We start from the raw sequence: 57671 nt of genomic DNA, 5'->3' as shown, positions 1-57671 counted from the left end.
TGCCAGGCATCCACGGCGTCCACCGTGAGCGTGGCGTTGAGCCGACCGCGCGCCGCGAGGGCGCCGGCGGTGGCCCGCTGCTCGATGTCCAGCAACTCGCCCAGCGTGTGACCCGCCAGATAGCCCAGCTCGGGGATGTCGGCGTGCCGCGCGGGAATGGGGCCCTCCTGCGTGCGACCACGCACGGCCACGAAGGTCACGGTCTTGTCGCGCGGCCCCTCCATGAACAACTGCACCTGCGAGTGCTGATCGGTCGCGCCAAGTGCCGGCAGCGGCGTGGGACCCACCGAACGGCCATCGGGTCCGATCTTGCCCAGCGATTCCGCCCAGAGCTGCACAAACCACAGCGCGAGATCACGCAGCGGATCGGCGTAGGGCATGAGCACCTGCACATGCCGTCCATGTCTGGTATCGGCCAGCCACTGCAGCACGGCAAAGGCGCCCGGCAGGTTGCTGCCGAGTGACGGGTTGGCTGCCTCTGATGTGACATGCCCCGCGCCAGCCAGCAGTGCCCGCACATCAATGCCCAGCAGGGCGGCGGGCAGCACACCCACCGGCGAGAGCACACTGAAGCGTCCGCCCACGTTGGCCGGAATGTCCACCGTGCGCACACCCTCGGCATTGGCAATGGCGCGCAGCGCACCCTTGGCCGGATCGGTCACGAACACCACGTGCTCGCGGGCCTTGGCTTCACCCAAGGCTAGGGCCAACGCCTCACGCACGATGAGGTACTGCGCCATGGTTTCCACGGTGCCACCCGACTTGCTCACCACCAGCACCAGTGTGTTGGCCAATGACAGGCGCGCAAGCACGGCGGCAATGCTGGCCGGATCCACGTTGTCGAGCACATGCAGACGAGGCTTGCCGCCACGCTGCTCGGCGGTGAGTGCGTTCCACTGCGGCGCGCAGAGCGCGGTGCGCAGCGCAATCGGCCCCAGAGCCGAGCCGCCGATGCCCAGCAGCAGCACATCGGTGAAGCGTCCGTCTGCCCACGTGGCTACGGCCTCCGACTGCGCCAGCAAAGCCGTGTTGTTCGGCAGCGTGAGAAAGCCCAGGTCGTCCGTGCGCGCATGCACCGCTGCGTGTGCCGCAGCAAACGGCGCCGCGGCGTTCTCCCATTCAGACAACGTGATGCCCTGCCCCGCGGGCAGGGCCGCGGCCATCATGTTGGTGAAGTCGAGATTGAGACTCATGACGCGGGCTCCCGTGATGACACAGCGTGTGACGGCGAATGATCCAGATCCACGACGAGGCCGTCGTACGCGGGCATGATGCCCGCCGGCAGCTCAGCCTCGAGCGCGGCGTGTGCGTTGTCGTGCGTGAGATGCGTGAAGTACGTGCGCTCGGCACCCACCTGCTGCGCCGTGGCAATGGCCTCGGCAATGGAGAGATGCGTGGGATGCGGACGCCGCAGCAGGGCATTGAGCACCAGCACACGCACCCCGCGCAGCGCAGCCATGCTGGCGGGCGGGATTTCCTTGGCGTCGGTGATGTACGCCATGTCGCCCACGCGAAAACCCAGTACCGACGCCCGGCCATGCGGCACAGCCAGCGGCAGTACCTCCACATTCCCCACGGCAAAGGTCTCGCCGGCACGAACTTCTATTGGCAGGCCTTCGGGCCGCGTGGTGCCGGGCAGCGGACGGAACGCCGCGTCAAACACGTACGGAAAGCGACTGCGCAGCGTGTCCAGCGTGGGCGCCTCGCCGTACAGCGGCAGCGGCCCGCTGCGCCGCACCGTCAGCGCCCGCAAATCGTCGATGCCGTGAATGTGATCGGCATGCTCGTGCGTAAAGAGCACCGCGTCCACATGTCCGATACCCGCCGCCACCAGCTGCAGGCGCAGTTCCGGTGGCGTATCAATCAGCAGCCGCGTGCCGTCGTTGGTTTCGATGACGGCGCCGCAGCGCGTGCGGCGGTCCCGCGGATCGCCGCTGGTGCACACGGCGCAGCGACAGCCGATCTGCGGGACGCCAAAGCTGGTCCCCGTGCCGAGAAAGGTGAGGCGCACCCGCCTCAGACCGTCTCGACCTTGAGCAGGTTGGTGGTGCCCGGTACGTCGAACGGCACCCCCGCGGTCACCAGCACCCGGTCACCCTTGGTGACAAGGTTGAGGTCGAGCGCTTCGCGCAGCGCCATGGCCACCATGTGATCGTAGCCGCGCGCCGTGGGCACCAATCGCGGTACCACGCCCCACACCAGCGACAACTGCCGGCACACACGCGGCTCGTCGGTGAGCGCCAGAATGGGCACCGAGGGACGATGCGAGGCCACGATACGTGCCGTAAACCCGCTCTTGGTGAAGACCACCACCAGCGGCGCATCCATCATGCGCACGGCAGCCACCGTGGCGGCCGCAATGGCCTCCTCGGTGTTCACGCCGCTCACATCACGGCGCTCGGAGCGCTTGAGCGTACCGGGGCGCGGACGCGTTTCGATTTCCTTGATGATGCGGCGCATGGCCTCCACGGCCAGCCGCGGATAGTGCCCAGCCGCCGTCTCAGCCGAAAGCATGACCGCGTCGGTGCCGTCGAGAATGGCATTGGCCACGTCGCTGGCCTCCGCGCGCGTGGGGCGCGGATTGTCGATCATCGACTCCAGCATCTGCGTGGCCGTGATCACCGGCCGGCCCATGCGGTTGGCGGTGGCAATGATGTGCTTCTGCGCGTACGGCACTTCCTCGAACGGCAGCTCCACGCCCAGGTCACCACGCGCCACCATCACCGCGTCGGTGGCGCGCATGATGTCCTCAATGTTCTCGAGCGCCACGTCCTTCTCGATCTTGGCCACGACCAGCATGGTGCGCGGAATGAGCGCCCGCATTTCGTCGATGTCCTGCGCGCGGCGCACAAAGCTCAGCGCCACCATGTCCAGCTCGTGCTCCACGGCAAAGGCGAGATCGGCCTTGTCCTTGTCGGTAAGCGACGGCGCCGACACGGCAATGCCGGGCAGGTTCATGCCCTTGTTGCTGGTGAGCGTACCACCATGCACCACCGAGGCCCACACCCGCGGGGCCTCCACACGTGTCACCACGAGCTCGAACAATCCGTCGTTGATGAGCACGCGGTTGCCCACGTTGACGTCGTGACAGAGATCGGCGTAGGTGATGGGAATCTCGTCGCCGCTGGCCACGGCCTCGGGCACCAGCACCACCGTGGCACCAACCTCGAGCTCGCGCGGCGCGCCGAGCGCGCCGATGCGGATGCGCGGGCCCTGCAGGTCGGCCAGGATGGCCACCGGCCGACCCAGCTGCGTGGCCACATCGCGCACCGTGGCAATGGTGCGCGCGTGCTGCTCGTGTGTGCCGTGCGAAAAATTGATGCGTGCGACATCGAGGCCGGCCTCGACCAGCGCACGCACACCCTCGGGCGTGTTGCTGGCTGGGCCAAGCGTGCCCACGATCTTCGTGCGCGGCACATGCGTGCGCACGAAGGTGCTGCTGCTATTGTCCTGCGCGCCTGCAGGTGACGTGGCGCGCTCGGGTCCGGTACGGGGGATGGTCATTCGGGGTGGTGGATGCGATAAGGGATGGCGGAACGCGAGGCGTTCGCCGTCACGACGCGGCCAGCGCCGCGCGTTTGCGCGCGAGACCCGCCAGCAGCGTCACAAAAGACTGTTCAAACGACGCGAGCCCCTCGGCCAGCAGCGTATCGGTGACCTGCTGCAGGGCCACGCCATTGGCTTCCAGCGCAGCCAGCGTGCGCTCGGCCTCGGCCACTCCTTCGGTGACCGACTGACGCACTTCGCCATGATCGCGGAAGGCTTCGAGCGTGGCCGGCGGCAGCGTGTTGACCGTGTCGGGGCCGATGAGCTCTTCCACGTAGATCACGTCGCGATACGCCGGATTCTTGGTGCTCGTGCTGGCCCAGAGCGGACGCTGCACGCGCGCGCCACGCGCAGCCAGCGCGTCCCAGCGTGAACCGGAGAACGACGCGGAGAAGAGGCGATACGCGAGCTTGGCGTTGGCAATGGCGGCCTTGCCCTGCAGCGCCAGCAGCGTGCCGGCACGCGACGCATCGGCTGCGGCCATCTGCCCCAACTGCTTGTCGATGGCCGAGTCCACACGGCTTACGAAGAACGAGGCCACGGAGGCAATGCGATCGATGGGCAGACCGGCAGCTGCGCGCTGCTCGAGACCCGCGAGGTAGGCCTCAATGACGCGAGCATGTGCCTCGACGGCAAAGAGCAGCGTGACATTCACGTTGATGCCATCGGCAATCAGCTGACGGATGGCCTCCGCGCCTTCGACCGTGCCCGGCACCTTGATCATGAGGTTGGGCCGATCGACAATGGCCCACAGGCGCCGCGCCTCGGCCACGGTACCCGCCGCATCGCGCGCAAGGTCGGGCGAGACTTCGAGGGACACGTAGCCGTCGACGGCCGCCGTCCGCTCATAGACACCACGGAAGGCATCGCAGGCATTGCGCACATCGGTGGCCGCCAGCGTGAAGAAGGCCTCGCGATCCGAGGCTGCCGTATCCACCGTAGCCAGCTGCTCGTCGTACGCCGCACCCTCAGCCAGCGCCTTCTCGAAAATCGTCGGGTTGGACGTCATGCCGGTGAGGGCGTCCTCGGCGATGCGACGCGTAAGGTCCCCATTGGCGAGCATGACACGATCGATGTAGTCGAGCCAGAGGGATTGGCCGGCGTTGTGGAGCGCGTGCAGTCGAGTCGACATGAGTTCGGAGAAAAGCGGCGGAAGAACAGCGAAAAGGCAGCGTTGGGTGAGGCTACAACCTTTCACGATAACGATTTGTCCGGACGGGGTGCGAGAGGGTGGCGGGCTGTTTCAGAAAACGTTCACGACTTTTTTGTCACGACCTGGCCTTGCGCGAAACCTGGAAGGGGGGTCGGATAGTAGGATGAGGACTATGTCACGTCGCCTTTCAGCGCTCTTCGGTGTCCCACTCGTGCTTTTGGGGTGTCGAACCGTACCGCCGTCCCAGACTCACGCGTCCGAACCGGCCCCTGCGGCGTCCGCTGCCCTGCCCCCGCTGCCTGCTGCCTGCGGCGTGAGCGCGGCCGATGCCGCCTCGCGCGCCGTTGAACCAGCCGGCAATGCGGTGGCCATCTTCGACACCGCCTGGGGCATCATTCGGCGGACGCACTGGGACACCACCTACAACGGGGTCAACTGGGTCGCGCTGGGCGACACCCTGCGCCCGCGGGCCGCGGCCGCGCGCACCCGCGGCGAACTGCGGCTGGTGCTCAGTGACATGTTGAGCCGGCTGCGTCAGAGTCATTTCTCCATCATCCCGCAGGAGTCGGCTGACGCCACCGGCGCGGGTTCCGGTTCCGGCGCCCCCGGACGCAGCGGCGGTGATCAGCCGGGCTGGCTGGGCTTTGAAACGCGCCTTCTGGACGGCGCCATGGTGGTGACGCAGGTGGACACCGGCGGGCCGGCATGGCACGCGGGTGTGCGCACCGGATGGGTGCTGCAGGCCGTGAGGGGTTGTCCCACGGCCGCGCGTGTGGCGCGCCTGCCGGCCTCGCTCGAGCCGCGTCGCCGCGCGCTCATGGCCTCGCAGATGCTGAACCGCAGTCTCAGCGGCAGCGCCGGCGACACCGCGCAGCTCAGCTTTGCCGATGCGCGCGACGTCACGCGCGACCTCACGCTCGTGCAGCAGGCCTTTCCCGGCAGCATAGCCAAGTTCGGCAATCTGCCGCCCATGCCCGCGCAGCTCGAATGGAGTCGGGTCAAGCAGGACGGCCGGACCGTGGGCGTCATTCGCTTCAACGTGTGGATGCCCGTGCTCTCACCGGCCTTCGACGCCGCCATGGACTCGCTGCGCAGCAGTGATGCCATCGTGATTGACGTGCGCGGCAACCTGGGTGGCGTGGGCGGCATGTCCATGGGCATCGCCGGACATTTCCTCGACACGAGCGTGGCCATTGGCGTCATGACGCAGCGCACGTCGAACCTGCGTTTCGTGGCCAACCCGCGTCGCGTGAACGGACAAAACCAGACGGTGAAGCCATTTGCCGGTCCGCTGGCCATCGTGGTGGACCCGCTGTCGGCCAGCACCACCGAGATCTTTGCCGGTGGGCTGCAGCTCCTCAAGCGAGCCACGGTGTTCGGCACGCAGTCGGCCGGACAGGCGCTCCCCTCGGTGCCTGAGCGGCTGCCCAATGGCGACATCCTGTATCACGCCATCGCGGACTTCGTGGGCCCCACCGGCAAGCCGGTGGAAGGCGAAGGGGTGATCCCCGACCGCGTGGTGCCGCTTACTCGCCCCGAACTCATCAAGGGACGGGATGCCGCCCTCGATGCGGCGCTGCGCTGGGCCGCAGGTCAGGCCGCGCGCCCGATTGTGCCTTGATGGTCAGTACCGTGTAGTACCGCAGGTCGCTTCACCGCAGGTCGCTTCACCGCAGGTCGCAATCCCGCACCTCAGTGGTCCCGCAGGTTTCGATTCCTCCCAAGACGGAGTTTCCCGACGATGCAGTCCATGCGTTCTTTCCGCTCGACCCGCACGGTGGCCCGTGGCACCGCGCTGATGTTTGCCACGCTTGTCCTCGGCAGCACGCGCCTTTCGGCGCAGGCTTTGCCGTCTCCGGCAGATGTCATCAGCAAGCATGTCGCGGCCATTGGCGGCAAGGCCGCGATCGAGAAGGTCACGTCCATCCGCCAGATCGCCCAGATGGAGATGCCGTCCATGGGGATCACGGCCGAGGCCGACTTCGCGATTGGTGCGCCCAACCGCATGGCCACGAAGATCACCATCCCGCAGATGGGTGAGATGATCACCGGCACCGACGGCACCATCGCCTGGTCATCCAATCCCATGCAGGGCTCGCGCCTCATGGAAGGCAAGGAGCTCGAGCAGATGCGCGAGCAGGCCGATCTCACCGGCAGTCTGATGTTTCCGGCTGATCGCTTCTCCTCGATGACCAACGAAGGGGTGGTGGACTTCGCCGGCGAGAAGGCCTACAAGATCAAGATGGTGCGCAAGGGTTCGGGCAACGAAAGCTGGCAGTACTTCTCGCTCGCCTCGGGTCTCAACATCGGCAGCGAAAGCACGACCACCTCGGAGATGGGTACGCTGCAGACCACCACGATCGTGAAGGACTACAAGGACTTCGGCGGCATCAAGTTCCCCACGCGCAGCGAAGCCAACATGGGCCCGCAGGCCATGGTCATCACCATCAAGGACGTGCAGCTCAACAACGTGCCGGCCAATGCCTTTGCCGTGCCGGCGGCCGTGCAGCCCCTGATCAAGAAGTAAGTGGTGCAGTAGGCTGTGACGACACGGGCTCGGCCCGTTTGTTGACAAGGGCGGGCGGACACCGAGATTGTGCGGGGTGTCCGCCCGCCTTGCTTCCTCCCTGCGGTACTGCACGCATTCCGCACCGCGGCATGCGGCCCGCGCCGGCGTCACCCTGTTCGAGCTGCTGGTCGTGCTGGCCATTCTGGCCATTGTCACTGCGGCCGTGGTGCGTCAGCAATTGCCCCCGGCGCCCGCCGATCGCCGCGAGCAGGCGGCCGACCTCGATGCGCTCGTGGACAGCGCCCGTCAGCTTGCCACAAAACAGGCGGTGACCGTCGCCTTGCGCGTGTACGACGACGGCCTCTGGAGCATTGTGGTCCCTGGCCAGACGGAACCGCTGGCCGCCGGCACGCTGGATGTGCGCGGTATTGGCGCCCTGCAACTCACGGTCGACCCGCTCGGTGCCTGTCGCCCCGTTGGCAAATGGTCCGTGAAGCGCGAGGGCACGGCCACCGTGTGGGACGCCACCCGCTGCCGCTGGCGCATGCCGCGTGCCGGCGAGTCCACCGCGGGCACCAGAGCGCCGACCACATGAGCGTAGCTGAGGGCGCGGCGTGAGTCTGCTCGAAGCGGTTGTGGCGACCGTCATACTCGCGCTGGTAGGCATTGCCTGCCTCGAGGGTACCCAGCGTGCGCTCGTGTTGCAGCAGCGTGCGGAGCAGCGCACGATGGCCCTGCAACAGGCAGAATCAGCGCTCACGGCCATTGCACTGCGTGTCGAGGTGTCGGACGTGCCGCAGTCGGTTCAGACGGAACCGCGCATGCACTCGGCGCAGCACACTTCGCGCCTGCCGTATCGTCCCGCCTGGGCAGCGTCCACACCCCTGCCCATTGAACGCGTCACGGTGCGTGTGGAAACGGCCGGTGGCCGCGTGATGCAGCTCACACGGTTGGTACCACGCGCTCCCGCGTTTTCATCTGCCACATCACGGGGACAACCGTGATGCCCGCGCGTTCACTATCCCGTGGCGGTTTCACGCTGCTTGAGGTACTGCTGGCCCTCACGCTCACGGCCGTGGCGGCCACCGTGGCGGGCGCCGCCTTGCACGCCGCGCGTCAGGCCTCAACGCGTGTTGCCGATTTTCAGAGTCGCACGGAGCCCACACGGCAGATGCAGGACGCGCTGCAGGACTTGCTGCGTCACGCGCCGCCCGCCCAACAGGTGGACGAGGCGCTGTTTGCCTTGCGCCGTGGCCCGGCGGCGGACACCCTCGTATTTCTCTCCCGTGGCGTGCAGCAGCCCTTCGGAACCGGCGCGCTCTGGCGTGTGCAGATGTTCACCGACCGCGCAGGCCTCACGCTCCGCGCGGAGCCGGTCTACGGGTCGGTGGCGCAAGCGGAGCGCATCTCTGCTGTTGAGTGGCATGTACCCGACGCGAGCGAGTTGTCGATTGCGCTCGCGTCGTTCGAAAGCAGCAGTCTGGTCTGGCGCCGCGACTGGCCACTCGAGCGGGCGCGTCCTGCCGGCGTGCGTTTCTCATGGCGCGCGGCCAACGGTGAGCCCGTGGAGCAGTTGATTTCGCTGCTGCCGTTGGCGGAGGCGGCGCCGTGACCAAACCACGTCGTGGTGCGGCACTGGTGACCACGCTGATCCTGGTGGTATTGCTTTCGGCCGCGACAGCGGTTGCCGCGCGCGGTGCGCGTCACGCTTCACGTCTCGCGCGCAACGCCGAGGCGTCGGTGGTGGCGCGGCATATGACCGAAAGCGCCGTGTTGGCGGCGCGGCTTCGCATCGAGGCCTTGTTGCAGGCGGCGCCCGATTCCGCCTCGCGCCTCGAACTGCTGGATGGCATCGAATCGGCAATGCACAACCCCATGGAGCCGCCACAACCCTTCGTTGCCGATACACTGGACGATGGCGCCTTTGCGGCCGCCGTGGTGAACCTGGGTTCGCGTGTCAATGTGAACACCGACAATCCAGCGGCATTGATCGCGCTGTTTCGCCAGGCCACCGACGCAGCCAACGCCGAACGCCTCGCGCAGCGCATCGCCACGCGGGTTCACACGCTGCCGCTGGATGTCGCCGCGCGAGCCGGCGCGCTGCGCCGTCAACGCCAAGACTCACTGGCCGCGGCCTTGCTTGGGCGCGGAGAATCAGCACGTGGCATCAACCCCTTCGAGTCACTCGACGAGCTCGAGGCGGAGTTTGGCGCTGAGGCGCCATGGCTCGCGCAACTGGCCGACCGGCTCACTGTGGATGGCGACGGACGTGTGCTCATTGTGGCCCGTGGCTGGCAGCTGAACCAGGACCTCACGCGCGAAGTGCAAGCCGTGTATGCCATCGAAGGCAGTGAGCTGCGCCTGCTGCGCTGGCGGGAGCGCGACCGATGACGGTCCTGCTGCTGCAGCTGACGCCGCAGGCACTGCATATCGCACGCGCCAACACCACGAACGGTTCGGCGGTGCAAACACTCGCGCTTGATGCAAAAAGCCCAAGTGCAGCGCGCGATGTGGTCTCCGCGGCCTTGCAGACAGCGCGGCGCACCTTGGCCGACCGGCAGGGCGCAAACGCGCCGGTGGCCGTGCTGCTCATTGACGAGGCCCTGCTCGAGATGGCCGAGGTGGCGCTGCCGCCGGTGTCCGAACGGGAGCGCCGCGCGCTCTTTCGTCGTGACGCCGATCGCCACGTGCCCATTGAAGGGCCGGTTGCCGTAACCATCGGAAGCGGCGTGCGCCCGTTGGTGTATGCCTGCGCCGCTCCGTGGCTGGCCGAGTGGCAGCAGGTTGTTGCATCCGTACTGCCGGTGCGGGCTGTGCTGGCCATGCCGGTAGCACTGGCGCAGGTGACGGCGACAGCGACAGCGACAGCGACGAACCCTGACATGTCGCGTGTGCAGCCGGCATCGGCCCTGCTGTCCAGTCTTGCTGCGTCCACCTATCACTGGCACACGGTCCCCGCGTCCCTGCAGCTTGCCGACGAGCAATCCGAAGCCCGTCTGCACGCCAGTGCGCGGCGGCGGCGTGTGCAGGAGCTGGCCGTGGCTGCGGCAGTACTGGCGATCCTGCTCTGGATCGGCAATACCTGGCGCGATCGCACCCTGCGCTCGCTGGAGCAGCAGGCCGAGACCTTGGCACGCGCCGCAGAACCGGCGGAGTCGGCGCGATCACGTCTCGCGCGGGCCGAGGCCGAACTGGTCTGGCTTAACGCTGATGCGGCGCAGGCCTCGCAGAGTGCCTCGGCGGTGCTCGCGCATGTGGGCGAACGCCTGCCGCGTGATGCCTTTGTGCAACGCGCCGAGTGGGATGGTGTTAGCTGGCGCATTGACGGCAGTGCGCGGGATGCCGCCGCGCTCGTTCCGCGCCTCGATGCCGACAGTCTGCTGCGCAACGTGCGCTCGCTTGCTCCCAGCACGCGCTTTCTCGACGGCGGCCAGCCGCGCAATTCGTTCTCCATCGGGTTTGTATTGCCCGGTACGGAGCCGAGGCCATGACGCAGCGCGAGCGCCGTGTGGTGGTGGCGGGACTGGCCGTGGTGCTCGTGACCTGGCTGGCCACCCGCGTACTGCAGCCCAGCATCCGCGCGGTCATGGAACGCGAATCGCGCATTGCTCTGCTCACGGACCGTGTGCAGCGGCTGCAGCGACTCACGGCAGACAGCACGATGTTGCGCGAGCAGGCAGCAGCGGCCGAACGCACGTTGGCAGACAGGCCGCGGCGCATGCTGCAGGCACGCTCCACACCACTGGCCGCCAGCACGGTGCAGACCTTGCTTCAGGAAGCCACCGATGGTGCGCGCCTTGCCGTCAATCGCATTGAGGTCAACTCGGAGCCAGACAGCACCGGCGCCTTGCCCGCGTCCGTCGTGGCCTACGGCGATATCCACGGTCTCGCAGCCTTTCTGGCCAGCATCGAGCGCGGTCCGCGCCTGTTGCAGGTACGCCGACTGGTGGTGCAGCAGAACTCGGCACTCCGCGGCGCTCCCGATGTGATCTCGCTCACCGCGCAACTTGCGGCCCCCATCATGCTGGATGGTGTCATACCACCAGCGCCCGCCGGCGTCGACCGGCGTAGCACCGGCACCGCGCGCGACACTCTGCTGGCTCCGCCCGACTGGCAGGAAGTGCTCATTCGTGCCAATCTCTTCAGCGCCAGCCGCTCGGCACCACGCGTCCGCTTCACCCTGCCGGGTGAAGAACTGCCAGTGATGCCATCGCTGGAAACAGACGCCGCGTCTTCCGCCGCCGCCGAGGCCCCGCAGCTCACCCTGGTGGGCATCTTCGGTGACTCGGAACGGCGTTCCGCGCTTCTCGATAGCGGCGACGGTAGCGCCGCACGTGTGCTGCGGGTGGGCGACCGCCTGAACGGCTGGTTGCTGCGCCGCATCGATTCGAGTTCTGTTCGCATCGAACGCGCGGGTCAGGTGCGCGTGCTGCGCCTGCTTCGCACTCCTCCATCGGATTCCAGCGAATGAGCTTCGATACCGCATCCGGGCCTCGGTCGCTGCGTGCGGCCGTCGCAATCACCGCGGCCTGCCTGGCCATCGCGTCCGCGGCGGGAGGCCAAGGCACGGCCGACACGCGGGCCAACACCGCACGCAGCACGGCGCAAACACTCGACTTTGCCAACGCACGCCTGGCCGATGTGCTGCGCGCACTCACCGCCGCGCTTGGCCGCACGGTCATCCTCACCGATGTGCCCGATGTGCGTGTGACCTTTGCCACACCGAGCGGCTCCAATGCGGACCTGGAACGCGTGCTGGAGGCGCTGCTTGAATCACACGGCCTCATGCTCGTGCCCAATGGCCTCGTGGCGCAGGTCATGCCGGCCGACAAGGCGCCCGCCTCGGGCACGCTGCGCACGGGCTTCGACTTTCCCGACCCACCGCCGCTCGGCCTTGTCACGCAACTCGTGCCGCTGCAGAGCATTCGCGCTGACGAAGGTGCCGAGGCGCTGCGCGCCGTGCTATCCACGCATGCCCGTGTGGAGGTGGTGGCGCGATCCAACGCCCTGCTGCTCACCGATCGCGGGCAGAATGTCGCGCGCTATCTCACGCTGCTCCGCACGCTCGACGCCGCACCAGCTGGCGAGGCGGGCCTGCGCACCTATGTGGTGAACCTCAAGTACGCAGCCGCCGAGGACCTGGCCGCTGCACTTGGTCAGCTGTTTGGTGTGCAGGTGGCCGGCACCGTGGGTGGCTCGCTGGCCGATCGCTCCCTTTCACGGGCACTCGACACCTTCCGCTCGCGCGAGCTGGACACGTTCCGTTCGCGCGCCGCTGGTACCGCAGCAGGCGGCATGAGCGCGGGCACGGCATCGACGGGCGGCGGTGGAGCCAGTGCGACGACGGGCTCTGCCCCGCGCGACACCGCCGCCGGCCTGCTGGTTGGGCGCACCACCATCGTGGCCAACGGCCCCACCAACGCGCTCGTCATCCGCACCGCGCCGCCCAACTACCCCATGCTGCGCGAGACCATCGACGCACTGGATACGCGGCCAACACAGGTCCTGTTTGAAGTCACCATTGCCGAGATCGCACTTGGCCGTGGTTTCGAGTTCGGTGTGGACTGGGCCGCGGTCAACCGAGGCGGCGACGTGCAGGCGCAGTTCGGCAATCCCGAAATTCCCGACACCGGCAGCACCTCGGCCCTGCTGCGCATGGTACGCCTCGATGGCACCGGGGTGCGCGCGCTGCTGCGCACCATTGCCTCCACCAGCGATGTGCAGGTGCTCTCCACGCCCGAAATTCTCGCGGCCAACAATCGCGAGGCGTCCATTCTGGTCGGCAGCAAGGTGCCGTTCATTTCGTCCACGCGACTTGGCAACGACATCTCCATTGATCGCGCGGTGCAGTATCAGGATGTGGGCACCAAGCTCTCCATCATCCCCACCATCAACGACGACGGCTACATCTCGGTGCAGTTGCTGCAGGAAGTGAGCTCGCTCACGCCGCAGACTGTTGCGGCCGCACTCAGTGCGCCGGTCATCAGTACACGCGAGGCCGCCACCCGCGCCGTGCTGCGGGATGGACAGACAGCCGTCATTGCCGGCCTCATTGGGGAGTCGCGCACCGTGCAGGAGCAGGGCCTGCCGCTGCTCAAGGATATTCCGTGGTTGGGGGCACTCTTCAAGCGACAGTCCACCACACGGCAACGCACCGAACTCGCCATCTTCGTCACGCCGCATCTCATTCGCTCGGATGCCGACGCCGACGCCGTGCGGGATCGCATCCGCAATCGACTCGAGACGCGCTCGCCAGGTGCGCTCAACGACACCCCGCTTACACGCCGCCCCCCGGGTCGCTGAGCCGGTGCACGTGTCATGACGGTCCCGAATACAGCATCCTCCACCGAGCCCAACGCTCCATCGCCGCCCTCCAGTGCATCGGGCGACGACGGGCGGATGCTGCGCGAGGCCGCGTCGGGCGAGCTGGCACGCCGTTTTCCCTGGCGTTGGCTCGACGAGCAGGCCGTCCTGCCACTGCGCCTCGAGTCAGAAGCCAATGGTGTCATCGCGTGGGTAGCGGCAGACGGCGATGTCCCGGAGTTGGTGCAGACAGCCCTGGTCAGGCGTCTGGAAGCGCGCCTGCACATGGTCCCCACGCGAGCCTCGGACATTCGTGCGGCATTGCTCGCGGCGCGCGCACCCGATGCCGCCGAAGGGACGCACGACGCCACGGTCGCCGATGATCGCGTCGCCTCCATCGACGACCTGCGGGCGCAGGCCAGTCGAGAACCCGTGGTGCAACTCGTCCATGCCATGCTGGCTGAGGCGGTGCGGGCCGGTGCGTCCGACCTGCATGTGGAGTCCACCGCCAACGGCCTGCGCATTCGTCAGCGACTCGATGGCGTGCTGCGCGATGTGCAGACCCTTGGCATGGAGTTTCGTGCTGCGGTGATTTCGCGCATCAAGGTCATGGCCAGTCTCGACATTGCCGAACGCCGCTTGCCGCAGGACGGACGCACCCGATTGCAGGTGGCGGGCCGCGAAGTGGATGTGCGTGTGGCCACCCTGCCCGCGCTGCACGGCGAGAGCGTCGTGCTGCGCTTGCTCGATGGCAATCAGGCCGGCGCCACCGAAACGCTGGAGAGTCTTGGATTTTCCGACGCGCTGCTCACCAGATGGCGACAGTTGGTGCACCGCCCCGATGGCCTGCTGCTGGCCACCGGGCCCACCGGCTCGGGCAAGTCCACCACGCTGCACGCTGCCCTGCGCGAGCGCAGCACGGCCGATGTGAAGGTGGTCACCGTCGAAGACCCGGTGGAGTACCGCGTGGACGGTGCCGTGCAGCTGCCCGTCAACATGCGCAGCGGCTTCGGATTTGCCTCCGCGTTGCGCGCCATGCTGCGACACGATCCTGACGTGATTCTGGTGGGAGAAATGCGCGACGTGGAGACCGCGGAGCTGGCGGTGCGCGCGGCGCTCACTGGTCACCTGGTGCTCAGCACACTGCACACCACCGACGCCGCCGGCGCCGTGCAGCGTCTGCGTGACATGGGCATTGCCCCGTACTTGCTGGCCGGCACGCTGCGTGGTGTGCTAGCACAGCGTCTGCTGCGCCGTGTGTGTGCCGCCTGCCGCGAACAACGCACGCCGAGCCTGGCCGAACGGAGCGCCTACGCAGCGGCGCGGCAACGATCGCCAGGCATTGGTCCGGCTACCCTCGACGCAATAGCGGGTGGCGGAGGCTGCGGTGTGTGCAGTGGCACCGGGTTTCGCGGACGCGTGGCCATCGGTGAACTGCTGGAGCCCGAATCTCCGGTGGCGTCACCACTGCCCGATCTCATTGGCGACGGATGGCGCGCGGTGGCGGCCGGTCTCACCACCCCGGGTGAGCTGTATCGTGTGCTCACCGTGGAGTCGGTGGGATGACCTGGCGTTACCGCGCGGCGGATGCTTCAGGTTCCTGGCACAGCGGGCAACTGGACGCGCCAACCGAGCGCGAAGCCATCGACCAGCTGCGAGCGCGCGGCCTGTGGGTGCAGGATCTTGTGCAGGACGTCGCGCCACAGGTGGGGACCTCGCGTGCATTCGCGCGCTGGCGCCCGGCCTCGTCACTCGCCACGCCATTGCGTACGCTCGCCACGCTCATTGAGGCCGGCACCTCGGTGGACCGTGCGCTGCAATTTGTGGCGCAATCCACGTCGGCCAACGATCTGCTCAGCGCCGAGTGGACGAAGATCGCGCAGTCCGTCGTATCGGGTCGTGCGTTTTCGGAGGCACTCGCCCAGAGCCCACGATGGCCCACGCATCTCGCGGCCAGCGTGGCGGCGGCCGAGGTCTCGGGACAGCTCGCACCGGTACTGCAGCAGTTGGCCGCGGCCGAGGAGCGCCGCGAAGCCCTGCAACAGCGTCTGCGCAGTGCGCTGGTGTATCCGGCCGTGTTGGGTCTGGCTTCAGTGATCGCCACCTCCGTCATTCTGGTGGTGGTGGTGCCGCAGTTCGCCGAGTTGGTGGCCGATGCCGGCGGCCAACTGCCACTCAGTACCCGCCTCCTGCTCGGTGCCAGCACGGCTTTCCTGCGTGGCGGCTGGCTCCTGCTGCTGCTAGCTGCGGCGCTGACTTGGTGGTGGTTCGCTCGGGCGCGCAGCCCCGAGCAGGCCGAGCGCCATGCCGCCCGCTGGCTGCATCTGCCCGTACTTGGCGCCTATTTGCGCACGCGGGACGCCGCGCGCTACCTGGACACCTTGGCCGTTGGGCTGCGCGCTGGTGTGCCGTTACTGGACGCCATGCGCCTGGCGCGCGGTACGGTGCGCAACGCCGCGCTGAAAGCCGAACTGCAGTCGGCGGAGCCCACGGTGCGAGACGGCGGGCGGTTGACCGACGCCCTGCGCCGCACCTTGCCACCGCTGCCACTCCGATTGCTGGAAGCCGGAGAAGCCAGTGGCGCGCTGGCGGCGTTGAGTGAGCGGGCGGCCAGCGCCGCCCAACAGGAAACCGAGCAGCAGGTCACCCGACTGGTGGCGCTGGTGGAGCCCGTGCTGATCCTTGGCTTTGGCGGACTGGTAGGTCTGGTGGCCCTGGCCCTGCTCCAGGCCATCTACAGCGTTAACGCTGGCCTGACTTGATCGTCCATTGACGACAGTGGGCAAGGTCACCGATCGGCCGGGCCCCGGTGCCGCGTATCACGTTCAGGCCGGGCATGAAGCGTCACGAAGCGCCTGCCGTGAATTGACAGGCGCCCCGGGAAGTTGAACGATTGATCACGTTCAGCACGATGCATTTTGTCCTCAGCGCCAGCCGCCCAGCATGTCCACGCGTGACCGGGACTCCGACGTGACACCGCGCCCTGCCAGCCGTCGCGATTTTTTCAAGCTGGGGGCCGGCGCACTGGCCACGGCCGCGGTGGTATCGCCCAGCGTGTCGCCCTCGGCGACGCTCGCCGCCCAGCCGCCCCGCGGTGGCTCACGCCCCTCGCCCATTCCGCCCACGAGCAGCGGCGTGCAGGACGCCTCGCGGCAGTGGACGGATCCGCTGCTCCGCCTCGTGCGACGCGTCACCATGGGGCTCGAACCCGGCGAAGTCGCACTGGCCAGGCGCCTCGGCTACAACGGCTATCTCGACTATCAACTGCGTGCAGCCGCCATCGACGACTCGGCGCTCGAGGCCACCATTGCCGCGCGGCTGCCGCTGACACAGTTGCCCGCGGCCACGCTGCGCACGCAGGACTCCAACGAGGTCATGAATCAGCTCGCCGACGCGTCGTGGTATCGCGCCGCGTTTGCCAAGGCGCAGTTGCGCGAGCGCATGGTGGAGTTCTGGACCGATCACTTCAACATCTCCATCGACACCGTCGGCTTCCTCAAGATGGTGGACGATCGTGAAGTGATCAGGCCGCACGCGCTGGGGAACTTCGGCACCCTGCTGCGCGCCACCGCGCACAGCGGCGCCATGCTGCGCTATCTCGATCAGAACACCAGCCGCACTCCCACCCCCAATCAGAACTACGCCCGCGAGATCATGGAGCTGCACACCATGGGCGCGGACGGCGGCTATTCGCAGAACGACGTGGCCGAGTTGTCGCGCATCCTCACGGGATGGAGCATGAACAACGATGGCACGTTCCGGTTCATTCGCTCCTATCACGACCGCAACGCCAAGACCTTCCTGGGTCGCGCCTTCCCGGCCATGGCCACCACGGCCACCGATGCGCAGATGAAGGCCGAAGGCGACACGGCCATCGACCTGCTGCTCGCGCATCCCAGCACGGCGCGCTATGTGAGCTATCGCATGGCACGCTGGCTGCTGGCGCATGAGCCGCCGTCCGCAGTGGTCGACGCCACGGCGGCAGCGTTCACGCGCACCAATGGCGATATCGCCACCATGGTGCGCACGATTCTGTCGAGCAAGAACCTCACGGCGGCGCCGGCCAAGTACAAGCGGCCGTTTCACCTTGCCATCTCCTCCATTCGTGCCCTGGGCAGCGATCTGACCACGGTGCCCAACATCCGCGCCGTGCGACAGCAGGCTGATCGCATGGGTATGCCGCTGTTCCGCTGGGCACAACCCGACGGCTATCCCGACACGGTGGCGTGGTGGAGCGGACTGGTCATCACACGCTGGTCCTATGCGCAGTATCTGTCGGCGCTCAACTCCACGACGGTCATGCGTGTCAATCCGGCGCTTTTCCGTGTGCCCGACAATCCTGACGGCGTGATTGGTCAGATCGATACGCGCTTCTTCAGCGGCGAAATGCCCGTGAGTCTTCGTACGGCGCTGCTGGGCTATCTGCGCGGCGGCACCTTCAACGACACGCGCGTTCGCGAAACCCTTTCGCTGGCCATGTCCGCGCAGGAGTACCAGTGGTACTGACCATCACCCCTGTGCGGGCGCACCACGTCCTTTGCATGTCCACCCTTTGCGCGAGCCGGCCATGAGCCGAGATCTGAATCAGGACATGAGCGACGATCACGTCGCCGGGTGCGACGAGTATCACGCGCTCGCGCGTCGCGATTTTCTGCAGATCGCCACCGGTGTGGGCGTGGCCGCGCTGCTGCCCGCCTGGTTGCCACAGGTGGTGCTCGCGCAGTCGTCCAACGGGTCGCGCGACATCATCGTGTCGATCTTCCTGAGCGGCGGCACTGACGGCATGTCGCTGGTGGCACCCTTTGGTGATCCGGCGTACTACACGGGCCGACCCACCATTGCCATTCCGCGTCCCGACGCGGCGGGGACCGGCCCCAAGGGCGTGGCGCTCGACGACTTCTTTGCCTTCTCGCCCGGCATGGCGCCGCTCATGCCGGCGTACTCAACGGGTGATCTGCTCGTGGCGCACGCCACGGGCTCGGTGGATACCTCCCGCTCGCACTTCGATGCGCAGCGCTACATGGAGGTGGGCAAGCCGCGCGATCCCAACATCGCGGGTGGCTGGCTGGGTCGCCATCTGGCCACCAGCACGCCGCTGCGCAGCGATGCGCCGCTGCGTGCCTTGGGGCTCACCTCGGGCCTTCCGCGCACGCTTGAAGGTGGACCGCGTACGCTGCCCATTCCCAACCCGGCCAACTTCACCATTGGTGGCAGCGGCACCACGGCCACGGCCCGCACGCAGTGGCTGGCGCAGAATCACCAGGCCGCGGTCAATCCGGTGGCGGCCAACGCGCTCGATTCCACCAACACCATCGCGCTGCTGCAGCAGATCAATTTCGCCGGCTATCGTCCGTCCAACGGCGCGGTGTATCCCACCTCGTCATTCGGCAATGCGCTGCGTTCCACGGCCGCACTCATCAAGGCCGACGTGGGGGTGGAAGCCATTCACGCCTTCAATGGCGGGTGGGACACACACGCCACGCAGGGCCCGCTGCCCGGTCTCGACGGCGGCTTCATGCACAACAAGATGCTCGACCTGTCGCAGTCGCTGGCCGCCTTCCACGCCGATGTCGTGCAGGGGACCACGTCGTACGGTGTGACTGTCGTCATCATCTCCGAGTTCGGCCGCAATGCGCGCGAGAATGGCGATCGCGGCACGGATCATGGCCGCGGCAACGTGGTGTTCGCCATGGGCCGCAAGATCAACGGCGGACGGGTGCTCACCAACGGCTGGCCCGGACTCGCGCGCGAAAACCTCGAGGCGGGTCAGGATCTGCGCGTCACACTCGACCACCGCGACATCATGGCCGAAATCGTGCAAAACCGCCTCGGTAATCCCAATCTCAACATCGTTTTCCCCGACTACACGCCGCGCTTCCGGAACGTCACCAAACCCTGACGCGGTCACCATGGCGTGAAGCCGTTGCGCCGAGCCAGCCGCCTTGGCTAGGCTGCGGCATGAAGGGAATCACGCAGAGTCTGTTTCAAGGCATGTGGGGGAGCCGCGGCCTGTGGGCCGGCAGTCTGCTCCTCGTCACCTCGCTGGGTTGCACGGACCAACCCAGCGAGCCCGGCACGCCACCAACCGGCGTGCGCATTGCCTCACTGACCGTGTCACCCGCCGCACTGTCCCTCGAGGCTGGCGGCCGCGCCACGCTGTCCGTCGACGCGCGCGACAGCACCGGCGCGCGCATTGCGTCGCCAGTCATCACCTGGCGGAGTGACGCCCCCGCGGTCGCCGCAGTGACCAGCACTGGCGACGTCTCGGCCGTGGCCCCCGGGTCGGCACGCATCACGGCCAATGCCGACGGTATTGGCGGCCCGCTGTCGGTGCTGGTGCCCGTGACCGTAACCAGCACCTCGCCTGGCATTGCGCAGTGGCGCGCCACGCGCAGCACCGTGAGCGACGTCACCTTTCTGGGTATCTGGGACGACGGCGCCGGCAGCACCTATGCCGTGGGACAGAACGGCGGCTTGCTGCGCTCGCGTCAGGACGGTCCGTGGGAAGCGGTCAATCTCGAAACCGAAGAAACCCTGGTGGGCGTGTGGGGCGCGTCGCCCACGGACATCTGGCTCGTGGGCACCAACGGCCTCGTGCTGCGCGGCGACGGTCTGCGCTTCTCGCGCGTGAATGCCGGTGTCAACAGCACCTTGCTCGAGGTGTGGGGACTGAGCGCCGATGAAGTGTATGTGAGCGGCGATCGCGGGACGGTGCTTCGTTGGGACGGCAGTCGGTTCACACAGCTGCCGACTGGTGTGACGGATGAACTGTGGGGCCTCTGGGGCGCCAACAGCACCAGTGTGTTTGCCGTGGGCAACAACGGCGCGCTGCTGCGCTGGAACGGCGCGCAGTGGCAGCGTCTCGCATCCCCGGACAACACGCCCTATTTCGATGTCTGGGGCACCAGTGCCGGCAATGTCATGGCCGTGGGCACCGATGGCACTGTCGTGCGCTTCGATGGCGTGCAGTGGACCCGCATGACGACCCCGTCGCGCGCCAATCTCTTTGCCATTCGTGGCCGCACCTTTGACGACGTGTACGCCGCAGGCAACAACGGCGCCACCTGGCACTTCGACGGCAGCACCTGGCGCGAATTGTCGTTGGGCAACGGACAGAATCTGCGCACCATGACCATTCGTGGTGATGGCACGGTGCGCGTAGCCGGCTGGTATGGCACCATCGTGTCACTGCGCGGTCGCGGCGCCGCAGCGCAGGTCACGGTCGACAACATGGATCCGCCGCTCCTCGGTGTGTGGAGCGCGCCCTCGGGTCCGAGCTTCGCGGTGGGTCTTGGCGGCACGGTGTTCCGGCGTAACGCGGCCGGTACGGGCTGGGCGCAGGAACGGGTGCCCTCGGGCAACGATCTCTACGCCATCAGCGGCAACAGTGCCTCGGACATTGTGGCGGTCGGCGACACCGGCAGCATCCTGCGATTCAACGGCAGCACCTGGACACGCGACGAGCGTCCCACGCAGGTGGTGCTGCGCGCATCATGGAGTGGCGGCGGCCAGCATGTGCTGGTGGGCGAGCGCGGCACCATTCTGCGCTCGAGTGGCCCGGCGTGGACGCCGCAGGCCAGCGGCACGCTGCGATTCCTGCGCGCCGTCTGGGGCAGTGACCCGGCCAACGTGTTTGCCGTGGGCGACTCGGGCACGGTGCTGCGCTTTGATGGCGGACGCTGGACGCCCATGGCCGTGCCAACCAGCAGCCGACTGCGCGCCATCTGGGGCAGCAATGCCAGTAACGTGCTGGCCGTGGGCGATACGGGCACCGCGCTGCTGTTCGACGGCAGCACCTGGCGGAGCCTGTCTCCGCCCACACGTCGCGATCTGCGGGCCGTCTGGGGCCGCAGCGCCACCGAGGTGTACGTGGCCGGCGACTCAGGCACCGTGCTGCGCTACGACGGCGCAGGCTGGCGCACGCTCACCACGCCATGGCGACACATCGTGTATGCGCTGTTTGGTCTGCCCAACGCCGGCCTGGCGGCCGTGGGAGACGGTGGGCGGATCTACGAGGGCACGCCGTAATCGGCACTCGTCACGGTACGGCGTAACCGGCGCTTCTACAGGCCGCGCGCGGCCTTGTACGCCTCGATCTGCGCGATATGGTGGTCGCCGTGCCAGGCATACAGCGCGATGAGTTGGTCCACGGTCGTCTCGCCATTCTCCGGATGGACAAAACGCCGCCGGAACGCCGCATCATCGAGCGACTGCAGCACGGCCACGAGGCGCGTCTGCACCGCCATGAACAGCATCAGCGAGATGTGCGGTGACAGGGCGCAGTCGGCCAGCGTGACCCAGGCGTCCTGATCGTAGGGCTTGATGGTGGGGCGGTCTTCCGTCAGCGCCACCTTGAGCCGGATCAGTGCATTGCTGTGGCTGTCGGCCACATGATGCACCAGTTGCTGCACCGTCCAACCACCGGGACGATAGGGCTGCTGCCAATCATCGTCCTCAAGCCCCTCCACCGCCGCCGCCAGCAAGGCCGACTGGTTGGCCAATCGCTGGATGTAGTCCGCGCGCTCGGCCGGTGTGTTGGGCTGCTCAATGGGCCGCCGCTCGTGGCGACCAATGGGAAATCGCTGAGTCTCGGTGGCGTCGGTCATCCGTGAAATCTATCGGAAACCGCCCGCCACCGAGAGACCAGCGTTGGCCATTCAGTTGGTGGCCCTGCCCTGGATCATGCGATAGCCCAACAGCAGGATCACGGCGCCGACCACCGCCGCAATCAACCCCGCGCCTTCTCCGCTGCTGTACCAGCCCAGGCTGCGGCCGAGGAAGGTGCCGACCATAGCGCCGGCAATGCCGAGCAGCATGGTGATGATGATGCCACCCGGGTCCTTGCCGGGCATGATGGCCTTGGCGAGAGCGCCAGCAATAAGGCCGATGAGTGCCGTCCAGAGCAGTGACATGGTGCGATCCTCCAGTTGGGGGTCCCGTGGTGGGTGAATGCCGCACGTTGAACCTGCAGCCGTGTCTTCCGTCGTGCCAGCACCGGACATAGCATTGCCTTGCCTCTCCTTCCCCTCCCTGTAGCGAGAATCACATGTCCCGCGCCCCGGCCGCCCTGCGGCCATCCCGCCCCGGCTCATCCGTCCGTGCCATGGCCGTAACGGCGATGCTGCTCGCCCCTCTGGCCGCCTGTAGTTCGAAGCGCCCACCGGCCGATGGGCGTGACGCTGATGCCATTCGCGGGGCCGTGGCTGGCATGCGGGGGCAGAGCGCGGCTCCCGTCAGCACGCCCGTGGCCCCGTGGGTGAATTTGCTGGCCGACACCACACTTTCCGGCTGGCACAACTACAGCACGCAGGGCGCCCCCGTTGTGGGTTGGACACTCAGCAACGGCGAACTCGTGCGCAGCGGACGCGGCGGTGATCTCACCACCAACCGCACCTACACCAATTTCGAGCTCGAACTTGAATGGCAGGTGGGGCCTGGTGGAAACAGCGGCGTCATCTATCGCATCGACCACAGCGGCGAACGCAGCTACATCAGCGGACCCGAAATGCAAATCCTCGACGATGCGGTGCACGCCGATGGCAAGAATCCGCTCACGTCTGCTGGCGCCAACTACGCGCTGCACGCCGCCCCTCGCGGTGTGGTCAAGCCCGCGGGTCAGTGGAACAGCGCGCGCCTGCTGGTGCGCGGCAACCACGTGGAGCACTGGCTCAACGGTGTGAAAGTCGTGGAGTACGAACTTGGCTCCGCCGACTGGGAAGAACGCCGCCGCAACAGCAAGTTCGCCAACGCCGCGCAGTACGGACGCGCCAGCAGTGGACATATCGCCCTGCAGGACCATGGCGACCGCGTGCTGTTCCGCAACGTGCGCATCCGGGAGCTCCCGTAAATGAGTACGCGTGTCCGGCTGTCGATCATGATGTTTCTGCAGTACTTCGTGTGGGGCGCCTGGTTCGTGACCATGGGCACCTACCTCGGACAGACGCGGGGCTTCTCCGACACCAACATCGGCGCGGCCTACGGCGCCACGGCGTTGGCGGCCATCGTGTCGCCGTTCTTCATCGGCATTGTGGCCGATCGCTTCTTTGCGTCGGAGAAGTTGCTGGCCGCGCTGCACCTGCTGGGCGGCGTGTTCATGTTCTTCATGGCGCAGCAGACCGAGTGGAGCGGGTTCTACCTTTTCCTGCTGGCCTACGCGTTCTGCTACATGCCCACGCTGTCGCTGACCAATTCCATTTCGTTTCATCACATCACCGATTCCGCGCGCGACTTTCCGCTCATTCGCGTACTGGGCACCATCGGTTGGATCGTCGCGGGTGTGGTGGTGGGCAAGGTACTGCAGGCCGACAAGAGCAATGTGCCCATGCTGCTGGCCGCCGGTGGTTCGGTGGCCTTGGGTCTCTTTTCGCTCATGCTGCCCGCCACCCCACCCAAGGCAGCCGGCGCACCCTTCAGTGTGCGTGACGCGCTGGGCCTGGACGCGCTGCAACTGCTCAAGCACAACGACTTCAAGATCTTCGTGCTGGGCTCATTCCTGCTGTGCATTCCCCTCCAGTTCTACTACGCCTTCGCCAACCCTTACCTGAATGAGATCGGGGCGCCCGACCCCGCGTTCATCCAGACCTTCGGGCAGATGAGCGAAATCGGCTTCATGCTGCTGCTGCCCTTCGCGCTGCGTCGCCTCGGCATCAAGTGGATCATGCTGGTGGGCATGTTGGCCTGGGCGCTGCGCTACTTCGCCTTCGGGTATGGCACGGGCAATGGCGCGCCGGTCATGTCGCTCGTATATCTGGGCATCATTCTGCACGGCGTGTGTTACGACTTCTTCTTCGTGGCCGGGCAGATCTACACCGACGAGCGCGCCGGCCCCAAGGTGCGCGCAGCGGCCCAGGGGTTCCTCAACCTCGTCACCAACGGCTTCGGCTACTTCGTCGGCGCGTCGGTGTCGGGCGCCACGGTCAACAAGTATGCGGGCAAGCTGGCCGACGGCACCGTGACACACGACTGGCTGCAGGTGTGGCAAACGGCGGCATTCTTTGCGCTGGCCGTGTTCGCGGTGTTCTTCTTCCTCTTCCGCCCGGCGCCCACGCGTAGCACCACGTGAGCAACGTCGTGAACGGCGTCGTGAACGGTGTTGTGAATCCCGACGTGGCTGACGTGCTCGTAGAGGCCTGCTGTGACTCGGTGGAAACGGCGCGGGCCGCGCAGGCAGTGGGTGCGCATCGCATTGAACTCTGTGGCCCGGGGGACGGCGGCAGCACGCCGTCCTACGGCCTCATGGCCCGCTGCCGGGTGGCCGTTTCGCTGCCCATTCACGTGATGATCCGCCCGCACACCGGCGGATTTGTCTATTCCGAAGACGACCTCGATGTGATGGGCGAAGACATCGAGCAGGCGCGCATGCTGGGCATGAATGGCGTCGTGGTGGGCCCGTTGCACGCGGACGGCTCGGTGCACCGCGAGGCCTTGAGCCGCCTGGTCAGCGCGGCCTACCCCATGCGCGTGGCCTTTCATCGGGCGTTCGATCGCACCCCCAATGCCAGCGATGCGCTGACCATCCTGCAACAGGCCGGCGTGGATGTGATTCTCACAGCCGGGCATGCGCGTACGGCACTGGAAGGGGCCGCGACGCTCCGGCAATTGCGTGCACAGGCCGGCGACACCCCCGTGATTCTCGCCGGCGGCAGCGTGCGCGGTGATACGGTGGTCCCCCTCGTGCAGGCCAGCGGCGTCAGCGAAGTGCATGTGCGTGGCACCAACACACAGTTCGTGCGTGATGTCGTCGCGGCGCTGGCCGCCCGCTCACGCTGACCCGCAGGCTTCACCATGACGTGTTCGCATATGCTGATGAGACGGTTCACCGTGGTGCTGACCGCGGTCTCTGCCCTGTTGCCACTGGCCTCCATGGCCAGCGCGCAGACCCCCGACGCGTCGGCCTACGCCGTCATCCCTCGGCCCACGACACTCGAACCGCGAGCCGGACGCTTTGTGTTGCGCGCCAGCACCGTGCTGCACACGTCACCGGCGTTTCGTCAGGTGGCCTCGCGCTTTGTGCGCGACATCGCCAACCCCACCGGCTTCGTACTGGCCAGCCGTCCGCGGAGCGCGGCCTCGACAGGCGGCATTCAGCTGCAGCAAATCCCGGGGCTGCCTCGTGAAGGCTACCGGCTCGATGTCACGCCCGCGCGTGTGCTGGTTCAGGCCAGCGACTCGGCCGGGGCCTTTTACGCCCTCGAGACACTCAAGCAGCTGCTGCCGCCCGCCATCTATCGGGGCGCACCACTGCCCGGCACCACGTGGTCGGTTCCGGCGGTGCGCATCGAAGACGCGCCACGCTTTGCCTGGCGCGGTGCACATCTCGACGTGGCGCGCCACTTCAGCTCGCGTGAGTTCGTCAAGAAGTACATCGACCTGTTGGCCCGCCACAAGCTCAACCGCTTTCACTGGCACCTCACCGACGATCAGGGCTGGCGCATCGAGATCACGCAGTATCCGCGCCTCACCACCATGGGCGCCTGCCGCGAGCAGACCATGGTGCCGCCCTATCAGTCCGACCCGGCCAAGCGCGTGTTTGACGGCAAACCGCACTGCGGGCACTACACGCAGGATGACATTCGCGAAGTGGTGGCCTATGCGGCCGAACGCATGATCACGGTGGTGCCCGAAATCGAGATGCCGGGGCATGTGCAGGCCGCCGTGCATGCCTACCCCGAGCTCTCCAGCCGCCCGGACTCGGCCCCTGGTGTGCTGCAGATCTGGGGCGTCAGTCCGTTCATTCTCAATCCCACCGACGCCAGTGTGCAGTTCATGCAGAACGTGCTGCGTGAAGTGCTCACACTGTTTCCCTCACCGTGGATTCACATTGGTGGCGACGAAGCCACCAAGGAGCAGTGGAAGGCCAACCCGGCTATCCAGGCCCGCATCACGTCGCTCGGTCTGAAAGACGAGCACGATATGCAGAGCTGGTTCGTCAGGCAGATGGACAGCTTTCTCACGGCGCAGGGACGCCGCATGATCGGCTGGGATGAAATTCTCGAAGGTGGTCTCGCCCCCAACGCCACGGTCATGAGCTGGCGCGGCATGGCAGGCGGTATCACGGCAGCCAAGGCTGGCCACGATGTGGTCATGGCACCGGGCAGTCACACCTACTTCGATCACTACCAGTCGCGCGACAAGAGCCGGGAGCCCCACGCATTCGGCGGGTACACACCCATCGATTCGGTGTACGCCTTCGAGCCAGTGCCGCCGTCACTCACGGAAGCCGAGGCGCGCCATGTGCTCGGAGCCCAGGCGCAGCTCTGGACCGAATACATCCCCACCTCGCGCCACGCCGAGTACATGGCCTTCCCTCGGCTTGTTGCGCTGGCGGAAGTGTTGTGGACGCCGCGTACGCTTCGTGACTACGCCCACTTTCGGTCGCGCCTGCTGCCGCATCTCGCACGGCTCGATGCACTCGACGTGAACTACCGGAAACTCGACCCACAGGAATGACCAGCACCAGCCAGGGGACCGGTACCCCCCTTCTCCCTCCGCCGCCCGCCAACGCCCCCGTCCGCACTGGCCGCGGCGCCACCGGCCGCACGTTCATCGTCGGGGCACTCGCGGGCGCACTCATCGGCATGGCGGGTGTACTGGTGGGCAAGGCTGTTGCTGGTGAATGGATCGCGACCCGCATTGCGCTCGCGCCAGAGGGCATGGGGCCGCGCTGGGCCATTGCGCTCGCCGCCATGTTCGGCGCGGTCCTCGTGCACGAGCTCGGGCATATCGTGGGCGGCCTCTCGCAGGGCTTTCGCTTCATGCTGTTGGTGGTGGGGCCGTTCAAGCTTTCGCGCAAAGATGAACAGGCGCCCATCCGCCTGGGTCTCAACACCTCACTCGAACTGGCCGGTGGCATTGCGGCCTGCATTCCACAGGGCGAACACGCCCTGGTGCAGCGCACCAAATGGATGGTCCTGGGTGGCCCCTTGGCCAGTGTCGCGCTGGCCCTCGTGTGCATGGTGCTGCTGGCGCTCAGCGCGCCCGCGTCGTGGAGCGCGCTGGTGCTCATGCTCGGCGCGGTGAGTGGCGCCCTGGCCGTGGTCACGATCATTCCCATGCGCAACGGCAACTTCGTCACCGACGGCAAGCGATTCCTGCAGTTGCATCGTGAAGGCCCCGAGGCGCGCCGCGACGCCGCACAATTGGCCATCACCGTCAAGCTGCAATCCGGCGCGCGAGTGGACGACATGCCGCGGGAGCAGATTGCCTCCCTGCTCGAGCCCAGCGATGGCTCCATCATGGAGTTTCTGGGGCGCACCACCGCCTACACCTGGCTGCTTGCTCAGGGACAGGTGCGTGAGGCGCGCGTTCAACTCGATCGCGCCGTGGCACTGGGCAGCGGCCTGCCGCTCAATCTCTCCGCCTTCATTGCCGCAGAAGAAGCCTGGGTGCTGGCGTGGTTCGACCGCAACGCCGACGCCGCGCGCGCGCGGATTGCGCCGCACGAGAAGGTCATTCGCGCCGTGTTGACACCGCATGAGCAGATCCGGCTGGATGCCGCGATTGCCATGGCATCTGGCGACCGCAACGGTGCGCGGAGCAAAGTGAACGCGGCACTCGACGTGCTGCGCGCGCAGTCTTCCCCCAGCGGCAGCACCCTCTGGACGAAGGACCGCCTGCAGGAAATGCAGGCAGTCCTTTCCACGGCGCAAGGCAGAGCCGAACGGTCAGACCTGCATGATCAGGGCTTCCAGGTGCCCTGACCAACCTGCGGCACGAACTTGTCCACGCCGTTTTCCTTGTACTCGAGCGTCTTGCCCAACTCGGCGCTCTTGTACGCGTGCATGAGAACCCGCACCACATCCAGACCGTCGTGCCAGGTCAGCAGCGGCTTCTCCTTGCCGAGGAAGGCGCGCACGAAGTGATTGTCCTCGGCTTCGTAGCCGTAGGCGATGGCCTCGTTCACCACCACCGGCATCTGGCCCTGCTCGGCCATCTGCTTCTCGACAATGTCCTCGCCGCTCTTGCCACGCACCGCACGCGAAAAGAACAGGTCGAGCCCTGACTCGAGCGTGTTCCACTTCATCGAGTACTCAGGACCCAGCAGTTCGGCGCTCAGGCGCAGACCCGGTCCAACAAAACTCCACGACGTGGTGGCTTCCCCAATGGCGAGCTGTCCATCGGGCGTTTCGAACTCGATGTGCACACTCGCGAAGTCTTCCGACGGCGCCTTGAGATAATCCACGCCCATGTCCTTCTTGAGCTGCGCCGCATACGCCTTGCGGGTCCACTTGAGCGAGGCAATGTGGCCCGTGATGCGCTTGACCTTGAGCGTGGACAGCGACTCGCCCGGCGGCGTGAGCAACTGGCGCACGACCAGCGCCGAGTGACACATCATGTCGTTGAGCACGCCGCCACCCTGCTGCACACCGTTCCAGAACCACGGCCCGTGCGGCCCGCTGTGCTCCTCGGCGGCACGCGCGAGATACGGCCGCCCGGTCGTGGCCGCGCCGCGCTTCCAGATGAGATTGTGGCCCACGGCCACCTGCGGCGAGAAGTACTGGTTCTCGAGATAGCCGTGCATGATGCCGGCCTTCTCCACCAGCTTGAGGATGTGCTTGGCTTCGGCCACCGTGCGACCCAACGGCTTCTCGCAGGCAATGCCCTTGAGCGTGCCACGACCTGTCAGCACCGCGTCCACGATTTCTTCGACGTTCTCGATGCGCGCGTGATTCGGGCCATTGAGCCAGATGGCGTCGATGGCCGGATCGGCCACCATGTCGCCGATGGTCTTGTAGGCCTTGCAGGCGCCGACGTCCAGTTCCCGCGCGTAACGCGCTGCGGCCGCGGCGTTCTTGGCATTGGGGCTCCAGACGCCCAGCACATCAGCGTCGCGAACGTAGCGGAAGCCCTGCATGTGGAAACGGGCGTTGAAGCCGGACCCAATGAATCCGACGCCGAGGCGGGTTGCGGTCATGACGGAAGGCGGAGTTCGAGGAGTGCAGGAGGCGTGAAACACTGATGTAACACGACGAACTTACTGCGACGTGCGACATCGTGCACCTGCTCGCACCGGGCGCGGTGCACGTCTCAGGGCAGCGCTCAAAACACGTCCAAGTCGCGCGCAATGCGCAGCGGCCCCGTGTAGCCCCCCCGCCGCACGCCGGCCAGCAATTCGTCGTCGGTGCCGCCCATACGCACGATGTGGCTGAGTACCACGAGTTGCACACCGGCTGCTGCGGCCAGCGCGCCCACTTCGGTGTCACTTGTGTGCACGCTGCGCATGTAGCGTGGCCACTCTTCGCCACCTGGGCGGTTCTCCGGCACCAGACGCACTTCCGGATAGGTTTCGTGCACCAGCACGTCGACGCCGCGGGCAGCGGCGCGCAGGGCCGCGCCAGGTGCCGCGTCGCCGGAGAGCAGCACGCGCCGCGACGGCGTCTCGATGAGATAGCCGAACGCCGACTTCCATTCGCCATGCGGCACGGGAATGGCGGTGACGCGCAGACCGAGCGAGTCGTACACCACGCCGCCGGCAGAATCGATGGGCTGCACGGTGACCCGTTCACCGCCGGGCTGGCCGCGTTCGAGTCCGGTGGTACGCACCGCGATGTCCTCCTGCCACGCCTGCAAAATGCCTGCGGCCAGCCGTTCGGTGCCCTGCGGCCCGCGCAGCGTCATGGGGCTGCGACGGCCCATCACCCAGGTCGTGAGCAGCACATCCGGCAGCCCGAGTGTATGATCACTGTGCAGATGCGTGAGCAACACACTGGCAAAGCCGTCAATGGGCAGGCCGGCCGCAGCGACACGGCGCATCACACCGGCGCCCGCGTCAAACAGCAACACCTGCCCACGATATTCGAAGGCATAGGCTGGCCCGGCGCGTTCCGGATCGGGCACCGGCATACCGGAACCCAGGACAATCAGGCAGCCGGCCTCGCGCTGCGCGTTGCTGCACACATGCGTGTTGGTGAAGCGGCGCTGAGCCTCAAGGGGCGTGCTGAGCCCGAGGCCCGCAAGCAGCAACAGCAGCCGCCTTGGCCACGGCCGCCGTAACCTGGCAGAGCCCACAGGGCTATTCCCCGCCTACCACAGCCCGGCCTTGCCGCGCACCGACTCAATGAGCGCCTTGGGGTCGTACCCCACACCCTGACGGAACACCCACTGCACGTTGCGCACGGCGGCAATGTCGGCGGCCGGGTTGCCGTCCAGCACCACCAGATCAGCCAGCTTGCCCACTTCGAGTGAGCCGGTGAGCGCGCCGCGACCCAGATAGGTGGCGCCGTTGAGTGTGCCAATGCGCAGCGCTTCGAGCGGCGTGAAGCCCGCCTCCACCAGCAGCTCGAGGGCCCGCTGATTGGAGAAACCCGGCACGAGGCCACCGCCACCGGTGGGGTCGGTGCCCACAATCAGTGTCCCACCCGCCTGCACGAACGCGCGCTCGAACGCCATGCCCTTGGGAAAGGCTCGCGCATACGGAGACTGCGTATTGCGCTGCGTGGCCGCGTAGCGCCGCTCGTAGTCCTCACGCAAGGTCGGCAGCAGCACATCGAGCCCACGCGGCATGGGCCGACCCGGCGTGAAGGTTTCGAAGATGGCCAGCGTGCTCGTCACCGCCACGCGCTTGTCGATGAGATGTCTGAACAGCGCCTGCACCTCGCTGCTCGACGGGTCGAGCGAAGCCATGGACTGCGTGGCTGCGCCACCGCGGCCCATGCAGCGGTCGGGGGTCTTGCCGGGGACAAAATCGTTCATGGCAAAGAAGCCATGCTCGAGATCATCGATGCCCGCGTCGGCGGCCTCGCGGTAGGTCACGCTGCACAAATGCCCCGTGATCTTGAGGCCGCGCGCGTGCGCCTCACGCGCCGACACGCGCAGGGCGTCGCGCGAGATGTTCATGTAGGCCTTGAATGAGGTCGCGCCCTGATCCGCCCAATACGCCACCAACTGCTTGGCGTGTGTGGTGTCACGCAGCGGCACGACCTGATTGAAGCCCATGCCCGGCCCTTCGAGATACGGCGCGGTGGCGTCGATGAACGGCCCCGGCTTCTCGCCGCGCGCGATGGCCTGCGCCACGAGAATCTCCGCCAGCCCATTCATGTTGCCGCCGGTGCGCATGCTGGTCACACCGCCGGCCAGATACAGCCGCGAGAAACTCTCGGTGAGATTGGCATACGTGCCGGCACCCACCGGGTAGTACAGATGCTCGTGTACCATCACGAGGCCGGGAATGACCGACCGGCCACTGAGATCGAGCACCTGCGCACCGGCCGGCACACTCACACTGGCCGCAGGCCCAAGGGCCGCAATGCGACCATCACGCACGATGACGGTGTGCGCCTCGCGTGGCGCCGCGCCCGTGCCATCGATGACACGCACGTTGGTGAGCGCCAGCACCGCCGTATCGAACCGCACATAGCTGCGCGTGGATGGACCCACGGGCGCGCGCTGTGCTTCCGTATGCCGCGCACTCAACCCGGAGCTCGCCAACGCCAGAGCGGCGCTCAGCGCCCGCACCGATCGCGCGCTCACCGGCGCGCTCACCGGCGCGCTCACAAGCGCGCTCACAGGGCCTTGAGCGCCGCCGCGCTGGCCGTGATGGACGCGATCGGATCGGCGGGATTGTCGTGTTCGATGAACCAGTGCCGGAGGCCCTGTCGGCGCCCCGTGGCAATGAGTGACTTGAAGTCGATGGTGCCCTTCCCCACGTCGAGCATGGCACGCTCCGGGGGCGGCCCCGCGTCCTTCACGTGCACGGCCACCACCCGTCCGGCGAAGCGCTTCATGAGTGCCATCGGGTCCTGGCCCGCCTTCACCGCCCAGTACAGATCGAGCTCCAGCTTCACCAGCGACGCATCGGTTTCGCTGGTGAGCACGTCGTAGCCCGTCGTGCCATCGACCGGGGCAAACTCGTAGTCGTGATTGTGATACCCGAACTCGAGTCCCGCGGCCTTGGCCTTCTCGCCCGCGATGTTGAGCCGCGCCGCCAGACGCTGCCAGTTGGCGCGTGCACCGCGATACTCCATGCTCGACGAGGGCACGATGACGAGCTTGTGTCCGATGGCCTGCGCGCGCTCAAAGGCCGGCCCCCAGCCATCGTCGGTGCGTGGCAACCCTTCATGCGCCGCCGGGGCGGTCAGACCATGACGCGTGAGCAGCTCACGCCACCACGCGCCATCCTTGCCAAACGGATTGAAGAACTCCACCTCGCTGATGCCCGCCTTGGCCACCGCCGCGATGGTGCCCTCGAGGTCCTTGCTCAGTGCAGCACGCACCGTGTAGAGCTGCAGGCCAATGCGATCGAGTCGTGCCGACGGGTGCGCCGACAGGCTTGCCGCGCGGGCCAGCGAGGGCAGCAGCGCACCACCACCGATGCCGGCAGCCAGCAGGCGCAGCACACTGCGGCGGGTCCAGCCCTCACGATTCACATCGTCATCATGAGCGGCGGTGGAAACGAACGACGGCTTCTGCGACATGCTCAGGTTTCTCCTCCGGCCAATCGCGCGAGCGCCTCGCCCGTGACCCGGTAAACGGTCCACTCATCCTGCGGCCGCGCACTGAGCGCGGTGTAGAACCCGATGGCATCCACGTTCCAGTCCAGCACCGACCACTCGAGACGGCCGCAGCCACGTGCCACGGCGAGTTGCGCGAGATGCTGCAGCAGCGCCTTGCCGATGCCATGCCCGCGAAGCGTCGGCCGTACGAACAAGTCTTCGAGATAGATGCCCGGCCGCGCGAGGAAGGTGCTGTAGTTGTGAAAGAACAGGGCAAACCCGGCTACCTCACCCTCCCATTCGGCCAGCACCACCTCGGCATAGGCGCGTTCACCAAACAGCGTGGCCGTGAGCGCGTCATCGGTGGCCTGACATTCGTGACGCAACTTCTCGTACTCCGCGAGCCCCTCGATGAGTTCACGGATGACCGGCACATCGGCCACCGTGGCGCGGCGCAGCGTGAGTGAGGTGCTCACGGTGACACCCCCGGCAAGGCGCGATGCGTCCACTGCCCGCCGCGCCGGAGCGTGGACTCAAACTGCTTCGTGCGCACACGAACCTCACCGGCCACCGCCACACCGCGGCGCGCGGCAATGAGCTCACTGATGAGCGGAACCCGGTCCTCGCTGCTCACAATGGTCCAGGGCGCACCAGCCACCGGCGCCTGCAGCGTGCGCACACGCGGTGTGCGACTCGCATGCCCCAGCTCGGCGCTGCCGTCGGCTTTCATCTGGATGAGCGAATCCCCACCCACCACCGGGCGACTCGACGCCCCCAGCACCGGCAGGAACCACACCTCGCTGTACCCCTCATACAGCAGGGCCACCGGCATGAGATCGGCCACTCCGCGTCCAGGACGCGGCGCCGCCAGTCCGCGTGCCATGGCGCGCGCCACCGCCGCCACGGCCTGCGTATCGATGCGCTCGCGCACCGCCATGCCGGAGCCACGCAGCGCCCACTGTCGCTGCACCTTCACGTTGGCACTGCCCGATGGTTGTTGCGTGAACTCCACCAGCGCACCGCGCCACTCATTGCCCTGCGGCACACAGGCCACGTTCCACGACGGCGACATGTCACCCAGGGCCCCACTACGCGCGGCCTGCACGGTCTCCTGGTGACACTGCATGTATTGCAGGGCGCCGCGCGCGCGCAGATCCCGCTCACCAAACAGCCCCTCGTAGGTGGTGGGCACGGGCAGCGTCTTGGGCATGGGCGGTTCCGCACCCTGCGCCTGCACCGACGACGAGGCCGCGGTCAGCAGCAGCAGCGGGGCGAACACCACGAACAACGGCAGGCGGGACTTGAGCACAGGCTGAGCACAGGCTGGAGGGAACGAACACCTGCTGCAATCTACTGCAACACGCCCAGCCCATGGGTGACGCAGCGTGTCCAGTCGGGCCCCAGCAACAGGCGCAAGGGCATGTCGTCGCCGTCCACAGCGGCCGACGCCAGTCCACGCGCGACCATGGCGCCCATCACATTGCCCGTGCCGCTGTAGCCACCCGCCGCCCACACGTTCGGCCGCACCTGCTCCACCACCGGCAGCCCCGTGTCCGTGTAGCCGGCGCTCGCAGCCCACCGGTGCGTGATGGGCGCGTCAATACCGAGCCGCTGCCGCAGATGCCGCTCCAGCAACGCCTGCACGGCATGTGACGGCGTCGCATCATGCGTCCACTCGCCGTCGCCGCCCTGGTCGCGGTACCCGCCCAGGGCCACACGCCCATCGGGCAACTGCTGCCAGTACTCATAGCCCTCGCGGAAATACACCGGACAGGGAATGCGCCCCGGTTCCACCGGTGCCGTGGCCAGCATCTGCAGACGCGCCGTGCGCACGCGACCCGCGAGCTCCGGGAGTATCAGATCCAATCCACCGTCCACGGCAATGAACACGCGCTCGGCATGCACCACCCCATGCGGCGTGATGACCCGGGTGCCGTCGAGCTGCAGCAGCGGCGTGTGACCAAACAAGCGCGCGCCTTCTGCGCGCACCTGCGTGGCCAGGGTGCGACAGCGCATCAGCGGGTTAAAGGCCGCATCGGTGGGCAGGAACAAGCCTTCGCCATCGTCGCCCCGATACCATTGCACCGGCAGCGCGTCGGCACGCAGTGCGTCGTACTGTGCGCGACAGTCCTCCACTTCCTCCGGCGTGGCCGCGAGACGCTTGGAGCCCACACGCTGCACGGCCGCCGGCACTTCCTGGCGAATGCGCTCGATCTCGGTCATGCTCGCGAGATAGATGTCGCGCGCGCGCTCCCGACCGTGACGTCGAACGGCGTCGTGATAGAAGTCGTAACACCCGGCGAGGAGAAAGCCGCCGTTGCGTCCGGCAGCGCCCGCCCCCACATCGCGGGCATCGATGCCGATGACGTTCTCCGAGCGCGCCAGCAACTCGGCAATCAGCGTGAGACCGGTGCCGCCGAGTCCCACGACGCAACTGTGCGCGCTGCAATCACCGCGCAAACGCGGCAGCGAAGTCCAGTCGCCACGATCCCACACGGGAGGCGCCACTTCAGCGGCGCGACGTTCAGTCACGCCGGAGCGAATCGCGGATCGTGCCGGCCGGCGGGTCACGTGGCGGCTCTCCGATGACCGGCCCGATGCGATACACCCCCGTGCGCTCACCCAGGATGCCCACGGCGGCGTCGATGAGCGGATCACGCCGCGCATCGTAGTCACGCGGCGTCCAGGGCAGCACCAGATGCGGCGCCACGCCGCGCCATTCAATGGGTTGCTTGTCTGGCGCAAACTCGAGCCAACGCGGCACCGTGAATTGCCAGCCGCGCCCCCCGCCCAGCGCAAACGTGGCCGGATTGCCACTCGCGCCACCCGTGGTATCCCCGATCACGGTGACATGCGGCAGCGTGCGCATGGCCGCCACAAAACTCTCCGTGGCACTGAAGCCGCCGCGACCCGCAATCACCACCACCGGCTTGGTGTACTGCCACGCGCCGCGCGGGCCGATGCTGCGCGCCAGCGGCATCTCGAGCCCCTGCACACGCGGGTCGATGTTGATCTGCACGTAGGACGCCGTGAGCGTGCGCGTCGTGAAGCGACTGGCAAAGGCCAGCGCCGCGGCGTCACTGCCGCCAGCATTGGTGCGCACATCGATGATGAGACCCGGCGTTTCGCGGGCTCGCTGCAGCATCACGTCCAGCAGCTCTTCGTCCACCGGCGCCTTCCACGTGCCCAGCCAGAGGTAGCCGTAGCCGCCCACGACGCCGTCGCCGGCCTGCGCCGCGCGTGCCACATACCCCGCGTCACGCAGCGCCGCTTCCCAGCGTTTGCGCTCGAAGTTCACCAGCGTGGGCGGACGATAGCTGGGCACCACCTGGCCACGCGGATCGACCAGCCACACGTGGAGATCACGCAGGGGGGCCAGCATGCCGAGCAGCACCGACACGAGTTCGTCCTGACTGCGCGCCTGGGCCGCGAGCGGGCGGTACTTGAGACGCTGCGCCTGCCAGTCCACCTGCTTGTAATTGAACGACGGATAGGTCTCCTGAAAGCGCGCCCACAGGGTATCGAATTGATCGAGATACACGGTGGACGGATACGCTGTCAGCGCAGCCGCGGGTGCGGGCGCTGGTGCACGCCCGCACGACATCGCCGCAGCCAGCGCGAGTCCAAGACCCAGCACCCGCCCGGCGGCAAGGAGCCCCCCTGCACGTCGCATTCTTTGACTATGGAGGCGGGACCAGCGACGGTCCAGATCGCCGGTCATTTCCGGGGACAAACCGTTCCCTGGGCGCCACCAGCCGTTATCAGACGGTAGGACTATTTCGCCAGCGCACCCGCCACCTGCCGCGTCAGCACGGCCAGATCGGGCGAGTGCTGCAGGGCCTGGAAGTAGAGACGCTGAAACGCGTCGCCCTCAGCGTCGGCCCGCAGCAGCATGCGCGCCCGGTCATACAGTGAGCGCGCCTCTGCGCTGCCCAGCGGCGACTTCTTGTCCGTGCTGCGTTCATCGATGAGCAGCACAAGCTGCGCCATGGGCCGCAGCCAATCGAAGAACGGATCGTTGATGACGAGCTGCAGGAAGGCGCTGTTGTTGTCGATGCGACCACGCACCTTCTCGTAGCGCGTCCGCTCGGCCTGCAGCAGTCCGCGATGCACCACCAGCAGGAACTTGCGCACACGCTCGAGGGACTCGCGCTCTTCGTCGCTGGCGAGCGGCATTTCGAGCGGCATGGTGGGCTGCTCGCTCACCTCCTCCATCGCGTCGGACGCAGGGGTGGCGGGCGGCGTGGGCGTGTTGGCGGCGTCGGACATGCGGCTGCTCGGCAGATGATGGGTCGTGCATGCTCCGGGGCGCGTGGCGTCGGATACCTCACGCGCCTTGTGGAGCCGTATTCAAAGCTAGCAGCTTGCGCGGATGACGCGATTTACCTCCCTCCGCCGGTTGGGTGTGCTGACCCTGACCACCCTGCTCGGACTTGCCGCACCGGGCCTCGCCACGCCGGCTGCGGCGCAGTCCGACTGGCGCACCGTGCGTCAGGATCAGACCTGGCTGGCGTTTGCCTACGATCAGCCACTCACGACACGCTGGTCCACCCTGGGCGACGTGCAGTGGCGGCGCGTGAATGGCCTGAGCGACCCGCAGCAACTGCTGCTGCGTACCACCGCGCTCTATCGTGTGGCACCGGGCTTCCGGGTGGGTGCGGGTATCAACTACGTGGCCTCGGCGCCCTACGGGGAATTGCCGGCCGCGCGGCCGCTGCGTGACCGGCAGCTCTTTCTGCTCGCGCAGCTCAATCACAAGCAGGGCGGCACCGACTTCATGCACCGCTTCCGCTTCGAGAACCGCTGGCTCGCCGACGTGGCGCAGGACGCGAACGGCAACGAGGAACTCGTCAATGAGCGCTTTGGCCGTCGTGCGCGTTATCTCGTGCGGCTCATGCGCCCGGTGCCCGGTCTCGAGTTCCGCGGCCTGCCGGTCCTGGGCCTCGTGCAGAACGACCTCTTTATTGGCTTGGGCGGCGCCGAGCGGGGTGTGACGGTGGACCAGAATCGCATCGCGTTCGGACCGGCCATCCAATTCAATCGCACCAAGCGCCTCGACCTGCTGTGGATGCAGCAGTGGGTGGCGGTGCCACGCGCGCGCGCCAACGAAAACAATCGTACGTTATGGGTGGTGCTGAATCACACCGGTCTGCCGCGCTGACCGGTACTGGACGGCTCACCCACCTGCCTCCCTCGGGACCTCCTACCTGACCATGTCTCGCTCCGCTTCCCTGCCCGCACTCCGGCCTGCGCTGTTCGCCGCCTCGCTGGCTGCGATGTTTGCGCCGGCCGCCAGCCCGCTCGTGGCACAGAACGCCGCCGGTCCATCGGCGTCGTCCTCCACGTCATCTTCCGCCAAGTCTGATCCGCTGGCCGAAGAGGGCTACATCACGCCGCCCGAAGCCATTGCGAAGCTCGTGGCCGCGCCGCGCGAACTGAACGCCACCTACAGCACCCCGAGTCCGGGCGCGCGTCGCTACTTCATGCGACTGGTGAGCGACGGTTTGCCGTCGCTGGCCCTGGTGGGCAAGGCGCACCACAACCTGGGAGGCTGGCAGGTCGACCAGCGCGCCAATCGCGAGCGCAACCTCACCATGCGCAGCAGCGCCGGGCTGGAAATCACGGAGTGGGAGACCGGCCGCAAGGTGAACGTGGCCATTCCCGCGGGCGCACGTGTGGGCAGCGCGGCGTGGTCACCCGACGGCAATCAGGTGGCGTTCTTCGCGTTGTTCGACGACGCGACACAGATCTGGGTGGCGGACGCCGCCACGGGCAAGTCGCGCGCGGTATCGCCGCGCACGGTCATGGCCACCACGGTCACGGCTCCGGAATGGACGGCCAACGGCCAGGCGCTGCTCACGGTGCTGGTGCCCGATGGCCGCGGACCCGAGCCGCGTGAGCCGGTGCTGGCCAGCGGCCCCATGGTGCGTCTCAACGAGAACAACAAGCTCAAGACCCGCACGTACGCCGACCTGCTCATGACGCCGTTCGAGAAGGAACTCGTGGCGTATCACATGAAGGGTCAGGTGGCACTCATTGACGCGAAGAGCCGCGCCGTGCGCAAGATCGGCGCGCCGGGTCTCGTGCGCAGCGTCGATGCCTCGCCCGATGGGCAGTATCTGCGCGTCACGTATGTGGAAGAGCCGTTCAGCTATGTGCTGCCGGTGTCCTCGTTCGGCACGCGCGAAGTCATTCTCGATGGCAGCGGCAAGGTGCTGGCGGAAATCAACAAGCGCCCGCTGCGGGAAGGTGAAGAACCGGCCGACCCCACCGATCCGCAGCCGCGTGCCGCGGCCAGCCCTGCCGCACGTGCGGCCGCGCCGGACACGGGCAAGCGCAATCTCGCCTGGCATCCCAGCGCGGGTGGGCTCGTGTACTTGCAGATCACGCCGGCGGCCAACGGTGGTGGCAACGGCGCGGGCAACGCGGCGCGTGGTGACAGCGCGGCACAGTCGCGTCGTGGCGATCGGGTGATGCACTGGAAGGCACCGTTCGACTCCACGAGTGCGACGGCGCTCTACACCACCACCAATCGCATCACGGCCGCGCGCTTCAACGACGCCGGCACCATTCTCTTCGTGACGGAGACGGGCACCGGCGGCACCTACGAGCAGGCCATCTTCCTCACCGAGAACAACGCCAAGTTCACGGTCATTGCGCCGCGTGCGCGTGGTCGGGGCGACAGCACGGCGGCGCCCAATGCCCCGCCGGCCGTAGCGGCCGCCGCCGGCCGCTTTGGTGCTGCACCCGGCGGCTTGCTGACGCGCCCGGGCAGGAGCGGTGTGCCGGTGGTGATGGTGTCCACCGACGGCAAGTCGGTGTTCACGCAGGGCACCACACCCGACAGCACCAGCATTGCCAAGGCCTACGTGGAGCGCATCGACATTCGCACCGGGGCACGCACGCGTCTCTACGAAAGCGCGGGCAATGTGGTGGAGACCATCTCCGCGCCGCTCGACGATGATTTCACGCGCGCCGTCATTCAGCGGGAGTCGGCCACCACCGTGCCACAGTCCTTCGTGCTCACGCTGGCCAGCAAGGAGGTCAAGCAGCTCACGAACAACCGCGACCTCATGCCGGAGATGTCGAGCGCCAAGCGCCGCACGGTCGTGGCGCGCCGCGCCGATGGCTACACCTTCAACGTGCGCGTCACGCTGCCTGCCGACTATCAGGACGGCACGCGGCTGCCCGCCATGTTCTGGTTCTATCCGCGCGAGTACGACAATCAGCAGGCCTACTCCCGCCAGGCGCAGCAGACGCCCACCCAGGCCAATCGCTTCCCCAGCTTCGGCCCGCGCTCGCTGCAGTTCCTCGTCACGCAGGGTTATGCCGTCGTCGAACCCGATGCGCCGATCTTTGCCAGCGAAGGCCAGTTGCCCAACGACAACTACGTCGTGGATCTGCGCAACAATCTGGCAGCCGTCATCGATGCGCTCGACACCCTGGCCATCATCGACCGCCATCGCTTGGGCCTGGGCGGCCACAGCTACGGCGCCTTCAGCACCGTGAACGCGATGGTGCACACGCCCTTCTTCAAGGCCGGCATTGCGGGCGACGGTGCCTACAACCGCACCCTCACGCCCAACGGCTTCCAGAGCGAGCGGCGCGATCTCTGGCAGGGACGGCAGACGTACCTGGAAATGTCGCCGTTCCTCTATGCCGATCAGCTCAACGGCGCGTTGCTCATGTACCACAGCACCGAAGACCAGAACGTCGGCACCGACCCCATCAACTCCACCAAGCTCTATCACGCATTGATGGGACTGGGCAAGACGACGTCACTGTATATGTACCCGTACGAGGATCATGGACCCATTGCCAAGGAAACGGTGATGGATCAGTGGGCGCGGTGGGTGGCGTGGTTGGATAAATACGTGAAAAACGCCAATCAGCAGAAGCCGAAAGCCATGTGAACGAACGAGGGGCGTAGGGTGTGACGGCGTAAGGTGAACTTCGCGAAGGTACAGCTACCGCTTTACTGCGAACCGCGTAAGGTGAAACGCGTAAGGTGAACTTCGCGAAGGTACCGCTACCGGTTTACTGCGAACCGCGTAAGGTGGACGACGTAAGGTGAAGGGCGGGAAGGAACTGCACACGAGACCGCGGTCTCGCGTACGGTTGCTTCCCGCCCTTCACCTTACGCGGTCCACCTTACGGGGTAATTTGTTTCGGTTTGACCGGCTTGGTGCCGTTGAGCCGCGGCCTCGGACCATTCGCCACTTCCACCGCGATCTCCTTGATGTAATTCGCGATCCGCGCGTAATGCGGGTAGTCGATGAACTCTGGCTCGTCGCTGTATTGGTGGTAATCCCCATGCAGGCCCGTGAAGAAGAACGCGATGGGAATACCCTGCTGCGCATAGCGGAAATGATCGCTGCGCGCGTAGATGTTGTTGTAGCCGGCCCACGACGTCGGCTCGTCGAGCTTGTAGTCCAGCGCGAGCGGCTTGGCCTGCTTGGCGTTCACGGCCTTCACCTGGTCACCCAGATCCTTGCTGTCGAAGTACGAGCCAATCACCGACAGGTAATCGTCACCGCCACCCGGCAGGTCCTCGACGCGGCCGCGGCCGATCATGTCGATGTTGAGCTGCGCCACGATCGAATCGATGGGCACCGTGGGGTTCTGCGTGAAGTGCGCCGCACCCAGGAGGCCCGCCTCTTCACCCGTGTGCCACACCAACAGCACCGAACGCTTGGGCTTGACCGGCATGGCCATGATGGCCTCGGCAATCTCCAGCACCGCCATCGAGCCTGAGCCGTCGTCGTCCGCACCATTGCGAATGGAATCGAGACGTGGTGTGGGGTGAATGCGACGGATGCTGTCCATGTTCACCTTGATGGACGTCATCAGATCGGGGCCCAGCGGCTTCATGTTGTTGGCCAACAGGACCTTGTTGCGCTCCACGTTGAACGCTCGCACCGAGTCCTTGTCCACCACCGGCGCAAAGCCCACGTGATCGTTGTGGGCACCAATGGCCAGATACTGGTTCTTGAGCACCGGATCGCTGCCGGGTATGACACCGATCACGTTGCGGCCCCAGTTCGTGGGTTCTTCCACGAAATCGAGCGATGCGGTAAGCCGCCCGCCGGTGTTGCCCGGCCGCAGCGCATCCAGCGACGCCACACCAAACAGGCGCGCCGCGCCGCTCTGCGTCATGCGCAACGTGGGCTGCGGATAGAGCTGCGCCTGCACCTGTGCGATCTGCTTGAGCAGCGCCTGCATCGGATCCTTGATGCTGGTGTCGGCCGCCGGGTAGCGCACCGGCGCCGGCTGCGACGCCACCGTCGGCTTGTTGATGGCCGCCCGCTGCGCCGGCGTGAGCCGGTCGAGATCCACCGTGATCACCGCCGCCGCATCGGCAAAGCGCGACGCGGCGGGACCCGCATTCTGCGCCAACGCAAACGCCTGCCCCTGTCCGCCGCGCGGGCCATCGGGTGAGGGAAGCAGCACCACCACCTTGCCCGCCGCCTGCGCCGCACTGATCAGGCGGCTCGTGTCGCCCTGCACGCCGCCAAACACCACTTCCACGTCCACCACCGGACGCGGCGCGCGCGCACCCGGCACCGCCACCACATCCGTGTTCCACACCAGCGGATTGCCGTTCACCGTCACGCGTGAGTGATCGGTGAAACGCCGCGTATGGAACGGCAGATTCTGGAAGTATGTGCCGTTTACGCCCGCCGGCTGCACACCCAGGCGCTTGAGCTCTGCGGCAATGAAGTCCGTGCCCTTCTCATTGCCCACGCGGCCCACCTGACGGCCCTGCATGCTGTCGTCGGCAAACTGATAGAGACGGATCTGCAGATCACGCTCGGTGATGCCGGCCGTGGTGGGCGCGGGACGCACGCGCTCCGGGTTGCCGTAACGATTGACGGCCGGACGCTGCGCGCTCAGCGCAGCCGGAACAAGGAGAGCAGCGCCAAGCACTGGCGCCGCGAGGCGGACTGGCCGCATGAAGACTCCGGGGGTGTTTGGGGGTCGGTCACAGCGCCATGCCGGCGCCGTCCAGCAAGATATCCACAGGAACGCGGCATCCACCCCGGCAAGTTACCGGACACAGGTCCGCCACGCATATTCGAGACGGCAGCGTCGGATTCCCGGCGCCTTTGTTTCCCTCAGCGTTGTGCATGCCCGCATGTGGTTTCTTGTCCTTCCCCTGATGCAGCTCGGCGCCTCGCAGCCGCCCTCCGTCCACGAGGTGCTGGCCGCCGAGTACAGTCGCGGCAGCAACACGGCGGCGATTGGCACCCTCGATCGTGCCATCGCGTCGGGCGATACGACGCTGCAGCGTCTCGCCGCACGCGCTCTGGGACGCTGGGAGCGTGCGGAATACGCCGCGCGATTGACGCCTCTGCTGCAGTCATCGACGCCCGCCGTCAGGCGACAGGCCTACGATGCCGCGGCGCAACTGCGCGCCGTGCACCTGCTCTGGCCGCGCAGCACGCCGGAGTCACACGCCGCGGCACGCGGTGCTTGGGGCGAGTCGCTGGGCCGCGTGGCCACACCAAACACCGATATTGAAGCGGCGCTGGCTGCCGGATTGCAGGACCAGCAGGCCGACGCGCGTCGTGGCATGGCGCGTGGGCTCGAGAGTTATCTGCGACGCAATGCACGCAGCACCAAGCCGCAAGCCACCACGCTGCAGCAACTCCGCGAGCGGGTGCAACGCGACAGTGACGGCGAAGTTCGCCTCGTGAGTCTGCTCGCACTCACCGCCGCCGGTGACCGCGACTCCCTCACGCTCGATGCCGCGCGCCGTGATGCCGACCCGCAGGTCAGGCGCGCGGCCGTGGCCCTGTCTCGCGCCTGGTTGACCGACCCGCACCCCATGGTGCGTTGGCAGGCGCTGCGTGTGGCCGGCGACTGCACACGCGCCGCGCAGCATGTGAACGACAGCAGTGAACACGTGCGTCTTCTGGCCATCGACCTGCTGGGCGAGAAGCGCTGCGATGCGTCGCTGCTGCCACCGCTCCTGGCGCACAGCGACTGGCGTCGCCGCGCCCACGCCGTACTGAGCCTCGCGCGCACCGCTCCTGCGAACGCCCAGAACGCCGTGCGTGAACTCGCACGCTCCCCGGTGTGGCAGGCCCGCGCCTGGGCCGCGCAGTCCGCAGTGCTCATCAAGGACAGCAGCACACTCACCCGCCTTGCCAGCGACCGTGATCCCAACGTGGCTTTGGCCGCCTCGCAGACGGTGCCCACAGCGCTTGCCCTGCTCACGCGCAATCATGCCGGCGCCATGCTGCAGGGCGCACAGGTCATCGGCAAGGCCGACTCGGCCACACGGCTCGCGCACGCCCCCACACTGCGCGCCGCGTTTGATCGCATTGCCTCGCGTGGTGTGACCTGGCGTGACCCGCGCGAGGCCATCGTGCAGGCCCTCGTGCTGGATGACGCGACGCGCCGCTGGATGCAGCCGCTGCTGCAGCATCCCGATCCGGCCATCGCGCGCCGCGTGGCACAGCGCCTTTCCCCCGACAGCACGCGGCTCGTGCCATACAACGCCACGTACGCGGCACCGGCCTTCCCCCCAGCCGCTACGCTCAATGCGCTGCGTGGCGCGACCGCCGACCTGCACATAGCCGGCAAGGGCGTCGTGCAGCTTCGTCTGCTGCCTGACGAAGCGCTGATGGCCGTGCACGCGTTTGTGACGCTGGCCGAGTCGGGCGCGTATGCCGGCCGCACACTGCATCGCATTGTGCCCAACTTTGTTGTGCAGGGCGGTAGCCCGGGCGCCGATGAGTACGACCCGGCCACCGACTACTTCATGCGCGACGAAGTGGGCTTTGCGCGCAATGCACGCGGCAGCTTTGGCATCTCCACGCGCGGACGCGACACGGGTGACGGGCAGCTCTACATCAATCTCATCGACAACGTCCGGCTCGATCACGACTACACGGTGTTTGCACAAACCACGCGTGGCCTCAACGTGGTGGACGCCATCCAGGAAGGCGACATCATCGAGCGCGTGGTCATTCGTCGCACCAGCGTAGGCGGAAGCGCAGGCGCCGGGGCGTCCGGTGAAGCAGCCAGTGCCGCCAGCGGCACTGCGTCAGGTATTGAGGACTCAGGCGACGTCCGTCAGCCTGCCGCTGGTCCGGACAACCTGCTGGCCTTCGCTCGCGCAGGTCACCTGTATCTGCAGCGTGGCACACAGCCGGCGGCGCTGCACTCCACCAGCTCGGCGTTCCACCGCGACCCGACCTTTGCCGGCAACACGCTGTACTTCGCGCACGATTCGGCCGGCAACTACGACCTCTACGCGCAACGAGTTGACGCGAACGGCGCGGCCCAAACCGCGCAGCGGCTCACCACCCATGCGGCGCACGATGTCGCGCCCGCGCCACTACCTGATGGCCGCGTGGTCTTTCAGCGTGGTCTGGGCGGTGATGCGCGCCTGTTTGTTCGTGAGGCCAATGGCAGCGAACGTCGGCTCGGCAGCGTGGAGCGTCAGGAACGTCGCCCGCGCATTTCGCGCGACGGACAACGCGTGGCCTTTCTGACCGTTGGCGAAAGTTCACGCAGCGTGGTCGTGCACAACCTCAGCACTCGCCGTGACAGCGTCGTCTTTACTGACCCCACGCTGGAGGACGTCGCCTGGGGACCCGACGATCGCATGGCCGTGTCCATGCGCAGCGGCACCTTTGTCGTGCCCACACGCGGCCAGGCCTACAGCAACCTCGTGTCGCGGCGGCATGGCGAGATTGACTGGTCGCCCGATGGTGCGTGGATTTCCGTGGCCGAGGTGCGCGATGTATCGGTCGGCTACAATGGCGATCCCGATCGTGGCGTGGACAGAAGCAGTCACGAACGGGGCAACATTCCATCGGGGAGCTTGTCGGCAAACACCGCAACTGACGCCGGCCTCGTGCGCATCCCGGCCCCGCGCGCACCCGACGACGGTTTGCTGGCCCTCGACGCGCCGACAGCCACCGATCGCAGCGCTATCAACGCCGCCGCCTTCGACCGCATGTGGCAGCGGTCGCAACAGCTGTACTTCACGAGCGCTGAAGACGCGAGCGCATCGCAGGCCACACGCCGCGCCGCGTGGGAGGCCGTGCGCAGCACGTACCGGCCACGGGCGCTGGCCGCCACCAGCGATTCGGCATTGGCGCAGGTGTTGCACGAGGCGCTGCGCGCACGGCCCGCGTTGCGCGAAGAAGCCCGCGGACGTGCCGCGGTGTCGAGTGCCCATCCCGTGGCCACTGAGGCGGGGCTCGAGATGTTTCGCCGCGGGGGCAACGTGGTGGATGCCGCCGTCGCCACCAGCTTTGCGCTCGGGGTGGTGGAGCCCGACGCCAGCGGCATTGGTGGCTACGGCGAAATGGTGATTGCCCTCAAGGGCAAGGCGCCCACACTCATCGAGTTCATGAGCCGTGTGCCCGAGGCCGCAGGCCTGAGCAACACCTCGCTGCTGGTGAATGGCCGCTATCCCGCCGATGGCCCCGTGCTGGTCAATGTGCCGGGCACCGTGGCGGGCATGTATCGCGCCTGGCAGCAGCATGGCAGTGGCAAGCTGCCCTGGGCGGAGCTGTTGGCGCCGGCCATTCGCGCCGCGCGGAATGGCTATGCCGTGAGTCCGGGGCTTGCCACCACGCTGGCCACCGAGCGTGAGCACTTTGCCAAGTATGCCGGCAGCCGTGCGCTGTTCTTCAATGGCGACGTGCCCAAGACCGTGGGCGACAGCATTCGCAATCCCGATCTCGCCTGGGTGCTGGAGCAGATCGCGCTGCGTGGCGCCGACGGCTTCTACAAGGGTGAAGTGGCGTCACGCTACGCCACCGATTTGCGCCGCGGCGGCAACGCCATGACCGAGCGCGATCTCGCGCGCTACTTCGCCAACGAAATGGCGCCCGTCTGCGACACGTATCGTCGCTATCGCGTGTGTTCTTCGGCCCCACCGGTGAGTGGCGGCGCCGATCTGGTGGCGCGTCTCAACCTGCTGGAGCAGTTCCCCTCGCCGCAGCGTTATGCCGATCACGCGCCCACGCTGCACGCGGCATTGAGCGCGTGGTTTCTCACGCCATCTTCGCGCAACCGCATTGCCGACCCCGCGCTCTGGCCGGTGGACGTGGGCAGTGTGGTGCACAAGGACAGCGCGCGGGTACGCTGGCAGTGTTTCGATGCCAATCGGGCGCTCACGCCGGCCAGCGTACGCGGTGATACGCTGGCCTGCCTCAAGGCGCGCGCCGCAGGCTCGGCGTCGCCAGCCGCCACATCGGGCGCCACGAGCGAGTCCCCGTCAGACGACCTGCCCCACGATGCGCCCTGCGGTGATGATCACGCCGCCGAGATGAGCGTGTGTCACAGCAGCGGCACCACGGCCTTTACCGTGGCCGACGCCGATGGCAACGCAGTGGCCGTCACGCAGACCCTGGGCACCTGGGGAGGCAACTTTTACGTGACTCCGGGGTTGGGCTTTCTCAGCAACGACAAGCTCACGTCCTACGGCACCGATCCCTCGCAGTACGGATCCCGACTCCCCTTTGCCCGCCATGGCAGCACCCTCGCACCCACCATTGCCTTCGAAGGCAACCGCCCGGTCTTTGCCGTGGGCGCGGCCGGAAATGCCTGGATCACCTCCGCCGTCTATCAGACCTTGCTCGGCGCCCTCGACTACAACCTTGGTCCGCAGGCGGCCCTTGAGCAGCCGCGCTTCCTGCCGGGCGGCGGCTTTGGCGGTGCGGGCATGAACGCCTTCACCCTGCAACTCGAAGACGGCTTTGCGCCCAGTGTGGTGTCGCGTCTGCGGGCACTGGGTTACGGCCTCACCTTCGTGTCAGCGTATGGCGAGTTGCGCGAAGGCTACGGCGCGGCGGTGCGCATTGGGCGTGACCAGGTGTGGGCCGGTGCCGATCCGCGTCGTGCCGGTGCAGCGGGGGCCGTCAAGCAGTGAGCAACATGTTGAGTGACACGGCACGTCGCGCTTTGCATCACACGCTCCCGCGCGTTGCGGCGCTGGCGCTGTGCCTGTCTTCTACCCGCGCCCATGCCCAGGCAACGGCGCAGGCCGCGGCACATGCCGCAGCGTCTTCCTCCGCATCGCCGCAAGGCTACAGCACGCGCGAGTTTGCTGCGCTGGCCGCGCGCTTCAGCGATGCGGGCGGGTACTTCGACACCGACAATCTCATCTCCAACGAACCGAGTCTGCTGCATCCGCTCAATGCGCTCGACAGCCTCAACGTGCGCGGCGGTGTGTACCTCGGTGTGGGCCCCGACCAGAACTTCAACTACATCGCGCAGGTCGTGCCGCGGGTGGCCTTCATTGCCGACATCCGCCGCGACAACATGCTGCTGCTGTTGTTGTTCAAGGCCCTCTTTCACGCCGCGTCCGATCGACAGGAGTTTCTCGCGCTCTGGCTGGGCAAGCCCGTGCCGCCGGCGCCGCGTCGCCGCGACATGTCGGTGGACTCCCTCGTGGCCTGGGCTGAACGCACGCCGTCCAACAGTGCGGGCCGCACGCAGGCACAGCAGCGTGTGCGCGCACTCGTGAATGGCTTCGGCATTCCGCTCAGCACCAAAGACCGGGAAACCATCGCGCGCTTTCACGGCGAGTTCATGCGCCAGGGCACGGCACTGCGCTTCACCACCATTGGCCGTCCGCCGCAGCGTAGTTATCCGACACTGGGGCAGTTGCTGCGTGAGCGCGACAAGTCTGGCCGTCAGCGCAGCTATCTCTCCTCCGATTCGCTGTTCGGCATCGTGCAGAGCATGCAGCGCCGCAATCTTATCATACCACTGGTGGGCGATCTCGCTGGGCCCACCGTACTGCCCAAGCTGGCGCCCTGGCTGCGTGAGCAGCGAGAGACCATCTCGGTGCTCTACACCTCGAACGTCGAAGACTATCTGCTGCGCTACGGCACCTTTCGTGACTTCGTCAGGTCCGTGCGTGCCCTGCCGCGCCGTAGCAACAGCATCATCATCCGCAGTTGGTTTGGCGGACCGGGCACGCATCCCCAGCAGGTACCGGGGTATTTCACGGCCCAGCTTGTCGAGCGCATCGACGCCTTCGCCACCGATCCATCGGTGGATCGGGTGGCCAGCTACCGGCAACTCGTCATGCGGGTGCCGTAGACGGCAGGTCGCGCACGCCCACGCGAGAGTCGCCTACTTGAAGTCGGGTGGCGACTGCTGCCGGCTGTGCACTATTGCTATCAGTTCAATGCACTCGGCGCGTGCACGATAAAAGATCCGGAAGGAGTCGACGACCAACTCTCGGATCTCCAGATCAGCCACCTCAATGGCCACCTTACCCATAAGAGGGTTCAAAGCCAGGAGTTGAAGCTGCCGGTCGATGCGACTGACTACGCTCTCGGCGTAAACCGGGGAGTTCTGACTGATGAAATCCGCAATGTCGGCAAGATTCGTGACGGCACGCTCCGTCCATCGGAGCGGAAGCACTAGGCAGGACGACGGATTCGGCTGCGAATCCGACCCAAAGCCGCCTGATGATCGACCGTACGGCCTGCATCTGCGTCGGCAATCCCCTGCTCGACTGACTGACGGACGTAGACCTCGTAGGCCAAATCTTCCCAGCTCGCCTCTGCAGGAAGCTGGTCAATGAGGCGTTTGGCCTCGGGCCGGATGTCGTGTGAATCAGACATAACAAATAAGTTGGGAAAGGCTGCCGCCAGAAGCAAGCGCTGTCGGTGCTGCTCCCGGCCCGCCTTCTCAGAGGACGAGCTGTAGCCCCGACCGTTTGCACCCTCGCCATCCCTTGCGCAGTACCTGCTTTTACGAAATGTTCGAGTTTGCCCTCAACGAAGCGGCTCATGGCTCCTTTGGCTCAGCTTCTCGTATGCACCGCACCCTGACGCTCTCGGTAGGTCTGATGGTGGCGAGTCTGTGGCCGCTGCGCTCGCAGACCAACGCCGTGGCGTTTCGCGCGGTGCAGCCTGAGCTCTTTGCCACGCCCAACTCGCTGGTGAATGCCGCAGCCGATATCGACGGCGACACTGACCTCGATCTCTTTGTTGGGTTCAATGGCACGCCCAACAGACTCTATCGCAACGACGGCGGCACGTTCACCGATGTCGCAGACGCGGCCGGCGTAAACGCAGCACGGGCCACGCGCGCGGCGGCCTTCGGTGACTGGGATGGAGACGGTGATGCCGATTTGCTGGTGGGCTATGCCCCGGGGAGCGGCGCTGTCCTCACCCTCTATCGCAACGACCGCGGCGTGTTCACCGACGTGACATCAGCGGCAAAGCTTGCAGTGGATGCCGGAGCCGTACGACAGGTGGTGTGGGTGGACTACGACGCCGATGGCGACCTGGACCTGTTCGTCGCCTTTCGCGATCGCGCCAACGCGATGTTCCGGAATGATGCGGGAATCCTCACCGATGTTGCCGCGTCAGTCGGTCTTGCCGATACCCGCCGGAGCGTGGGCGCCGTGTGGGCAGACCTTGATGCCGATGGCGATCTGGATGTCGTCGTGGGCAACATGGATGGTGATGCCAACGGCGTCTTCCGCAATCACAACGGGCGCTTCACCGATGTGGCCGAGCTCTGGGGACTCGCGTCGGGAGGTCAGACACCGCGCGCTGCGGTCAACGGAACAGTGCGCCCCTGTGTCGGCGACCTCAACAACGATGGGCGTCTCGATGTGGTCATGGCCAACTATGGTCCGCCGGCGCTGTTCCTCAAGCAGAGCGACGGATGGCGTGACGTCGCCCCTGAATGGGGCATTGCCGTGGATGGCCGTTCCGACGCCTGCGTCTTCGGCGATGTCAATCATGATGGAGCCCTGGACCTGTATCTCAACGGCACCGTCACCGGTGGCAGGAACTGGCCGGACTATCTGTACGTGCAGAAGGCCAATCGCCTGGTGGACCAGATTCCGCAGGACGTGGCGGCCATTCCCGCTGACCATGGGGCGCTGCTGCTGGACTTGAGTGGCGACGGCGCGCTGGATCTCGCACTTACGGGTCAGGGGCCTCATGCACTGTTGGTGAACACCCTCGATGCTGCACTGGCGCGTCGTTCGGTACGCGTGCAGGTCGTGGACAGTCGCGGTCGAGCGAACAAGCCGGGCGCGGAGGTGCGTGTCTACCGCGCGGGCACCAGGCAACTGCTTGGCATGGCGCTTGTGGACGCCGGCTCGGGCTACAACGCTCAGTCCGTTGCGCCGGTACACATCGGCCTGGCATCGGCGAACCGGGTGGACATCGAGGTGACCTGGCCGGCCGGGGGCAAGCGGGAAGTGACTTACGCGTGCAATATTCAGGTCGACGGGCGACGCATCACCACGGTCAAGGTCCGCTGAGGCTGATATGACACACCCATCACGTCGCGAATTTGCCACGCTGTTGTTGGCGCTTACCGGCTTGCCGGTGCTCCGCCGACTTGGCGTCAATGCGCAGCCTGCGCATCCGACGCCGCGTGCCGGCATCACGGCGCGCAAGGTGCTCACCGCCGCAGAGCTCAGCAAGTCGCCACAGCTCGTACCTCTGTTCGATGGCGTGCGTGAGATCCCGCATATCGTCGACGGCATTCGTTGTCACTGCGGCTGCGCCGAATTCAACGGGCACTACTCGTTGCTCAGTTGCTACGAGGAAGCCAATGCCATGGCGCAGATCTGCCCGATCTGTCAGGGCGAGGGCCGAGTGGCCGTGCGACTGGCCAAGGCGGGCAGGACGCTCGACGAAATTCGTGTGGCCATTGACGCGCAGTTCGGCTGAGCCTCTACCTCTCACCTCGTCCATCATGCCTGAAGCAACCCGCTGGTCGCTGGTCTTGTTGTGCACACTGGTGCTGCTGGCCACGTCGGGACGTCAGGCCACTGCGCAGATCAAGGCGAGCGAACTGCAGACCATCGCACAAACGGTCGATGGCACGACGCTCAAGGTCACCTACTCGCGGCCGCGGCTGCGTGGTCGCAGCAACATCTGGGGTACACGAGTGGTGCAGTGGGGTGAAGTATGGACACCCGGCGCCAACGATGCCTCGGTGCTGGAGCTGAGTCACGACGTCACGCTGGGCGGCACCAAGGTCCCCAAGGGCAAGTACAGCATCTGGATGGTGGTGTCGCAGGACACGTCGTGGACGATGCTGCTCGACCCGAAGTGGAAGCAGTTTCACACCGACCATCCCAAGCCCAACGACAGCATGATCCGGGTCCCGGTGTCGGCCACCTTGCAGGCACCCACGGTGGAAGACGCGCTCACCTGGACCTTCCCCAGTATCTCGGCGCGCGGTGGCACGATGGCCATGCAGTGGGAGCGCACGCGGGTGACCGTTCCGTTCACCGTCACGCCGACGCTCACCGATCTCCTGCCTGAGGCCGAGGCACGCGCATATCTGGGCAGCTATGTGCTGACCAACCCGAAGACCGGCAAGGAAGACGGCAAGCTCATCGTCACCCACGAGCGCGGCGGGCTCAAGGGCACCTTCGACCCCAATGACACCTACCTGCAGACCTTCGCGCTCATGAAGGTGGCGCCTGACCTGTTCACCGTGGGCCTGTTCATGAGCGCCGAGGTGTACGCGGGCGGCGAAGTGTACGAAGTCCTGCGTCCCGACTTCATGATCACGTTCACGGTGAAGGGCGGCGAGGCAAGCGTAGAAGCGCGTGGCGCAAGCGACGAGCTGTACTTCTCGGGCAAGCGGGTTGCGGCAAGCCGGTGAAGTAGGGTCGTAGCGCATTAATTTGGGTCATGAAACTCCGGGAGCATCTGAGCCGGCGACTGATTGGACTGGCGGCCACTCTGGTCCTGCCACTGCGCCTCACCGCACAGGACGAACCCCCCGCCACGGCTGGGGGGCGGCCGGTTCGTCTTGCCACATCGCAGGAAGTGCTGGTTCACCTGAGCGGATATCTCCAGGTGGACGGCCGCTGGCTGAGTGGGGCCACGCAGAATCTTCCTGACGGCATTCTGCTGCGCCGCGCCCGCCTGCTGGTGGACGCACAGTTGCCATCAGGCTGGGGCCTGCGACTGCAGCCTGATTTTGGGCAGGGACGCGTGCAGGTACAGGACGCGTTTGTGTCGCACGATCAATCATCGCGGCAGTTTCGGGCTGGCCGATTCCGTCCATCGTTTGGACTCGAGCGCTCGCAGTCGTCCAGTACCCTGCTCTTCCCCGAGCGCTCGATCATCAACTCACTGGTGCCGAGTCGCTCACTGGGTGCGCAACTGACCTGGCGCCGCGGAATCTGGACGCTGGCAGCCGGTGGTTTCCGCACACCCATTGGCACCGATGCAACCGTGCTCGACACCGACGGCGACGTTGGCGCCACGGTTGGATCGGGACATGACTTGCTGCTGCGGAGTGCATGGGCATGGCGCCGCGACGAGCGCTACGCCGACCTGCAGGTATCACTCCTTGATGGACGCGAGCGCGGCTCGGACGACGCGCCGGCCATGATCCGCATTCTCACCGTGGGCCAGCAGCCGCTGACGGCCTTCCGCAACGACGGCACGGAGGCCGGGACAGTCGTGGCCAGTGGCAGCCGCCGGCGCGCCTCGGCGGGCGGCGCACTGGGCAGCGCACAATGGATGCTGGCCGCCGAGGGCGCCTGGCTTTCGCAGCGGGGCACCATTGGCAGCGTAGGCGGCACCGTGACCACCGGCGCTGCCGTGTTGCGTGGCACCTGGGTGTGGAACGGACGTCTCATGCCGTCGCAGGAAATCGTGCCATCATCGCGGCGCGGCGCGGTGGAGCTCGGTCTGCGCGCGGGCACCATTGGCTCGTGGGGACAGCGTGCAGGTGCGCTCATCAGCTCGCGCTCCGCACGCCGTGCAGCCAGCGGCGGTGTGGCACTTGGTTGGACACCGGGCGCACTCACGCGCTTGTCGCTGGGTTATGACATCACCGCCTCCGGTGATTTGCGCAGTGTGCGGGAGCATGCGCTGATGGCCCGCGTGCAGCAGACGTTCTGACATGACACATTCTGGGGTTGGCCTTGCGCGCAACGTCGCCGCCATGGCCATGGCCCAGTCCGTCCGTGGCAAGCCGGCCATGGCTGTGGGGACGCTACCGCGAGTCACTGTTGCTATTGACCGGTCGCAAACATCCGTGAAGCTCTCATGCACAGCCTCACTGCAATCGGGAGTGACACCGTGTCAGTTCACGTGAGCTTCAGCCACGCCCGCGACCACTTGGCGCAGATTTGAGAAGACGTGGAAGAAACCCGCGAGATGGCGGTGATCTCTCGGCGCGGCCACGAGGACATGGTTCTTATGCCAGCCTCGGAATTGTCCGATCTTCTGGAGACCGTTTACCTGGTGCGTTCACCGGCCAATGCCGCTCGACTGGCGGCAGCACTCACTCGTGGGCGACAAGGTGGTACGGCAGCGACTGACCTGAATGACCTTCGCGTTGAATTGGGGTTGGACAACGAAATCTGCTGAGACCGAACGGCCTGGAGCGTTCGCATTACTCAGAGCGCGACTGGCGATCAATGCGCCAGCGCCGGATGTGCGGGACATCGTCCTCGTACTTCCACACCCCCAGCACCTCAGTCGTGCTCACGCGGAGCACCCGCACGCGCGCAGGCGTCACCACCCGCGCGAGCGCCACGCCAGTGCTGTCGTACACGATGTATTGGCGCGGGTCATCTTCAAGCACCCACGGGTCTTCTGCCCAGATGCTGCCGTCGGTGCCCACCAGCAGCCGATCGATGAAAGCATGCACGGCCGCATACCGCCAGCCCTCGATCATACGCTTGGCGTCGACCTTGGCCGCCGCAGGACGCCCGCTCTTCTCCACCTCATTCAGCACGTCGGTCTGCAGGCGATTTCGGTCCTCGGCCGTGACAGCACGTGGCGTGCGTGCGCTCCGAATGCGACGCACCATGCCCTGAGGCCCGTACTCCACGATCTCCGCCGTCTCGTTGGTGGCCAGAAACACCCGGCGCCCATCGGATGCCATGGCGGTACCGCGGCCGAAGCGAAGGGGATACTCATCGGCCCAGGTCTCTCCGTCCATCGTGGTGTTGGCGCGATAGTTCTCGCCATCCGGCACCACCGCGATGGTATCGACATCCACCAGCGGCGCGGCGGTGTCCGCAGGGTTCGAAAGCCGAACACGGTACGCCACCACAGCAAACGGCGTCCGATACACCGAATCGCGATTCTCCGCTGCCTCCTTGAAAGGCAGGCGCAGGGAACCGAGCAAGCGCCCGTCCGTCAATTGCATGGTGATGCGTACGGACGAACCATCTTCGAAGCGAGGGAACGTGACCTGGCGCGCGAACTGCCCATCTGGCCCGAAGACCGACACGCGCCGATTGTTGGCATCGACGAACGCCAGTGAGTCTCCGACCAGCAGCTGCAGCCGACTCACGTACCCCACCTCACCGGGACCGCGGCCCGCTCGGCTTACCACCCGCTCGAACGCCCCGTTCGCCGAATACGCTCGGATATCCCGGTGCTGCTGGTCGGCCACGTAGAAGCCGCCGTCTGAGCGCTGCTCCGCGTCCAGCACGCGCGCAAACTGCGCGTCGGTTTGATCGCCCCGCAGTTCCTGCAGCGGTATGGTATCGAGCGTCCACTCAGGAAGGCTCGCCATGTGCGCAGCGGAGTGCTCCACGATGGAGACGCCAGTGCTGTCGCGGGTGGTTACGCCGACCGGAGAACGCTCGGTGGTGCCGGTGCACGCGTGCAAAAGCGTAAACAGCAGAAGCGCGCTCGATGACTGCACGGTCAATGGCTTCATGAATTCATCCCTGCCCGCTAGAGAATGTTGTTCAGGGCGCCGGGCGCACTTTGGACCGCCCAGACGGGCATGGGTCCCTTCCCCGCGACGCCTACGCGGCCAACGTCGGGTGCGCCAAGCGCCGGCTGGCAAAGCGAAGGCAGGCTGCAACGTCGGCCAGCTCGAGGTCCGGCAGTTCCTCGACTACCTCACCAGCGCTCAGGCCGGCGGCCAGAAGTTCGAGCACGTCGCTGACGCGGATGCGCATGCCACGTACGCACGGACGCCCCCCGCACTGGTCGGGGTTGACGGTAATGCGCTCCATCAGCTCACCGGTTTGGCCCATCGGACACCTCGCACGTGATTGCCAACTCGAAAGTTACACTCCCCGCCAGCGGCCAGCCATCAGCAGCCGTATGTCCGCGTCCACAAGATGAAGAGCCGCCGCCATCTCCAGGAAGAGGATGAGCCCTGAGTATCGTTGGTCATCGCTTCGCCTTCGCGCTGTGCGGTTGCGATCCGCGTACCGTTGCCACCTTGCTGAGCCACTCGACCGCCGCATCGAATGTAGCAGTCATGTTGTTATGCCCCTGCTCGGGAAACACCGTGTGTTCAAAGCGATGTCCGGCTGCGCGGAGCTCGCCCAACCTTTTCACCGACAGATCCACCGGAATGCTCCCGTCGCGTCCACCAAAGATCCAGAACCCGGGGATCTTCAGCTGGGCAAGATCTTCGGCTGGGTCCGTATCCCTGCCCAGGAAGTCGGGCCAAACATACGCCTCAGTGCGGGAAGCGAGAGCGGTGGCATACAGGGGACGATCGGGACCGTCGGTGTCTCCCGTGAATTTGCTGTAGATGTCCTCCTCGCTCACCTTGCAGACCGGTGCGCTCCAGAGCAGCAAGAACCGCGCATGTCCGGATTTTGTCGCCGCCAGTGGGGCAATCCAGCCTGCCTGCGATATGCCAGAGAAGCCGACTGGGGCACCGCCGAGTGCTGATTGACCCGCAAGGAAATCCAGCGCCGCAGCGGCATCGTCCGCGAGCAAGGCGATGTTCATGCCCGTGACGCTCTGATTCCCTTCGTACATGCCACCAGACTTCCCGACGCCACGTTTGTCGTAAACCAACGCCGCGATGCCACGATCTGCGAACCGTTTGGCAAGAGCGAGATTGCGGGTTTGCGGGCCGGATCCGTGGATGAAGACCACCGCTGCAATAGCCGGCTTGTCGACCGGCCAGGCAATCGAGCCCGAAAGCGATACGCCGTGACTTGAAAAGGTCACGTCTTCCACGCGCTGCGCGCCCAACAATCCAGGGGCCGCAAGTAGCGAAAGGACCAGTACAACAGCCTTCGTGCACCTCACAAACGCTCCGACATCAAGTTTGAACTGCGGCCCGTGCGAGCTTCCGTCGCTGAACGAGCGAGTACAAGCAATCACGCGAAGAATCTTTACCCCGGTGAACCGCCCCATGCTATTGCCGCCCAATCAGGGGCGCAGCGTCGCCACCCACTCCTGCCACGCTGCCGGGGCGTCACCCAAATCCTCTCCGCGAAGCGTAATCTACAGCCTCCGGCTCTCCTGTGCCAACATCGGGGTCTGGGATGTAGCGAAAGCGATCAGCATCTCACCGCCCCCGGCGAGCAGCATGGGGGCGTCGGATGGCTGTACTCCCGTTCGGTTGAGAATGGCCGCGTACTCAAACGCGTTGGCGCTGCCATTGAGCAGCATGCGTAGTGTCGGCGCAACTGGCGTCCAGTTCACCGGACTCGCGCGTGACTCCTGACTGCGCAATACGGAGAACGCCGCGCCCTTGGCCCAGCCGTCGCTCTCCCGTGCGGTCTCCAACAGCGCGAGCCAGCTGTCGTCTCGCTGCAGGTGCGGAATGAGGAGCAGAGCGGCGACCGCACGTGACGCCATATTGCGATCCGTCTGCAGCACGCGCAGCGCTTCCACGCGATCGCCTTCGGTAACGAATGGGCGCAGGGCCTGAATGATCGAGTCGGTCTGCCTGCGCTCAGCGGCGTCGACATACGACAGAGAATCGCCCTGCCACCGACGCGCGATCCAGTTCAGGGTCATGGGCACACGGCGCA

50 protein-coding genes (2 of these 50 cut by a window edge) are annotated in these 57671 nt (G+C 66.6%); 28 read left to right on the top strand and 22 right to left on the bottom strand.

All coding sequences use genetic code 11. The annotated features are described in order from the left end of the window. The 4 genes in view from B2747_RS16330 to tal are tightly spaced (at most 49 nt apart) and all read right to left on the bottom strand, a layout consistent with a single transcriptional unit that may run on beyond the window. A protein-coding gene (locus B2747_RS16330) for a glucose-6-phosphate isomerase (protein WP_291163329.1) crosses the window boundary here: on the bottom strand, nucleotides 1-1193 show its 5' portion. 196 nt of this gene lie to the left of the window's left edge; the window shows 1193 of its 1389 coding nt (coding positions 1-1193); it begins with the start codon at nucleotides 1191-1193; its stop codon lies beyond the left edge, outside the window. Next, nucleotides 1190-2011, bottom strand: coding sequence for an MBL fold metallo-hydrolase (locus tag B2747_RS16325; RefSeq protein ID WP_291163326.1), 822 nt, complete (start codon nucleotides 2009-2011; stop codon nucleotides 1190-1192). Before B2747_RS16325 ends, B2747_RS16330 begins: the two co-directional genes overlap by 4 nt. A gap of 5 nt (nucleotides 2012-2016) precedes the next feature. Continuing rightward, a complete protein-coding gene (pyk, locus tag B2747_RS16320) occupies nucleotides 2017-3504 on the bottom strand; it encodes a pyruvate kinase (protein ID WP_291163323.1) in 1488 nt (495 codons plus the stop codon). Nucleotides 3505-3553: 49 nt separating this feature from the next. After that, a complete protein-coding gene (tal, locus tag B2747_RS16315; RefSeq protein ID WP_291163321.1) occupies nucleotides 3554-4678 on the bottom strand; it encodes a transaldolase in 1125 nt (374 codons plus the stop codon). Nucleotides 4679-5012: 334 nt separating this feature from the next. On the opposite strand from tal, the gene B2747_RS16310 reads away from it, so the two are divergent. The 14 genes from B2747_RS16310 to B2747_RS16245 all read left to right on the top strand — a co-directional run bounded on the left by B2747_RS16310 (nucleotide 5013) and on the right by B2747_RS16245 (nucleotide 21539). After that, nucleotides 5013-6320 (top strand): S41 family peptidase, encoded by a 1308-nt coding sequence (locus B2747_RS16310; RefSeq protein ID WP_291163318.1) that lies wholly within the window; start codon nucleotides 5013-5015, stop codon nucleotides 6318-6320. A 129-nt stretch (nucleotides 6321-6449) separates the two neighbouring features. Next, nucleotides 6450-7226: a hypothetical protein gene (locus B2747_RS16305; RefSeq protein WP_291163315.1), complete on the top strand. Its 777-nt coding sequence runs from the start codon at nucleotides 6450-6452 to the stop codon at nucleotides 7224-7226. A gap of 76 nt (nucleotides 7227-7302) precedes the next feature. Beyond that, nucleotides 7303-7803: a pilus assembly FimT family protein gene (locus B2747_RS16300; protein ID WP_291163313.1), complete on the top strand. Its 501-nt coding sequence runs from the start codon at nucleotides 7303-7305 to the stop codon at nucleotides 7801-7803. 19 nt (nucleotides 7804-7822) lie between these two features. Further along, complete coding sequence (locus B2747_RS16295) at nucleotides 7823-8212, top strand: hypothetical protein (protein WP_291163311.1); 390 nt, start codon at nucleotides 7823-7825, stop codon at nucleotides 8210-8212. Beyond that, nucleotides 8212-8820: a prepilin-type N-terminal cleavage/methylation domain-containing protein gene (locus B2747_RS16290; RefSeq protein ID WP_291163308.1), complete on the top strand. Its 609-nt coding sequence runs from the start codon at nucleotides 8212-8214 to the stop codon at nucleotides 8818-8820. Before B2747_RS16295 ends, B2747_RS16290 begins: the two co-directional genes overlap by 1 nt. Next, nucleotides 8817-9599 (top strand): hypothetical protein, encoded by a 783-nt coding sequence (locus B2747_RS16285; RefSeq protein WP_291163306.1) that lies wholly within the window; start codon nucleotides 8817-8819, stop codon nucleotides 9597-9599. The genes B2747_RS16290 and B2747_RS16285 overlap by 4 nt, the downstream gene beginning before the upstream one ends. After that, nucleotides 9596-10699 (top strand): hypothetical protein, encoded by a 1104-nt coding sequence (locus B2747_RS16280; protein WP_291163304.1) that lies wholly within the window; start codon nucleotides 9596-9598, stop codon nucleotides 10697-10699. The genes B2747_RS16285 and B2747_RS16280 overlap by 4 nt, the downstream gene beginning before the upstream one ends. Further along, nucleotides 10696-11679 (top strand): hypothetical protein, encoded by a 984-nt coding sequence (locus B2747_RS16275; RefSeq protein ID WP_291163302.1) that lies wholly within the window; start codon nucleotides 10696-10698, stop codon nucleotides 11677-11679. The genes B2747_RS16280 and B2747_RS16275 overlap by 4 nt, the downstream gene beginning before the upstream one ends. Continuing rightward, complete coding sequence (locus B2747_RS16270) at nucleotides 11676-13511, top strand: secretin N-terminal domain-containing protein (RefSeq protein WP_291163300.1); 1836 nt, start codon at nucleotides 11676-11678, stop codon at nucleotides 13509-13511. Before B2747_RS16275 ends, B2747_RS16270 begins: the two co-directional genes overlap by 4 nt. Nucleotides 13512-13526: 15 nt before the next feature. Continuing rightward, on the top strand, nucleotides 13527-15077 hold the full coding sequence (locus B2747_RS16265) for a GspE/PulE family protein (protein ID WP_291163299.1): 1551 nt from the start codon (nucleotides 13527-13529) through the stop codon (nucleotides 15075-15077). Continuing rightward, the gene (locus B2747_RS16260) at nucleotides 15074-16273 is read left to right on the top strand and encodes a type II secretion system F family protein (protein ID WP_291163297.1); all 1200 of its coding nucleotides are present in this window, start codon (nucleotides 15074-15076) and stop codon (nucleotides 16271-16273) included. The genes B2747_RS16265 and B2747_RS16260 overlap by 4 nt, the downstream gene beginning before the upstream one ends. Before the next feature lie 181 nt (nucleotides 16274-16454). Further along, nucleotides 16455-18017: a DUF1800 domain-containing protein gene (locus tag B2747_RS16255; protein ID WP_291163296.1), complete on the top strand. Its 1563-nt coding sequence runs from the start codon at nucleotides 16455-16457 to the stop codon at nucleotides 18015-18017. 61 nt (nucleotides 18018-18078) lie between these two features. Further along, nucleotides 18079-19410, top strand: a complete 1332-nt coding sequence (locus B2747_RS16250) for a DUF1501 domain-containing protein (RefSeq protein ID WP_291163295.1) — start codon at nucleotides 18079-18081, stop codon at nucleotides 19408-19410. Nucleotides 19411-19469: 59 nt separating this feature from the next. Further along, entirely contained in the window at nucleotides 19470-21539 is a 2070-nt protein-coding gene (locus B2747_RS16245; RefSeq protein WP_291163294.1) for an Ig-like domain-containing protein, read from the top strand. A gap of 35 nt (nucleotides 21540-21574) precedes the next feature. Here B2747_RS16245 and B2747_RS16240 read toward each other — a convergent pair whose 3' ends face one another. Together B2747_RS16240 and B2747_RS16235 are read right to left on the bottom strand one after the other, a co-directional pair. After that, nucleotides 21575-22117 (bottom strand): YfiT family bacillithiol transferase, encoded by a 543-nt coding sequence (locus B2747_RS16240; RefSeq protein WP_291163292.1) that lies wholly within the window; start codon nucleotides 22115-22117, stop codon nucleotides 21575-21577. A 51-nt stretch (nucleotides 22118-22168) separates the two neighbouring features. Further along, nucleotides 22169-22423, bottom strand: a complete 255-nt coding sequence (locus tag B2747_RS16235; protein ID WP_291163290.1) for a GlsB/YeaQ/YmgE family stress response membrane protein — start codon at nucleotides 22421-22423, stop codon at nucleotides 22169-22171. Between the two features lie 134 nt (nucleotides 22424-22557). On the opposite strand from B2747_RS16235, the gene B2747_RS16230 reads away from it, so the two are divergent. The 5 genes from B2747_RS16230 to B2747_RS16210 are packed head-to-tail and all read left to right on the top strand — an operon-like array spanning nucleotide 22558 to nucleotide 28210. Further along, nucleotides 22558-23358 carry a DUF1080 domain-containing protein gene (locus tag B2747_RS16230; protein ID WP_291163288.1) on the top strand — a complete coding sequence of 267 codons (801 nt, stop codon included), beginning with the start codon at nucleotides 22558-22560 and terminating at the stop codon, nucleotides 23356-23358. Continuing rightward, a complete protein-coding gene (locus tag B2747_RS16225; RefSeq protein ID WP_291163285.1) occupies nucleotides 23359-24573 on the top strand; it encodes a nucleoside permease in 1215 nt (404 codons plus the stop codon). It begins immediately after the preceding gene. Continuing rightward, entirely contained in the window at nucleotides 24570-25280 is a 711-nt protein-coding gene (locus B2747_RS16220) for a copper homeostasis protein CutC (RefSeq protein WP_291163282.1), read from the top strand. Before B2747_RS16225 ends, B2747_RS16220 begins: the two co-directional genes overlap by 4 nt. 36 nt (nucleotides 25281-25316) lie before the next feature. Then, the gene (locus B2747_RS16215; protein ID WP_291163279.1) at nucleotides 25317-26960 is read left to right on the top strand and encodes a beta-N-acetylhexosaminidase; all 1644 of its coding nucleotides are present in this window, start codon (nucleotides 25317-25319) and stop codon (nucleotides 26958-26960) included. Continuing rightward, entirely contained in the window at nucleotides 26957-28210 is a 1254-nt protein-coding gene (locus tag B2747_RS16210; protein WP_291163276.1) for a M50 family metallopeptidase, read from the top strand. Before B2747_RS16215 ends, B2747_RS16210 begins: the two co-directional genes overlap by 4 nt. Here the strand turns inward: B2747_RS16210 and B2747_RS16205 are convergent. The 9 genes from B2747_RS16205 to B2747_RS16165 form a co-directional block, all read right to left on the bottom strand. Continuing rightward, nucleotides 28189-29424, bottom strand: coding sequence for a Gfo/Idh/MocA family oxidoreductase (locus tag B2747_RS16205; RefSeq protein ID WP_291163273.1), 1236 nt, complete (start codon nucleotides 29422-29424; stop codon nucleotides 28189-28191). The genes B2747_RS16210 and B2747_RS16205 overlap by 22 nt on opposite strands. Before the next feature lie 125 nt (nucleotides 29425-29549). Continuing rightward, nucleotides 29550-30473, bottom strand: a complete 924-nt coding sequence (locus B2747_RS16200; protein ID WP_291163270.1) for an MBL fold metallo-hydrolase — start codon at nucleotides 30471-30473, stop codon at nucleotides 29550-29552. Nucleotides 30474-30533: 60 nt separating this feature from the next. Further along, on the bottom strand, nucleotides 30534-32015 hold the full coding sequence (locus B2747_RS16195; protein WP_291163267.1) for an amidohydrolase family protein: 1482 nt from the start codon (nucleotides 32013-32015) through the stop codon (nucleotides 30534-30536). Further along, nucleotides 32012-32923 (bottom strand): sugar phosphate isomerase/epimerase family protein, encoded by a 912-nt coding sequence (locus B2747_RS16190; protein ID WP_291163264.1) that lies wholly within the window; start codon nucleotides 32921-32923, stop codon nucleotides 32012-32014. Before B2747_RS16190 ends, B2747_RS16195 begins: the two co-directional genes overlap by 4 nt. Before the next feature lie 2 nt (nucleotides 32924-32925). Further along, nucleotides 32926-33417: a GNAT family N-acetyltransferase gene (locus B2747_RS16185; RefSeq protein ID WP_291163261.1), complete on the bottom strand. Its 492-nt coding sequence runs from the start codon at nucleotides 33415-33417 to the stop codon at nucleotides 32926-32928. Then, a complete protein-coding gene (locus tag B2747_RS16180; RefSeq protein ID WP_291163258.1) occupies nucleotides 33414-34250 on the bottom strand; it encodes a hypothetical protein in 837 nt (278 codons plus the stop codon). Before B2747_RS16180 ends, B2747_RS16185 begins: the two co-directional genes overlap by 4 nt. 41 nt (nucleotides 34251-34291) lie before the next feature. Next, nucleotides 34292-35473, bottom strand: coding sequence for an NAD(P)/FAD-dependent oxidoreductase (locus tag B2747_RS16175; RefSeq protein WP_291163255.1), 1182 nt, complete (start codon nucleotides 35471-35473; stop codon nucleotides 34292-34294). Further along, entirely contained in the window at nucleotides 35466-36614 is a 1149-nt protein-coding gene (locus B2747_RS16170; RefSeq protein ID WP_291163252.1) for a S41 family peptidase, read from the bottom strand. The genes B2747_RS16175 and B2747_RS16170 overlap by 8 nt, the downstream gene beginning before the upstream one ends. A gap of 101 nt (nucleotides 36615-36715) precedes the next feature. Beyond that, on the bottom strand, nucleotides 36716-37210 hold the full coding sequence (locus tag B2747_RS16165) for a hypothetical protein (protein ID WP_291163249.1): 495 nt from the start codon (nucleotides 37208-37210) through the stop codon (nucleotides 36716-36718). A gap of 103 nt (nucleotides 37211-37313) precedes the next feature. Between B2747_RS16165 and B2747_RS16160 the strand changes: the two genes are divergently transcribed. Further along, a complete protein-coding gene (locus B2747_RS16160; RefSeq protein ID WP_291163246.1) occupies nucleotides 37314-38102 on the top strand; it encodes a DUF2490 domain-containing protein in 789 nt (262 codons plus the stop codon). A gap of 52 nt (nucleotides 38103-38154) precedes the next feature. Continuing rightward, nucleotides 38155-40854: a prolyl oligopeptidase family serine peptidase gene (locus tag B2747_RS16155; RefSeq protein ID WP_291163243.1), complete on the top strand. Its 2700-nt coding sequence runs from the start codon at nucleotides 38155-38157 to the stop codon at nucleotides 40852-40854. Between the two features lie 238 nt (nucleotides 40855-41092). On the opposite strand, the gene B2747_RS16150 is transcribed toward B2747_RS16155, so the two are convergent. Next, complete coding sequence (locus B2747_RS16150) at nucleotides 41093-42895, bottom strand: M28 family peptidase (protein ID WP_291163241.1); 1803 nt, start codon at nucleotides 42893-42895, stop codon at nucleotides 41093-41095. Nucleotides 42896-43076: 181 nt separating this feature from the next. On the opposite strand from B2747_RS16150, the gene B2747_RS16145 reads away from it, so the two are divergent. Both B2747_RS16145 and B2747_RS16140 read left to right on the top strand, forming a co-directional pair. Further along, nucleotides 43077-47837, top strand: a complete 4761-nt coding sequence (locus B2747_RS16145) for a gamma-glutamyltransferase (protein ID WP_291163239.1) — start codon at nucleotides 43077-43079, stop codon at nucleotides 47835-47837. Between the two features lie 5 nt (nucleotides 47838-47842). After that, complete coding sequence (locus B2747_RS16140; protein WP_291163236.1) at nucleotides 47843-49015, top strand: hypothetical protein; 1173 nt, start codon at nucleotides 47843-47845, stop codon at nucleotides 49013-49015. A 33-nt stretch (nucleotides 49016-49048) separates the two neighbouring features. On the opposite strand, the gene B2747_RS20275 is transcribed toward B2747_RS16140, so the two are convergent. Both B2747_RS20275 and B2747_RS16135 read right to left on the bottom strand, forming a co-directional pair. Next, nucleotides 49049-49342, bottom strand: a complete 294-nt coding sequence (locus tag B2747_RS20275) for a type II toxin-antitoxin system RelE/ParE family toxin (protein ID WP_414652205.1) — start codon at nucleotides 49340-49342, stop codon at nucleotides 49049-49051. Next, nucleotides 49342-49545, bottom strand: coding sequence for a hypothetical protein (locus B2747_RS16135; protein ID WP_291163234.1), 204 nt, complete (start codon nucleotides 49543-49545; stop codon nucleotides 49342-49344). The genes B2747_RS20275 and B2747_RS16135 overlap by 1 nt, the downstream gene beginning before the upstream one ends. A gap of 194 nt (nucleotides 49546-49739) precedes the next feature. Here B2747_RS16135 and B2747_RS16130 point away from each other — a divergent pair, with 194 nt between their 5' ends. The 5 genes from B2747_RS16130 (at nucleotide 49740) to B2747_RS16110 (ending at nucleotide 54291) form a co-directional block, all read left to right on the top strand. Next, nucleotides 49740-51206: a CRTAC1 family protein gene (locus B2747_RS16130; protein WP_291163231.1), complete on the top strand. Its 1467-nt coding sequence runs from the start codon at nucleotides 49740-49742 to the stop codon at nucleotides 51204-51206. 7 nt (nucleotides 51207-51213) lie between these two features. Beyond that, nucleotides 51214-51621, top strand: coding sequence for a PCYCGC motif-containing (lipo)protein (locus tag B2747_RS16125; RefSeq protein ID WP_291163228.1), 408 nt, complete (start codon nucleotides 51214-51216; stop codon nucleotides 51619-51621). A gap of 25 nt (nucleotides 51622-51646) precedes the next feature. Further along, entirely contained in the window at nucleotides 51647-52567 is a 921-nt protein-coding gene (locus tag B2747_RS16120; RefSeq protein WP_291163225.1) for a DUF2911 domain-containing protein, read from the top strand. Between the two features lie 29 nt (nucleotides 52568-52596). Beyond that, on the top strand, nucleotides 52597-53820 hold the full coding sequence (locus B2747_RS16115) for a porin (RefSeq protein WP_291163222.1): 1224 nt from the start codon (nucleotides 52597-52599) through the stop codon (nucleotides 53818-53820). A 240-nt stretch (nucleotides 53821-54060) separates the two neighbouring features. Continuing rightward, a complete protein-coding gene (locus B2747_RS16110; RefSeq protein ID WP_291163218.1) occupies nucleotides 54061-54291 on the top strand; it encodes a type II toxin-antitoxin system Phd/YefM family antitoxin in 231 nt (76 codons plus the stop codon). Nucleotides 54292-54316: 25 nt separating this feature from the next. Here the strand turns inward: B2747_RS16110 and B2747_RS16105 are convergent, their stop codons facing one another. The 4 genes from B2747_RS16105 to B2747_RS16090 form a co-directional block, all read right to left on the bottom strand. Beyond that, complete coding sequence (locus tag B2747_RS16105; protein ID WP_291163216.1) at nucleotides 54317-55597, bottom strand: 6-bladed beta-propeller; 1281 nt, start codon at nucleotides 55595-55597, stop codon at nucleotides 54317-54319. A 91-nt stretch (nucleotides 55598-55688) separates the two neighbouring features. Further along, nucleotides 55689-55922 (bottom strand): DUF433 domain-containing protein, encoded by a 234-nt coding sequence (locus B2747_RS16100; protein WP_291163213.1) that lies wholly within the window; start codon nucleotides 55920-55922, stop codon nucleotides 55689-55691. Between the two features lie 139 nt (nucleotides 55923-56061). Then, nucleotides 56062-56868 (bottom strand): alpha/beta hydrolase family protein, encoded by an 807-nt coding sequence (locus B2747_RS16095; protein ID WP_291163210.1) that lies wholly within the window; start codon nucleotides 56866-56868, stop codon nucleotides 56062-56064. Between the two features lie 270 nt (nucleotides 56869-57138). Continuing rightward, nucleotides 57139-57671, bottom strand: the 3' portion of a protein-coding gene (locus tag B2747_RS16090) for a hypothetical protein (protein WP_291163208.1). The gene runs 409 nt beyond the window's last position; only the last 533 of its 942 coding nucleotides appear in the window; its start codon lies beyond the right edge, outside the window; its stop codon occupies nucleotides 57139-57141.

Source organism: Gemmatimonas sp. UBA7669 (genome assembly GCF_002483225.1).
In the GTDB taxonomy this organism is placed as follows: Bacteria; Gemmatimonadota; Gemmatimonadetes; order Gemmatimonadales; family Gemmatimonadaceae; genus Gemmatimonas.
The sequence above is the reverse complement of the archived record's forward strand: the minus strand, read 5'-3'. Positions and strand labels throughout refer to the sequence as shown.

Excerpts from the sequence above, each read along its gene's own strand:
- pyk (WP_291163323.1), bottom strand. The coding sequence starts at position 3,504 with ATGACCATCCCCCGTACCGGACCCGAGCGCGCCACGTCACCTGCAGGC.
- tal (WP_291163321.1), bottom strand. The coding sequence starts at position 4,678 with ATGTCGACTCGACTGCACGCGCTCCACAACGCCGGCCAATCCCTCTGG.
- B2747_RS16305 (WP_291163315.1), top strand. The coding sequence starts at position 6,450 with ATGCGTTCTTTCCGCTCGACCCGCACGGTGGCCCGTGGCACCGCGCTG.
- B2747_RS16290 (WP_291163308.1), top strand. The coding sequence starts at position 8,212 with ATGCCCGCGCGTTCACTATCCCGTGGCGGTTTCACGCTGCTTGAGGTA.
- B2747_RS16280 (WP_291163304.1), top strand. The coding sequence starts at position 9,596 with ATGACGGTCCTGCTGCTGCAGCTGACGCCGCAGGCACTGCATATCGCA.
- B2747_RS16275 (WP_291163302.1), top strand. The coding sequence starts at position 10,696 with ATGACGCAGCGCGAGCGCCGTGTGGTGGTGGCGGGACTGGCCGTGGTG.
- B2747_RS16270 (WP_291163300.1), top strand. The coding sequence starts at position 11,676 with ATGAGCTTCGATACCGCATCCGGGCCTCGGTCGCTGCGTGCGGCCGTC.
- B2747_RS16265 (WP_291163299.1), top strand. The coding sequence starts at position 13,527 with ATGACGGTCCCGAATACAGCATCCTCCACCGAGCCCAACGCTCCATCG.
- B2747_RS16260 (WP_291163297.1), top strand. The coding sequence starts at position 15,074 with ATGACCTGGCGTTACCGCGCGGCGGATGCTTCAGGTTCCTGGCACAGC.
- B2747_RS16255 (WP_291163296.1), top strand. The coding sequence starts at position 16,455 with ATGTCCACGCGTGACCGGGACTCCGACGTGACACCGCGCCCTGCCAGC.
- B2747_RS16250 (WP_291163295.1), top strand. The coding sequence starts at position 18,079 with ATGAGCCGAGATCTGAATCAGGACATGAGCGACGATCACGTCGCCGGG.
- B2747_RS16245 (WP_291163294.1), top strand. The coding sequence starts at position 19,470 with ATGAAGGGAATCACGCAGAGTCTGTTTCAAGGCATGTGGGGGAGCCGC.
- B2747_RS16240 (WP_291163292.1), bottom strand. The coding sequence starts at position 22,117 with ATGACCGACGCCACCGAGACTCAGCGATTTCCCATTGGTCGCCACGAG.
- B2747_RS16235 (WP_291163290.1), bottom strand. The coding sequence starts at position 22,423 with ATGTCACTGCTCTGGACGGCACTCATCGGCCTTATTGCTGGCGCTCTC.
- B2747_RS16230 (WP_291163288.1), top strand. The coding sequence starts at position 22,558 with ATGTCCCGCGCCCCGGCCGCCCTGCGGCCATCCCGCCCCGGCTCATCC.
- B2747_RS16225 (WP_291163285.1), top strand. The coding sequence starts at position 23,359 with ATGAGTACGCGTGTCCGGCTGTCGATCATGATGTTTCTGCAGTACTTC.
- B2747_RS16215 (WP_291163279.1), top strand. The coding sequence starts at position 25,317 with ATGAGACGGTTCACCGTGGTGCTGACCGCGGTCTCTGCCCTGTTGCCA.
- B2747_RS16210 (WP_291163276.1), top strand. The coding sequence starts at position 26,957 with ATGACCAGCACCAGCCAGGGGACCGGTACCCCCCTTCTCCCTCCGCCG.
- B2747_RS16205 (WP_291163273.1), bottom strand. The coding sequence starts at position 29,424 with ATGACCGCAACCCGCCTCGGCGTCGGATTCATTGGGTCCGGCTTCAAC.
- B2747_RS16190 (WP_291163264.1), bottom strand. The coding sequence starts at position 32,923 with ATGTCGCAGAAGCCGTCGTTCGTTTCCACCGCCGCTCATGATGACGAT.
- B2747_RS16170 (WP_291163252.1), bottom strand. The coding sequence starts at position 36,614 with ATGCGACGTGCAGGGGGGCTCCTTGCCGCCGGGCGGGTGCTGGGTCTT.
- B2747_RS16165 (WP_291163249.1), bottom strand. The coding sequence starts at position 37,210 with ATGTCCGACGCCGCCAACACGCCCACGCCGCCCGCCACCCCTGCGTCC.
- B2747_RS16160 (WP_291163246.1), top strand. The coding sequence starts at position 37,314 with ATGACGCGATTTACCTCCCTCCGCCGGTTGGGTGTGCTGACCCTGACC.
- B2747_RS16155 (WP_291163243.1), top strand. The coding sequence starts at position 38,155 with ATGTCTCGCTCCGCTTCCCTGCCCGCACTCCGGCCTGCGCTGTTCGCC.
- B2747_RS16150 (WP_291163241.1), bottom strand. The coding sequence starts at position 42,895 with ATGCGGCCAGTCCGCCTCGCGGCGCCAGTGCTTGGCGCTGCTCTCCTT.
- B2747_RS16145 (WP_291163239.1), top strand. The coding sequence starts at position 43,077 with ATGTGGTTTCTTGTCCTTCCCCTGATGCAGCTCGGCGCCTCGCAGCCG.
- B2747_RS16140 (WP_291163236.1), top strand. The coding sequence starts at position 47,843 with ATGTTGAGTGACACGGCACGTCGCGCTTTGCATCACACGCTCCCGCGC.
- B2747_RS16135 (WP_291163234.1), bottom strand. The coding sequence starts at position 49,545 with ATGTCTGATTCACACGACATCCGGCCCGAGGCCAAACGCCTCATTGAC.
- B2747_RS16130 (WP_291163231.1), top strand. The coding sequence starts at position 49,740 with ATGCACCGCACCCTGACGCTCTCGGTAGGTCTGATGGTGGCGAGTCTG.
- B2747_RS16125 (WP_291163228.1), top strand. The coding sequence starts at position 51,214 with ATGACACACCCATCACGTCGCGAATTTGCCACGCTGTTGTTGGCGCTT.
- B2747_RS16120 (WP_291163225.1), top strand. The coding sequence starts at position 51,647 with ATGCCTGAAGCAACCCGCTGGTCGCTGGTCTTGTTGTGCACACTGGTG.
- B2747_RS16115 (WP_291163222.1), top strand. The coding sequence starts at position 52,597 with ATGAAACTCCGGGAGCATCTGAGCCGGCGACTGATTGGACTGGCGGCC.
- B2747_RS16105 (WP_291163216.1), bottom strand. The coding sequence starts at position 55,597 with ATGAAGCCATTGACCGTGCAGTCATCGAGCGCGCTTCTGCTGTTTACG.
- B2747_RS16100 (WP_291163213.1), bottom strand. The coding sequence starts at position 55,922 with ATGGGCCAAACCGGTGAGCTGATGGAGCGCATTACCGTCAACCCCGAC.